A 53,980-nucleotide genomic window follows, 5' to 3' on the forward strand; every position below is an offset into this window, starting at 1 on the left:
CGGCGTTGAACACGAGGGCCCGTCCGCCCGCCGGGTCACCGGCGAGCGCGCGCTGCGCGGCGTCGATGACGCCGGTCAGCTCCTCGGCGACGGCCGCGTACGTCCTCTCGGCCTCGCGGTGCACCCAGGCGATCGAGGAGCCGGGCAGGATGTCGTGGAACTGGTGCAGCAGCACCGTCTTCCAGATCCGGTCCAGCTGCTCGTACGGGTACGCGAAGCCGGTGCGCACAGCGGCGGTGGCGGCCCACAGTTCGGCCTCGCGGAGCAGGTGCTCGCTGCGGCGGTTGCCCTGCTTCGTCTTCGCCTGACTGGTGAGCGTCGCGCGGTGCAGCTCCAGGTAGAGCTCGCCGACCCAGACCGGAGGGTTGGCGTACTCGGCCTCGGCCTTGGTGAAGAAGTCCGCGGGGGTTTCCCACGTCACCGTCGCCGAGCCCTCCAGGCTCCGCAGCCGGGCCGCCTTGGCGATCATCTCGCGGGTGGTGCCACCGCCCCCGTCACCCCAGCCGGTCGGCGCCAGCGAGTGCTGCGCGACGCCCTTGTCCTTGAAGTTCGTCGCCGCGTGGGCGATCTCGCTGCCCTTCATCGAGCAGTTGTACGTGTCGACGGGCGGGAAATGCGTGAAGATCCGGGTGCCGTCGATGCCCTCCCAATTGAAGGTGTGGTGCGGGAACTTGTTGGTCTGGCTCCACGAGATCTTCTGTGTGAGCAGCCACTTGGAGCCGGCGGCCTTGATGATCTGGGGCAGCCCGGCCGCGAATCCGAACGTGTCGGGCAGCCACGCCTCGTCGTTCTCGATGCCGAACTCGTCGAGGAAGAACCGCTTGCCGTGCACGAACTGCCGGGCCATCGCCTCGGAGCCCGGCATGTTGGTGTCCGACTCGACCCACATGCCGCCGGACGGCACGAACCGGCCCTCCGCGACGGCGGCCTTGACCTTCGCGTAGACCTCGGGGCGGTGCTCCTTGATCCAGGCGAACTGCTGGGCCTGCGACATCGCGAAGACGAAGTCCGGCTCGTCCTCCAGGAGGGCGGTCATGTTCGACGTCGTGCGGGCCACCTTGCGGACCGTCTCGCGCAGCGGCCACAGCCAGGCCGAGTCGATGTGGGCGTGGCCGACCGCGCTGATGCGGTGGGCGGAGGGCGCGGCGGGCGTCGCGAGGACGCCGGCCAGCTCCGTGCGGGCGGCGGCCGCCGTCCCGCCCACGTCCTGGAGGTCCACCGCGTCCAGCGCCCGGCCGACGGCGCGCAGGACGTCCCAGCGGCGGGCGCCCTCCACGGGCAGCTCCTGCATCAGCTCGCCCAGCACCTCCAGGTCCTGGACCAGGTTCCACACGTCCTCGTCGAAGACGGCGAGGTCCATCCGGGCCAGGGTGTACTGCGGCTCGCTGCCGGCGGTCTCCTTGTCACCCAACTGCGTCGGCAGGAAGGGGTGATAGTCGAGGATCACCGGATTGGACGCCGCCTCGATGTGCAGCATCACCTCCTCGCCGCCCGCCACCGGGGCGCCCACCCGCACCCACTGGTTGCGCGGGTTGAGGCCCTTCACCGGGGTGCCGTCGGGGCGGTAGACCAAACCCTCGCACTGGAAGCCCGGCATGTTCTCGTCGAAGCCGAGGTCGAGCAGCGCCTCAACGGTCCGGCCCGCCCACGCCTCCGGCACCGTGCCGGAGACCTTGAACCAGGACGTGCCCCACGGAGCACCCCACCGGTCGCCGACCGCGATCGGCTCGGTGGGTCCGGCCAGGCCCTCGGCCACGGGGACGGGCTCGCCGGGCGCGTTCCAGACGGCGACGTCCAGCGGGACGGACTCCGGATATACGGCGGGCCGGATGCGCTCGTCGAGGACGCGCTTGAGACGGGCTTCGACCAGGCTGCGGTCGTCGTGCATGAGGGGGACTCCGTTGTGAGTGGTGGGTCGGGTGGGGGGTTACCAGCGGTGCGCGGTGGAGGCGGTGCCGGAGGTCGTGTACAGCTCGCCAACAGCCCTGACCTGGAAACGAGCGGCTTTCTCGCCCGGTTCCCGGCGCAGACCGGGTACGAAGAACGCGGTGGAGGCGGTGGCGCCCAGGAAGCACCGGGTGCCGTCGGGCAGGACGCGGTGCAGCTCGTAGTGGCGCGGTTCGCCGGGCGAGCGGTGCCAGCGCAGGCGCAGGTCCGTGCCGCCGGTGCCCCGGGACGCTCCGGTGACGCGCAGTCCGGTCGGCGCGGCGGGCGTCTCCGCCCGGTCCCGTACGGCCACGGCGCCGAGCCGCCAGCGCACCGGACCGGCCGCCGTGAGGCGCACCCCGAGCGCGTGCACCGTGCCGGAGAGGGGTTTCAGCCGCAGCGTGGAGGTGGTCCATCCGCTGCCGCCCGCCCGGAGTTCGCCCGCCGGGATGTAGGTGTACGCCACGGGGTCGCCCGGCCGGTCCGGCTCGTGCAGGGCGACGGCGAGCTCGACGGTGACCGGGCCCGACTCCGCGTCGGCGCGGTGCGTCAGCTCCACGACGGTGCGCCGGGACAGCGGCAGCCGGGTGCGATGGAGGTCGACCGTGACCGGGGCGCCGGGCTCCCCGGCGACCAGGAGGCTGCTGCCCCCGCGCCAGGCGTCCTCGAAGTCGAAGCCCACGGACGGGCGCCGGCCCTCGGTGCGGACGACCCAGCGGCGGCCCGGCAGCCGGTCCTGGACCCCGAGGTGGTTCCACTCGGCGTCCGAGGCAACCCGGCCGTTCTCGTACCAGCGCAGGCCATGACCGGTGTTGAAGGTGGTGGCGAACGGCAGCCGGTCCACCGTCGAGCGGTCGGCCACCGCCGTCGCGGGGGCGCGCCAGCCGTCCGTACGGTCCGGCCGGGCCGGGTCCAGGGACCGCCCGGTCCAGAACCGCTGGTCGGCGGCGTGGAACTGACCGGGCGTACGGTCCTCCGGAAGATGGCTGCGGGTCCACTCCGGCCGGTAGAAGCCGTAGCCGACGGTGTGCGGCCGGTCGGCCGGGATGATCGCGTCCCAGTCGACGGGCGCGTCCCAGCCCTTGGACTCCACATCCACGCCCGCCCACAGGGCGTACCGGCTGCGGCCGGCGGCCTCGGCGTTCGCCGCGGAGGAGGCGAGCGACGCGGGCGTCCAGCGGAAGTCGACGAACATCGAGTCCGCCTCCCGGAACAGCGCGGTGTTCTCGGCGTTGAGCGCGCCCTGCCAGCCGACCTCGCCCCGCACCGTCATCGCGTCGTACCAGGTGATACGCAGCCCCGCCGCGTCGCTGCGGGCCCGCAGGTCGGTGACGAAGGCGAGCATCTCGGCACCGAGCGCGGCGTCCCCGCCCTCGGTCTCGGCGTTGAGGAACCAGCCGTCGAAGCCGTGCGCCACGGCCGCCTCCACCAGCTTCACGGCGAGCGGGAAGCGCCCGGCCGCGTCGCGCTGCACGAGGTCGCGGGTCCACCGGAGGTCGCCGCCGTGGTGCACGGGCGGCAGGAAGACGGTCCCGAGGACGGGAACCCCGTGGCGGTGGGCGGCGTCGACGACCGGGGCGTTCGGCGCGAGGATCAGCCCCTCGCCGGCCGAGCCGCCCCAGAAGACCAGCTCGTCGATGTACGCCCAGTGGTTCAGGGCGTAGTAGTCGGCGGTGGCCGCGCCCTGGGACGGGTTGCCCGCGGTGTTCCCGAAGGCCACCAAGGAGGTGATCCGCGCCTGGTCGGTCCGGGCCGTGGTGTTGGCCGGGACCGGGGTGAAGCGGTCGGCGAGCGGCACGGACGCGGTGTTGAACGGCAGGTCCGGGTCGGCCTCGGGGCGCCACGCCTTCAGGCTGCGCCAGCTGATGCCGTCGCCGGGGGTGCCGGCGGGCAGCGAGTCGGGAAACCAGTAGGAGGCGCAGGGCCGGCTCGTGGCAGGTGCGGCGGCGTGGGCGGTCGTGGTGAGGCCGGGCGCCAGGAGGCCGGCGGCGGCTCCGGCTCCGGCGAGGACCACGGTGCGGCGGCTGGGTGCGGACGGGCGCGGCGGGGACTGGGTCATGGTGTGCTCCGTATCGTGCGTTTTCGATTCCGGTGCGGTGCGGGGTGACGCGGGGTCAGCGGACCTCTTCGGGCGTGACGACTTCCGTGATGCCCCGGGCGGTCAGGTGGTCCTGGTCGGACGCCTTGCTCGCGAGGACGGTGGTGGGGCGGACGCCGTCGGCGGTGAGCCGGGCGAAGGCTTCGAAGACCGCGCCGCCTGGGGCGCAGACGGAGCGGTGGGGCGCGGTCTCGTCGTCCCCGCTGTCGACGACGAGTGCCGTGGTCCGGGGCGCGGGCCGGTGGGCGCGGTCGCGCTGCTCCTGGACGATGCGGGCGATGGTCCGGCCGGCCGGCTTGACCCGGCGGTCGTTGGTCAGCAGCCCGAGGCTGTACTCCAGCTCCGGGAAGTCGGCCAGCGACCGGGACACGTCGTGGGAGCACCACCAGGTGACACCCCATACGTCTTCGCAGTCCAAAGCGTTGGCCACGGTCGCCTCGGTGAACGCGGCGGCGTGCTCGGCGGGGATCAGCGGGGCGGGCGCGCCGACCTCCTGGAGCCAGACCGGCCGGTGCGGGTCGAGCGCCCACGCCTTGGAGAGCTCGATGAGGTAGGCGGCGTGATGCTCGGTGGCGGTGCCGGTACGGCCGTGGCGCTGGGCGGTGCCGTTGAAGACCCAGGAGTGCACGGCGGTGACGGCGCCCTTGCGTGCGGCGTGCGCCGGGGTGAAGGCGTGGTCGTCCTGGTACCAGGCGGCGTCGTACTCGGCGTGCAGGTGCAGCTTGCCGGGTGCCCCCTCCTCACAGGCCGCCAGCATCCGGGTCAGCCAGGCGTCCGCCTGCCCGGGCGTGATGCGGTCCGGGTCGGGGTGCGGGTCGCCGGAGAACTGGTTGATCTCGTTGCCGAGGGTCATCCCGATGAAGTGCGGCCGGTCGGCGAGGGCGGCGGCCAGGGTGCGCAGGTACTCGGCTTGTCCGGCGAGGACGTCCGGGTCGGTGAAGAGGTTGCGCCGGTGCCACGTACCGGTCCAGGCGGGCAGGAAGTCGAAGCTCGACAGATGGCCCTGCAGCCCGTCCACGTTGACGTCGAGGCCGCGTTCGGCGGCGGCGTCGGCGAGCTGGACGAGCTGCTCGACGGCGCGCGGGCGGATCAGGGTGCGGTTGGGCTGGAACAGCGGCCAGAGCGGGAAGACCCGGATGTGGTCGAGCCCGAGGCCGGCGATCGAGTCGAGGTCGGCGCGTACGGCGTCGAGGTCGAAGTCCAGCCAGTGGTGGAACCAGCCCTGACTGGGCGTGTAGTTGGCGCCGAAACGCAAGGGGGAGGTGCTCATACGGAACAGGAGTCCTGGTTCTTGTGGTGCGAGCGGGCGGGCGGGGTCAGCCCTTGACGGCGCCTTCGCCGACGCCCCGGAAGAAGAAGCGCTGCAACCCCGCGAAGAGGATGATGAGCGGCAGCACGGCGATGATCGTGCCCGCCGCGACGAGCCGTTCGTCGTTGGCGAAGGTGCCGTGCAGGTAGTTCAGGCCGATGGTCAGGGTGAAGTTCTCCGGGTCGCTGAGGACGATCAGCGGCCACAGGAAGTCGTCCCACGAGCCCATGAAGGCGAAGATCGCGACGACGGCGAGGGTGCCCTTGACGGAGGGCAGCGCGATCCGCAGGAAGCGCTGCCAGACGTTGGCACCGTCCACGAACGCCGCTTCCTCGATCTCCACGGGAAGGTTCAGGAACGCGTTGCGCATCAGCAGGACGTTCATCGCGCCGACCGACCCCGGCAGCAGCACGCCGAGCAGGGTGTTGTTCAGCCCCAGGTCACGCATGGTGGTGAACTGGGCGATGATGATGCCCTCCACGGGAACGAGCATGGCGAGGATGAACGCCAGCGTCGCGGCCCTGCGCCCCCGGTAGCGGAGCCTCGCCAGGGCGTACCCCGCGAGCGCCGAGCCGACGCAGTTGGTGACCACGTTGGCGGAGGCGACCTTGAGGGAGTTCAGCGCGTAGTCCCAGACGGGGATCGTGTCGGCGACGCGGCTGTAGTTGTCCAGCGTCGGATCGCTGGGGAAGAACGTCGGCGGGGAGCTGAAGATGTCCTCGTCGGGGCCCTTCAGCGAGGTCGACAGCTGCCAGAGGAACGGCCCGACGGTCAGGGCCAGGACCGCCAGCAGCAGCACGTACCGCAGCACGAGCTGCCAGCCGGGGACCCGCCGGCCTTCGGCGTCGGTGGTCTTCAGGAAGCTCACGCGTCCTCCTTGCGGTCGGCGCGCAGTACCAGCAGCATCAGGCCGACGGTGACGACGAAGATGACGACCGAGATCGCGGAGGCGTAACCGACCCGCCCGCTCAGCCCGGTGCCGACCCGCTGGACGAGCATCACGAGGGTGGTGTCCTCGCCCGCGGGCCCACCGGACGGGCCGGCCATCAGGTAGACCTCGGAGAACACCTTGAAGGCGGAGACCGAGGAGAGGGCCGCGACCAGCACCATCGTGGACCGGATGGCGGGCACGGTGACTGTGAAGAAGCGGCGTACGGCACCGGCACCGTCCACGGACGCGGCCTCGTGCAGCTCCCTCGGTACGTTCGCGAGGGCGGCCAGATAGATGATCATGTAGTAGCCGAGGCCCTTCCAGACCGTGACCGTCATCGCGCTGCCCAGCAGCAGCCACTGGTCGCTGAGGAAGCCGACCTTGCCGATGCCGACGGCCTCCAGGACCGCGTTGACCAGCCCGCGGTCGTCCAGCATCCACACCCAGATCAGGCCGACGACCACGATGGACGCGACGACCGGGGTGTAGAAGGCCGACCGGAAGAAGGAGATGCCGGGGATGTGCCGCTGGACGAGCATCGCCAGCAGCAGCGGCAGGATGACGAGTGCGGGGACCACGCCGACGACGTACAGCACGCTGTTGCGCAGCCCGGTCCAGAACATCTCGTCGTGCAGCAGCTCCCGGAAGTTCGCCAGGCCGACGAACGAGCCGGGCACCAGTGTCCGCCGGTCGGTGAAGGAGTTCACCAGCGTGCTGAAGAAGGGGTAGAGGCTGAAGGTGCCGACCACGACCAGGCCGGGCGCGGCGAACAGCCAGGGACTGAGGGGCAGATGGCGGCGGATCCGGCCGGCGGGCCGGCCTGCCGCAGCGGTGGGGGAGGGGGAGTTCACGAGAGGGCTCAGCTCTGCTGCAACAGCCGGTCACACGCCTTGACAGCGTTGTCAAGAGCTTCCTTGGGGCTCTGCTTCCCTTGCAGGGCCTTGGCGATCTGGTTGCGGAGCTCGCTCTTCATCTGCTCGCTGAACAACACCGGGGTGTAGTTGACGGCCGTCTTCAGAGACTTCGCGGCGGCGACGCGGACGCGGGTCTCGTCCGTCCCGTCCTCCTTGGTGAAGTACGGGTCGTCGAGCGAGCCGGCGGTGCTCGGGAAGATGGCGACCTGCTTGGCGAACTCCATCTGCCGGGTCGCGTCGGTCACGTAGTGGGCGAAGGCCACGGCGGCGGGCTTGCGCTTGGACTGCGCGTTCACCATGACGCCCATGACGTACATGTTGGCCTTGCCGGTACTGCTGACCTGGTCGGTGATCCCGATGTTCTTGTAGAGACTCGGGGCCTGCTTCTTGAAGTTGGCCAGGTCCAGCGCGCTGCCCGGGTTCATCGCCACGGACTCGGTGAGGAACTTGTGGCCCGAGGACTCGGGAGTCGCGGTCAGCGCCTGCGGGTCGAGCGCCTTGGCGTCGTACAGCTCCTTGTAGTGCGTGAGGAGTTCGACGCCCTTCGCGTCGTTGAAGGCGAAGCCCGTGCCCTCCTTGTTCATCAGCTGCCCGCCGTACCGGCCGAAGTCCTCGATGGTGGGGACGTTGGCGAGGGTGGCGACCTTGCCGTGACTCTTCTCCGCCAGCTTCAGGCCGGCCGCGAAGACCTCGTCGTACGTGGCCGGCGGCTTCTGCGGGTCCAGTCCGGCGTCCTCGAAAAGCCGCTTGTTGTAGAACATCGGCCCGGTGTTGAGGTACCAGGGGAAGGCGTACGTACCCTCCGTGCCGGGTATCTGGTGGCTCTTCCACGCGCCGTCCAGGTACTCCTTGCGGTACTTCGGCGCGGCCTTGTCGAGGTCGAGGGCGAGGCCGGCCTTGGCCAGCGGGGCCACCAGGTCGGGGGAGACGTTGACGACGTCGGGCAGGGTGCCGCCGGCCGCGTCCGCGCTGATCTTGTCGGCGTAGCCCTCGCCGGGGCGGTCGACCCACTTGACCTCGGTGCCCGGGTACTTCTTCTCGAAGTCCGCGATCACCCCGTTGAAGTAGTCCTTGAAGTTCGCCTGGAGGTTCCAGGTCTGGAAGGTGATCTTCCCTTCGACCTTGCCCGAGGCATCGGACGAGTCCGAGCCGGAGCCCCCGCCGCAAGCGCTCAGCGGCAGTACGGCGGCGAGGACGGCGGCAGCGGCGACTGCTCTGCGGGAGATGTGCACGGTGAACGGCTCCTTTGCTCGGACCAGGCGCGCGGTCGGCGGGCCCCGGGGTCCCTGACCCGGCGGACCGCGTTCGCCCGACAGACCCTGCAATGCGCCTGCGCTGAAAGTCAATACATTCACCGGAATGTAATCTCTCCTCGCCGCATCAGTGCAGGTCAAACGGGTGTGGTGTCCTATTGACGGCTACTCACTAATGCGCTTTAGCTCGATGCAACTCAAGCGCTTTAGTCAGTCTGGAGCCCTCTCTCGACCAAACGGCCGGGGAAGCTCTACGATGCCCCGGGGGCGAGCGGGCCCGACTGCCCGTCAGCAACCCCGGGTGCGGCAGGAAGTGAGGCACGGGTGGCTCCGAAGCGGCCGACCATGAAGGACATCGCCCAGCGGGCCGGTGTCTCGGAGAGCGCCGTCTCCTTCGCGCTCAACGACCGTCCGGGTGTCTCCGAGGTCACCCGCGCCCGGGTCCGGCGCGTCGCCGAACAGCTGGGCTGGCGCCCGAGCGCCGCCGCCCGCGCCCTGTCCGGCGAGGGTCCGGCCACTGTGGGCCTCGTCGTGGCACGCCCGGCGGCCAACCTCGGTGTGGACTCCTTCTTTCTCCAGCTCATCTCCGGCATCCAGGAGGTGCTGTCCGAGCGTCATCTGGGCCTGCTCTTCCAGGTGGTGGACGACGTGGCGGACGAGTGCGGGGTCTACCGCCGCTGGTGGGCCGAACACCGGGTCGACGGGGTGCTCGTCGTGGACCCGCGCACGGACGACCCCCGCGTCCCCCTCCTCGACGAACTGGGTCTCCCCGGTGTCATCATCGGTGCCCTCCCCGGCACCGACACCGGCCCCCACCCCGGCCTCTCCCAGGTCCGCGCCGACGACGTGGGCGCGATGGCGGCGATCGTGGGCCGTCTGTACGAGCTGGGGCACCGGCGCATCGTCCACATCGCCGGCCTGCCCTCACTCGCGCACACCGACCGCCGCATCCGCTCGCTGCGTCTGGAGGCCGACCGGCGCGGCCTGACCGGGGCGCACTCGGTGACCACGGACTACTCCGACGCCGAGGGCGCCGCCGCCACCCGCCGGGTCCTGCAGCGCCCCGATCCACCGACCGCGCTGATCTACGACAACGACGTGATGGCGGCGGCGGGGGTGGCCGTGGCGACCGGGCTGGGGGTCCGGGTCCCGGCCGATGTGTCGGTGGTGTCCTGGGAGGACTCCGCCCTGTGCCGGCTGACCGCCCCATGGCTGACCGCGCTCTCCCGCGACCCGGTCGCCTTCGGCAGGCTCGCGGCGCGGGAGCTCACCACCCTGCTCGACGGCGGTCCGCCGCGCACCGTGCGGGTGCCCCTGCCCGACCTCATCGAACGCGGCAGCACGGCTACGGCGCACGAGACCGCCGAGACGCACTGACTCCGGCGCCTCCCATAGCCGTAGGCCCAGTGAGGCGTCGGGGCCCACGCGTTGGATCAGGTCGGTGTGGGCAGGACCGGCCGGCAGGCGGCCGTCGGTGCCCTGCGCGGTCACGGGAGCCGAAACCGCGGCGCGATCCGGCGTGGATGGCATCGAGGCGAGCGATCACGGCTCCGCGTGCCACTCGGCGGACGGCCGAGTCGTTCGACCGCCACGGGATGGGGCCCACTGTGCGGCTGCACTCGCATGCCGCCGAGCGCTGTCCCGTGAGCGCCGATGGCGCGTTCGCCCGTCAAGCGGCGGTCGGTGCTCCCTGCGTGGCCCCGGCCCCGGCGGCGCGAAGGGGTGGCGGAAGGCTGCTGTGAGCGATAACACGCCTGACCTGCGGGCGAGGCGGGCCGCGTGGCGACCCGTAGGGGAAGTGGGTCCTACGCCTTGACTGGTTCACGTCAAGTGTCCATAGTGATGCCCGACTGCACGGTAGACCCCACATCCCGCTCATGCTTCCAGGCCGGCCCGCGCCCTTGATTGTTAGCGCTAACAACTGGCACGCGCCGGAATGGTCCGCCACCAGCAAGGAGTACGCCCGTGTCCGTTCAGACCTGGCTGCGCCACGCACGGCGCAGCCTGCTCGCCACCGGCACCACCGCCGTTCTGACCCTCGCCCTCCTGGTCGGCACCGAAGCCACGTCGCAGGCCGCCTCACAGAGGCCCTGTGACCTCTACGCCTCCGGCGGCACGCCCTGTGTGGCCGCCCACTCGACCACGCGCGCCCTCTACGGGGCGTACGAGGGCTCGCTCTACCAGGTCCGGCGGGCGTCCGACAGCGCCACGAAGAACATCGGGGTGCTGAGCGCCGGCGGCTATGCGGATGCCGCCGCGCAGGACGGCTTCTGCGCCGGAACCACCTGTGTGATCACCGTCATCTACGACCAGTCCGGGCGGGGCAACAGCCTCACCCAGGCCCCCGCCGGCGGCGCCGCCCCCGGCCCCGACAACCTCGCCCCCGCCACCGCCGCGCCGATCACCGTCGCAGGACACCGGGCCTATGGCGTATACGTCGCCGCCGGCACCGGCTACCGCAACAACAGGACCAACGGCATAGCCACCGGCGATCAGCCGGAGGGAATGTACGCCGTCCTCGACGGCACGCACTTCGGCGGAGGGTGCTGCTTCGACTACGGCAACGCCGAGACGAACAGCCTCGACACCGGCAACGGGCACATGGAGGCCATCTACTTCGGCGACAGCACCATCTGGGGGTCGGGCACCGGCAGCGGTCCCTGGGTGATGGCAGACCTGGAGAACGGCCTCTTCTCGGGCCCCAACGCCGGCTACAACGCCAATGATCCCAGTGTCAGCCACCGCTTCCTGACCGCGATCGTCAAGGGCGCCCCCAACCTGTGGGCCATCAAGGCCGCCAACGCCCAGTCCGGCGGCCTGTCCACGTACTACAGCGGAGCCCGGCCCAACGTCCAGGGGTACAACCCGATGCACAAGGAGGGCGCGATCATCCTCGGCATCGGCGGCGACAACAGCAAATCCTCCAGCGGTACGTTCTACGAGGGGGTCATGACCTCCGGTTACCCGACGGACGCCACGGAGAACGCGGTCCAGGCCAACATCACCGCAGCCGGCTACCAGGCGCCGCCACTCGCATCCAGCGCCCTCACCCCGGGGGCCCGGGTCTCCTTGAAGGCCACCACGACCTGCTGCAACGCCGACTACTTGCGCCACCAGGCCGACGGCACCGTGGCCATCTCGCCGATCACCGCCGCAAGTGCGAACGCGGACAAGAGCGACGCGACCTGGATCGTTCGCCCCGGGCTGGCCGACTCCGCCTGCCTGTCCTTCGAATCCGCCGGCGCCCCCGGACAGTATCTGCGCCACGCCGGATTCCAGCTCCGCACCGCGTCCTCGGACGCCACCGCCCTGTTCAACCGGGACGCCACCTTCTGTCTCCGGGCAGGCCACAGTGGGCAGGGCTACTCCTTCCAGTCGGTCAACTATCCCAACCGCTTCATACGCCACTACGCCTACACCGGATACCTCGCGGGGGACGGCGTCGGCGGCAACACGTGGGACAGTGACGCCCTGTGGAGTGAGGACACCTCCTGGCTGACCGCCCAGCCCTGGTCCTGACGGCGTTCCGGTGGCACACCGCGCGCAGGCGGGTGTGCCACCGGCGACGAGGAGCCGCCCGCGGCCCGGGTGACGGCTCCTCCGCGTCCTGAGAACCCCATCGTCCGCTGCCGGACTCAGGAGCGGGCCCAGCACGTCGGCGAGGAAGTGCGGCTCGGCGCACCCGAGTCCGGCCGCGATCACGACCTCGCCGCCCGTGATCCGGCCGACGACGCAGACCTGGGCGAGCAGCCGGACGAGGGTCGATCGCCGCAAAGAGCCAGGTCTGATCCGGCTGACACAGGCGCTCCCCCTGAGCGGGGTTGGACAGGCCGGGCCCCGGCAGGGTCGGCGGCTCGAGGGCAGCCGATGTGGTCAGAGCCGGTGGAGCGGTGCGGAGTGCGTCCAGTGCCAGTTCACCGGGCCCCACCGCTTCTTCAGGGCCGTGCGCTGTCGGGCGTAGGCCCGCAGTGCCTCCTCGACGGTGGCCGGGAGGTCGGTCAGGTCGTCGGGGGCCGGGACGCGCAGGATCAGATGCTGTTTGGTGTGGGCCAACAGCAGGTCGCCGTCGGGCGTGCAGGATCCGAGGGTGAAGTGGGTCAGTGCCTTGAACGTCTTGGTGTCGGTGTCCAGCTTGGCGCGGAGTGCTCCTGACGCGTTCCAGGCGTAGAGGCCGTAGCGGTTGAGGTGGAAGGCGTGGCCCCGGTACGGGTCGGCGGCGAGGTTGAAGCAGAAGCCCGTGAAGGGCGAGTCACGCCACTCGTGCAGGCCATGGAGCCGTCCGGTCATCTCGCCCTGGTCGTTGACGAGGGCGAAGACGAAGGGCTGGCCCCGGCTGCCGCCTCGGAACGTCTTGGCGTAGACGGGGACGACGAAGAGGCTGTCGGAGAGCGGGACCGGGCGGCCGAGGTGGGACCGGTCCCAGCCCGAGAGGCGGTCCTCGGCGGCGACGAGTTCGGTGAGTGCTGGGCGGGGGCGGTTCGCCATGCCGACGGGGGCGCCCTGGTACGTGGCGTGGGGGCGGAGGTCGACGGCGCTGTGGTGTGCAGGTTCGGGGTCGAGCGAGGCGAGGGCGCGGATGGCCGGCTTGGAGTCGGCGGTCAGGGCTCCCTCGGCGATGCCGACGAGGTTGGTGAGGACGTTGCCGTACCTCCACACGCCGTACTCGGCGAGGGTGCACAGCAGCCGGCCCGACGGGGTGACGCTGATGGACCCGGCGAAGGGGTCGCCCTGGCCCGGAGCGAACTGGCGGTAGGGGCGCCCGTCCTTCGAGTCGTACACGGCCAGAACCCGGCTCAGGTCCGGAGCGACGAGCGTGGTGTTGTCCGGCGTCGCGGTGATGGCGAGGACCCCGTCGGGCAGGACACACAAGCCGATGCCGTCGCCGTCTGCGACGCCCGAGTCTTCTTCGTCCGGGCCGTCGGTCCGGAACTGGGCGCCGGCCAGGAGCTCGCCCTCCTGGGAGTAGCGGGCGATGATTCTGTATCCGAAGTTCGCTGTCCCCGGGTCCTGTTCCTCGTCGGCGACGCCGTAGGTGTATCTGGAAACGCCGTACAGCGCGTACACCTCGCCGTTCGGGGCCCCGGCGAGGTCGAAGAGGCTCAGTCCCCAGCCCGTGGAGTACAGCGCGGTCAGGTCGAGGCGGTGGTGGTCCACCAGTGTGCCCGGCAGGGCCAGGGGAAGAGTCTGGATCATGCGGTGCATCCTGCATCACGGCGCTGACAGTCGGCCCGGGCGGGCGCCCGGAACGATCGAGCCCGCGAGGGCGGGCACGGCGAAGCCGGCCGGGTTCGGTTGAGCCGGAGCCCGTACCCGTGGACGAAGCCGGCCAGGCGCGTGACGGCGGCGAATCTGTCAGCGGCTGACGAGAAGGCCGTCCACCAGGGCCTGGAGTCCGTCCCGGTAGGTGTCCTCGGCGGTCAGTGGCCCGGCAGACGGCTGCCGGGCCATCACGCACTTCACCGGAGGCTGGGCCCCCCACCGCGGGCAGTGATCACCGTGTCGGCGGCCCCCGGCGCGGTCAAGGGTCCGGACGGGCTGCTCGAGCCGGCCTCTTGCACGGTCAAGGCCGACGGCAAGCAGGTTTCCGACGATCAGGACGGCAGGCCGGCCGGCAGCCTCTGCGCATACAAGCTCAGGGACTGCCGGCCGACACGCGGTCCGGGCGTGGCCGGTTCCGCCCGGGCCGCGAAGCGCGCCCCCGGGGCTACCCGCAGGGGGCACCCGGAGGCGGGCCCTCGGCGCGTCCCGGAGCAGGGGCCAGCGGGTCCTGGAACTCGGCCAGCGCCGTGTCCAGGGCCAGTCGCACCGCGCCGAGTACGACGACGCGGTCCCCGAGCGGCGAGAACTCCAGGCGCGGCGGCGCCTCGGTGAGTCGGCCGACCATGCTCCGCAAGGGGCCGAGGAGGACGTCTCCCGCATCGGCGACCGCTCCGCCGATCACGATGAGCTCCGGGTCGAGGAGCAGGGACACGGTCGCGATCGCGCGGGCTGCCGGGCCGAGGACGTGCTCCACGAGGCTCGGCAGGGCGGTGTCGCCCCGGCGCATCGCCTCGAAGACCAGTGGCGCGTCCACCCGCGCGGAGTCGCCGTCGGCCAGAGCGTGCAGTACGGAACCGGGAGCGTCGGGGGACGCCGCCTCCGCACCGCGCGCGGTGACGGCGTCGACCAGACGCCTGCCTTCGGCGCGGGCGCGTGAGGCCAGCCCCTCGGCCGCGGTGAAGCCGCCCATGAACCGCAGGAACCCGAGTTCGCCCGCGCCTCCTTGATGACCGCGCATCAGGGCGCCGTGCAGCACGATGCCGGCCCCGAGCCGTTCGCCCGCGAGCACGCAGACCACGTTTTCGGAGCCCGAGGCGACCCCGCGCCAGCGCTCGGCGACGACGGCCAGATTGCAGTCGTTCTCCGCGACGACGGCGCACTCGAAGGCGCGGCCCAGCGCGTCGGGCAGGTCGACGCCCACGAAACCGGGGATCCCGGAGCGGACGCGGACGGTGCCGTCCGCCGCGACCGTGCCACTGGACCCGGCGCACACGGCGAGGAGGCGTTCGCCGGAGACACCTGCGGCGTCCAAGGCGTCGGTGGCGGTCCTGATGACCGCCTCCAGCCGTTCACCGGAGGCCATGCCGGGATCGCTGAAGGTGTGCTCGTCCTCGGCCACGACATGACCGGTCAGGTCCGCCACCGCGACCCGGACCGTCCGCGCGCCGATGTCCGCGCCCAGCACGTACCCGGCGTCGCGGCGGAAGACGAACGACCGGGAAGGACGGCCGCGCCCGGCTGCGGCCCGGCTCACGGACCCGGTGACCCAGCCGAGGTCCACCAAATGGTCGGCGGCGGCCAGGACGGTGGGCCGGGACATGCCCGTCTCCTCGACCAAGTCGTTGGAGGACCAAGGGGCTTCGGGGAAAGAGCGGAGCACCGCCAGCACGCGCGAGGCATTGAGCTGCCTCACCATCGCGGAGTCCACCCCGCCTCTTGACACGTCCCTCATGGCCTGCAAGCCTACCGCAGCGTGTTTTATTAAAATGGTCTAATCAAAAGTGTGGGTGGTCGCGCATGCCCGTTCACCTGACCGCGGCCGGGGTCGGCCTGGTCCTTGACGAGACGGACGGACGAGTCCTGCACTGGGGGAGGGCCCTGTCCGAGGCAACCGCCCAGACCTTGGGCGACGCGGTGGCGGGCACGTCGCTCCTCCCGCTCAACGCCCAGGTCCACCAGGGCCGGCCGGGTCTCATGGGCCACCGGGCCGGCACGGCCTGGTCGCCGTCCTTCACGCACCACCGGACCGTTCACACCGACGGCCGCCGCGTCACCGTCCACGCCGAGGATCCGCACAGCCGGCTCGAGTGGCGGGCCGAGCTGGAACTGACCGCGTCCGGGCTGCTGCGCCTGCGGCACGGCCTGCGCAACACCGGCACCGACCCGTACCAGGTGGACGAACTGACCCCGGTCCTCCCGATCTCCTCGCGAGCGGTGGAGGCCATGGACTTCACCGGCCGGTGGGCCAAGGAACGCCAACCCCAACGCCACCCGCTGCGTCATGGCACCTACCTGCGGGAGAGCCGCCGGGGCCGCCCCGGCCACGACAGCCCTTACCTGATGTCCGCCGGCACGCCCGGCTTCGGCTGGGACGACGGTGAGGTCTGGTCGGTCCACCTCGCCTGGAGCGGGAACCAGCGCTACTACGCGGAACGCATGCCGTCCAACGGCTGCGTCATCGGCACCGGCGAGCTGCTCCTGCCCGGCGAGTGCGCCCTCGCGCCCGGGGAGGAATACGTGACGCCCTGGCTCTGTGCCGCGTACTCCGCGACCGGACTCAACGGCATCACGCCCCGCTTCCACGACTGGCTGCGCTCCCGCGCCCACCATCCCGACCCCGGGGCCCGGCCCCGCCCCGTCGTCCTCAACAACTGGGAGGCCACGTACTTCGACCACGATCCGCAGCGTCTCATGCCGCTGGTCGAGCGTGCCGCGGAAGTGGGTGTCGAACGCTTCGTCCTGGACGACGGCTGGTTCCTCGGCCGGCGCGACGACACCGCCGGCCTGGGCGACTGGTACGTCGACCCGGACGTGTGGCCGGACGGGCTCGACCCGCTGATCCGGCATGTCCGGGCGCACGGCATGGAGTTCGGCCTGTGGTGCGAACCGGAAATGGTGAACCCCGACTCCCGCCTCCTGCGCGAGCACCCCGACTGGGCCCTGCACGCCGCCGACCGGCTGCCGCCGGACTGGCGCAACCAGCAGGTTCTCGACCTGTGCCGCCCGGAGGCGTACGCGTACCTACTGGAGCGCTTCGACACCCTGCTCTCCACGTACGACATCGCCTACCTCAAATGGGACCACAACCGCGACCTGGTCGAACCCGGCCACGCGGGCCGCGCCGCCGTCCGGGCCCAGACCGCCGCCGCGTACGGGCTCCTGGACGAGCTGCGCAGGCGCCACCCCGGTGTGGAGATCGAGAGCTGCGCGTCGGGCGGCGGCCGCATCGATCTGGGCATCCTGGAACGCACCGACCGCGTGTGGACCTCCGACTGCAACGACGCCCTGGAACGCCAGGAGATCCAGCGCGGCACGAACCTGCTCCTGCCCCTGGAACTGACCGGCGCCCACGTCGGGCCCACCACCTGCCACAGCACCGGTCGCACCCACCCCCTCGCCTTCCGCGCCGCGACCGCGCTGTTCGGACACTTCGGCATCGAGTGGGACATCACCGCCGCCACCGCCGCCGAGCGCGTCGAACTCGCCGCCTGGGTCGCGGAGTACAAGCGCCACCGCACGCTGCTGCACACCGGCCGCCTGCTCCGTCACGAGACCCCGGAGGACGACGCCGCCTCGCTCACCGCCGTGGTCGCCCCCGATGGCAGCGAGGCCCTGCTCTCGTACGTCCAGCTCACCGCGACCCGCGCGGAGACCCCGGCCCGCGCCCGCTTCACCGGCCTCGACCCCGAAGGCCTCTACCGGCTCACCCCGGTCGGCCCTCAGGCCTCCGCCTCCTCCGGCGGGCTCCACCGGGCGCCCCTCCGGTACCCGGACCGGGCCGAGGTCACCGGTGAGTTCCTCGCTCACATCGGCCTCGAACTGCCGCGCCCGCACCCGGAGTCGGCGCTCGTCCTGCACGCGGTCCGCATCCACTGACCGCGCCCCGCCGCAGGTGGCCTCCCCGGCCGTGGCCGGGCCCCGGGCCGCTCGGGCGGCTGTCCGGTGAGCCCGGCCAGTGGGCCCGTCTCACCTCAGTTCGGGGCCCGGCCGTTCGGTGGCGCCCGGACGGCGGTGCGGCGGCTGATCGGGCGTGGGCCTCCGCTTCGGCGGGGAGATAGCGAGTGTGACGGGCCCCTCACCGTTCACGTGTGCCTTCGTGCCGTGGTGGTGGATCGTCAGGGGATCGCCGAGCAGCAGCGAGTACGTCGCCTTGTCCGGCTCGATCTCCACCTGGAGGCACCGGCCGCGGAACTGGAGCCGGAACGCCAGGCGGCTGAACTTCTCGGGCAGCCGGGGCGTGAAGCGCAGGCTGTCGCCGTCCCGCCGGGTGCCGCCGAAGCCGGCGACCAGCGCCATCCACGTACCGGCCAGCGAGGCGATGTGCAGTCCGTCGCGGGTGTTGTGCTCCAGGTCGGCCAGGTCCATCAGCGCGGCCTCGGCGGTGTAGTCGTAGGCCAGCCGCAGATGCCCGGTCCGGGCGGCGACGACGGCCTGGCAGCACGCCGACAGGGAGGAGTCCCGTACGGTCAGCGGCTCGTAGTAGGCGAAGTTCGCGGCCAGCTGGTCGTCGTCGCAGTTGGTTTCGAACCAGCTGCCGCACGTGTACATGGCCAGCACGAGGTCGGACTGCTTGATCACCTGCTTGCGGTAGATGTCGAAGTAGGGGAAGTGCAGCATCAGCGGGTACTGGTCGGCGCGAGTGTTCGCGAAGTCCCAGCGCTGGTGGTGGGTGAAGCCGGCGTGCTGCTCGTGCACGCCGATCTCCTTGTTGTAGGGGATGTGCACGGCCTCGGCGGCGTCCCTCCAGGCGGCGCTCTCCTCCTCGTCCACGCCCAGCCGGGCCGCCTCCTCCGGGTGGCGTTCGCACACGTCGGCCGCGGCGAGGAGATTGGAGCGGGCCATGAGGTTGGTGTACGTGTTGTCGTCCACGACGGCGCTGTACTCGTCCGGCCCCGTGATGCCGTCGATGTGGAACACACCGTGGGGGTCGTGATGGCCCAGGGAGCGCCACAACCGTGCCGTCTCCACCAGGAGTTCCAGGGCGGTCTCGCGTTCGAAGGCGGTGTCGCCGGTCACCGCCGTGTGGCGCACCGCGGCGTGCGCGATGTCGGCGGCCACGTGGAAGGCGGCGGTGCCGGCCGGCCAGTACGCGGAGCCCTCCGAGCCGTCGATGGTCCGCCACGGGAACGCGGCACCCCGCAGTCCGAGCTGGGTGGCCCGGTCCCGGGCGGCGGGCAGGGTGGCGTGCCGCCAGCGCAGCGCCTCGGCGACCGCCTTGGGCTCGGTGTAGGAGAGGAGGGGCAGCACGAACATCTCGGTGTCCCAGAAGGCGTGGCCGTCGTATCCGGAACCGGTCAGCCCCTTGGCCGGGATCGCCCGCTGTTCGGCGCGGGCACCGGCCTGGAGCACATGGAAGAGGGCGAAGCGGACGGCCTGCTGGATCTCCTCGTCACCGTGCACCTCGACGTCGGCACGAGCCCAGAAGTCATCGAGGTAGGCCCGCTGCTGAGCCACCAGTTCGTCCCAGCCGCCATGCGCGGCGGCAGCCAGTGCTGCCTCGACCTGGTCGCTCATCGCGGGCCGGGAACGGGCCCCCGACCAGCCGTGGGCGACGGTCTTCTGCACCCGCAGCCGCTGTCCCGGATCCAGGACGGAGGTGATGGTCAGGCGGGCGACGTCCGTGTTGCTCTCGCTGCTGGTGGTGATCTCCCCGGGCGCGTCCACCACGTGGTCGGCGGCCACGGCGACCCGGAGGCCGCTGCGCCGGGTGCGGTGGACCAGACGCAGCCGCGACCCGACGGCCTGGTCCTCCTCCGGCTCCAGCGGAGACTGCAACGCCTTGGCCGTCCGCGGGTCGCCGTCGGACGAGGGCAGACTCTCGTTGGTGACCAGCTCCGACTGGATGACCACCCGGGTCCGGCTGTCGACGGGCTCCACCTCGTACTGCACGGCGGCGATGGCGCGCTGCGTGAGGGAGACGAGGCGGGTGGAACGTACCCGGACGGTCGTACCCGCCGGGGAGGTCCACTCGCAGCTCCGCTCCAGCACACCGCGCCTGAAGTCCAGGGTGCGTTCGTGCTTGCCGAGCCGCCCGTAGCGCAGGTCGAAGGGCTCGTCGTCCACCAGCAGCCGCAGCAGCTTTCCGTTGGTGACGTTGATGACGGTCTGGCCCGACTCGGGGTAGCCGTAGCCCGCCTCCGCGTAGGGCAGCGGGTGCAGTTCGTACACCCCGTTGAGGTAGCTGCCGGGCAGGCCGTGCGGTTCGCCCTCGTCGAGATTGCCGCGCCAGCCGACATGCCCGTTGGACAGGGCGAAGACGGATTCGCTCTGTGCCAGGAGATCGAGGTCGAGAGCCGTCTCGCGGACGCGCCAGGGCTCCACGGTGTACGTCCGGTTGGTGATCACGCGTTGCCTCCGAGTTCGGCGAGGTCCTTCACGACACGGTCGGCGCCGTGGGCGTACAGCGCGTCGGTCTGCCCCACGCGGTCGACGCCGACGACGAAGCCGAAGTGCCCGGACCTGCCCGCGTCCATGCCGGCCAGCGCGTCCTCGAAGACGGCGGCCCGGGACGGCTCCACGCCGAGGTCCCGGGCGGCGGCCAGGAAGGTGTCGGGGTGCGGTTTGCCCGGCAGTTTCCGTTCGCGGGCCACCACGCCGTCGATCCGTACGTCGAACAGCCGCTCGGCGTCGATGGAGTGCAGCACGTCGCGGGTGTTGGCGCTGGAGGAGACGATCGCGGTGGCGAGCCCGGCGGCGCGGACCGCGTCGATGTAGCGCAGCGTGCCCTGGTACGGCTCCACACCGTCGGTACGGATCTTTTCCAGGAGGAGCTCGTTCTTGCGGTTGCCGACACCGTTGACGCTCCGCGTGTCCGGTGGATCGTCGGGCGTGCCCTCGGGGAGTTCGATGCCTCGGGAGGCGAGGAAGGAGCGGACGCCGTCGGCCCGGGGGCGGCCGTCGACGAACTGGTCGTAGTCGGAATCGGAGAAGGGGCGGAAGTCCGCTCCGTCACGCTCACGCAGGAAGGCGTCGAAGGTCGCCTTCCAGGCGGCGGCGTGCACCACCGCCGTCCTGGTGACCACCCCGTCGAGATCGAAGAGACATGCCTGGATGCCTTCGGGAAGTCCGAGCTGTGTCGTCATGAACCCACAGTTCCCCGCCGAGGCGGGTCCGATCGGATGACACGCTGTGAGGTGCGTCGCCGACCTGCCCCGACTCGGAGCCCTCGGCGGGCTCAGCGCCTCCTCCCCTTCCGCTCGCCCCGACCGTTGCGGCTCCGGGGCCGCAAGGCGGACGCCATGTGGCCGTGACGTGCCTTGGACGGTACTCATCAGGAGCCACTGCGGCTGTGGCGCAGGGCCCGGCCGGCTGCGGTTCCCCGGGCGGGCCGGAGCCGGGATGGCGAGCCCCGGATCTCACACGTACGGCCTCAGAGGCGCCCGTTGCCGTACACGCGCGCTCGCGTGGGAGCGGAGACCGGGACGGGGCGGCCCTCGGCCCGTGAGCGGGTGGCGGCCTCGGCCACGGCCAGAGCCGCCCGGGCGTCCGCACCGGTGCACGGGCTGGGGCCGAGGCCCGCCACGACTTCGGTGAACGCCGTGAGTTCGGCGCGGTAGGCGTCCTGGAAGCGCTCCATGAATCCCGGGTAGGGGGAGCCGGCCGGATAGGCCGTTCCCTCGGCCGAGGCCAGCGGGGCCTGTTCGGTCAGACCGGCGACCAGGGTGCCTTCGGAGCCGCAGACTTCCAGACGTACGTCGTAACCGGCGCCGTTGTAGCGGGTGGCGGTGCAGGTGGCCAGGGTGCCGTCGTCCAGGGTGAGTACGGAGACGGCGGTGTCGACGTCCTGGGACGCGGCGAAGAACGCGTCCCCGCGGTTGGCCCCGGTGGCGTAGACCTCGGTGATCTCCCGGCCGGTCACCCAGCGGACGATGTCGTAGTCGTGCACCGAGCAGTCGCGGAAGATGCCGCCCGAGCCGGGGATGTACTCCGGGTGCGGGGGAGCCGGGTCGGCGGTGCAGGCCCGCAGGGTGTGCGTCCAGCCGAGCCGTCCGGACGCGACGGCCTCGCGCGCCGCCCGGTACCCCGCGTCGAACCGGCGTTGGAAGCCGATCTGCAGGGGCACGTCCGAGTCCTGCAACGCCGACAGCACCCGGTCGGTCTCCTCCAGCGAGGAGGCGACGGGCTTTTCGCAGAAGGTGGGCAGCCCCGCGCGGTGGGCGGCCAGGATCAGCTCCGCGTGGCTGCCGGTGGGTGCCGCGACGACTACTCCGTCCAGTCCGGCGCCGAGGAGTGCGCCGAGGCTGTCGGCGCACTCGCCGCCCACGCTGTCCGCCACGGTACGGGCGGAACGTGCGTCGGAATCGTGGAGGACGAGGGCGTTGACGGCCGGGAGGGCGGCGAGCGTGGAGGCGTGGAACGCGCCGATGCGGCCCGTACCGATGAGTCCAATACGCATGTGCGAACCTTTCGAGCGGGCAGGGGCGGGCCTGGGACGGCCCAGCTGATTTCTATCCCTCGTCCGGGAGAAGAGCAAGAGTTTGTTCAGACATAAAGACGTACGAATCTACAGTGGAGTGAGGCATACTGGCGGGTGTCGGCAGCAGAGCGCAGGAGGGTGATGTGGAATCGCTCACGAAGAAGATCACGATCGACCGGAGCAGTCCGGTCCCCCTCTATTTCCAGTTCGCCCAGCAGTTGCAGAGCCTCATCGAATCGGGCGACGTGCCGCCCGGCACCAGGCTGAGCAACGAGATCCAGATGGCCGATGAGTTCGGCCTCTCCCGCCCGACCATGCGCCAGGCGATGCAGCACCTCGTCAACAAGGGGTTGCTGGCCCGCAAGCGCGGCGTGGGCACTCAGGTCGTCACCAATCGCATACGCCGGCAGGTCGAGTTCACCAGCCTCTTCGAGGACCTGGAGCGGGACGGCCGCCGCCCGTCCACGCAGGTGCTCTCCGTCGAGACCGTGCCGGCCGGAGCCGCCACCGCGACGGCACTCGGCCTGGAAGAGGGCAGCCCGGTGTTGTCCGTCGACCGCCTGCGTCTCGCCGAGGACCAGCCGATCGCGCTGCTGCACAACTTCCTCCCGGAGGGCGTGATCGAACTGAGCGCCGGCTCCCTGGCCGAGGGCGGGCTGTACCAACTCCTGCGCCGGTCCGGCGTCGTCCTCAGCAGTGCGGAGCAGACCATCGGAGCCCGTAGGGCGACGGCCGCGGAGGCCGCACTGCTCGACGAGGCCCGCGGCGCGACCCTGCTCACCATGACCCGCACCGCGTTCGACGGCTCGGGGAGGCCGGTCGAGTACGGGTCGCACGTCTACCGCGCCTCCCGCTACGCGTTCGAGATGACCGTCTCCGCGCACTGACCCGCGGACGCGTCGGCACACACGCACGCACCCGTGGCGAGAGGCGGCGCGGCGTCACGGGGGTCAGTGTCCCCGTTTGAGCAGGGCGTCGGACAGGTCGGCGGCGGCGTCCTTGAGGCGCCGCCCGATGCCGTCGAGGCGACGCAACAGCTCCCGGCGGCGGAGCGTGTCGACGCGCACCCCCTCGCGGAGCAGCGCGGCCATGGCTTCCTGGTACGCGCGCCGCACCCGCCCGGCGGCCTTGCGGGCGGCCATGGCGCCCTGATGCACCCGACCAGGGGTGCCCGTCAGTTCGCCGACCGCCTCGCGCAGGGCGATCAGGCCCTCGCGCACCGCCCGCAGGGCAGGCAGGTCCGCAGGGTTTCCGGGCAGGCCGAAGAGATCGGTCTCCCGCACCAGATCCCGCAGGCCGTCGAGGACATCGTCGACGGACCGGGAGAAGCGGTAGAGGTCCTCACGGTCGATGGGCGTGGTCAGTGTCGCGGACAGCTCCGCGACGAGCGCGGCCCGGCGTTCGTCGCCCTCGTGTTCCACACCGGCCATGCGCTCGCGCGCCTCGGCCGGAGAGACGCGCCCCGCGGCGAGGTCCGCCGCGAGGTCGACACCCCGGATGGTCGCGTCCAGTTGTGCGGTCAGCAGGCCGATGGCTGTGCGGTGCGTGCGTCCGGTGAGATCGCCGATGACGCGGCGCACGGTCGCGCTCATCATGAGACGGCTCCCTTGAGGATCAGGCCGGCCAGCGCGCCGGCGACGAAACCGGCCGGCAGCGTGACCAGCCAGACGGTCAGCAGTGGAAGGGTGTACTGCCAGCGCACACGTCGGCCGCCCTCGCTGACACCGGTGCCGACGAGTCCGCCGGCGACCGACTGCGTCATGCTGACCGGCATGCCGAAGCCGGCGGTGGACAACACCGCGGCGGACGAAGCGAATTCGGCGGACATCACCTGCCACGGCCGGGTGGTGAGCAGGCGGCTGGTCGCCCCGCGTGCCACCCTGCGCGCACCCGCCATGGCGCCCGCGGCGAACACCGCGGCCACCAGGACGTCTCCGGCCTGCCACGGCTGCGGCATGAGCACGTCTCCGGCGAAGGCCACGGCCACCACCGCGAACATCTTCTGCGCGTCATTGGCCGCGTAGGCCAGGCACTGGCAGCCGAACGCCGTCAGTTGCAGACCGCTCACGATCCGCGGCATGCCGTGCAGGGAGGGCAGCAGACGCATCGCGCGGCCGATGACCCAGCCGGCTCCCGCTCCCACCAGGGGCGCGGCAGCGCCGACGGCCAGCACCATGCCCAGGCTGCCCCACGCCGGACGGATGCCGATGGCGACATCCGCTCCGGCCAGTGCTCCCAGGACCGCCAGGGTCAGGGAGGTGGGCACGCCGCGCCAGGCCAGCAGCAGGACCAGCACGACCGCAGCTCCGGCGCCCGCGAGGAAGACCAGCCGCGCGGCGTCGGGCGGCCCCTGTCCGAGGTGGCCGGTGAACGTGCGGGCCACGGTGAGTCCGAAGAGGTCCGGTCCCAGTCCGACGGCCAGGACGAGCAGCGTGAGGAGCAGTCCCGCCGAGCGGCCCCGGTGCCGTACGGCGAGCTCCAGCAGAGCACCTCCGTCGTTGGCGCCGCAGACGAAGACGAAGGCGACAGCGGTGACGCCCAGGGCGATGGTGACGGTCACGTGGGAGCCTCTCTCACGGCTGGTCCAGGTGCGGCCGGTGTGCGGCCGCTGCGGAAAGGGGAGGGCGGCGCACGCCGCCCTCCCGGTGCCGTTCGGTCAGCGCACGCCGGCGGCGCGCAGTACGTCGGACAGGTCGACGAGCTTGTAGTTGGTGTCGGTGCGGTCCCCGTCGTCACCGGACGCCGGGGCGTTATAGCCGTCCTGCGCGACGAACAGGCCGTTCGGGAAGGCCGTGCCGAGCGCCCGGCCCGTGGCGGCGATGCCGTCGGTCTCCTCGGAGCCGTCGGCCACCGTGCCGGGCGCCACCCGGAAGGCGCCGGTCCACTCGTCGTCGTCCGAGGTGTCGTAGACGGAGTAGGTGTAGTCGCCCTGGCTGGAGACGATCAGGTACTGGTGGCCGGAGGGTCCGCGGAACAGGGTGAGTCCCTCGGTGTCCGCGGTGATGTGCTTGCCGCCGTAGCCCGGGTCGGCGCCCGCCACGCACTCGTCGCTCTCCGGGTCGTAGACCGCCGGTATCCCGAACTGGCGCGTCCGGTCGACCAGTTCCGGATCGTCGTCGAGGTCGGCGTCCACCTTCCAGACGCCGACGTCCTCCTGGCCGATGTAGACCTCCTCCTCGTCGGCGTCCACCGCGAGACCCTCGATCTGCGGACCGTCGCCCGGGTCCTGGCACGGGCTCCAGACGCCGCCGGGCGTGCGGAAGGTGCTCGGCAGGGTGAGCGTGCGGACCTTGTCGTAGGTGACGGTGCCGGACCGGGTGACACGCAGTTCGAACAGCGCCAGGTCAGGGGTGTGGCGGCGACTGGCGAGCACGTACGAGCGGCCGGTGTCCGGGTCCCGCCACGCCGCGGTGCCGTACGCCGTGTACTGGTCGTCGACCTCCGCCTCGGTGGCGGCGAACGCCCGCGGGACAGCGGTGTCCGTGACGTCGGTCAGCGGTGCGCCCGGCCGGGAGCTGTCGATCCGGTAGAAGCGGATGCGGTCGCGCCCGCGGTCGGTGACGACGGCGACGTCCGAGCGCCGGCCGTCGGGGAACCGCACTCCGGTGAGCACATCCACGTTGTTGAAGCGTCCGGGTGCGGACTCGGCCCCGGGCGCGGCCGGGGCGGGGAGGGACTGCACCAGCGAGCCGTCCAGGCGGTAGACGTCCAGGCCGCCCTCCTTGGCGGTGCCCAGCACCAGACTGGAGCCGGGGTGTGCGGAGTTGTACCAGATCGCGGGGTCGTCGGCGTTGGAGTTGCCGCCGGCCTCGTCGTCGAAGAGGGCCCGGGTCTCGGCCTTCGCGTACACCGGCGCGACGGAGTGGTTGCCCGGGAGCGGCGGCGTCGAGGCGGTGGCGGTCGCGGCGGTCAGGCCGGTCGCGAGCACGGCGAGACCGGCGGCCAGGCGGGTGCGTCTGTGCATGGTTACTCCTTGACGGAAGTGAGTCACCTCATCGGTGAGGACGGACCTTACATAAGAATGTGCTGACAAATAAAGAGGCGTGTCACGGCCTCTGTCGGTGGAGGGCGAATGACTTGCTGGTTGCGTGGAGGTGAACATGGCGTGAACTGGTTTCATCCTGATGTCTTGACATAGCGCTTCGGGCAGGTCGAAGCTGTCCGGCATCAGGTCGCCGAGCGGTGCTCGTTGGCCTCGGACCACGCCAATCGAGCCCGGTTCTCTCCGGGACACCGCGGGAGGTCAACTCATGCCCAGCTTTGTTCTCAGAGCCGTCACCGGCCCCGGCGGCCGGTGTCGGCGCATCGCCGTATCCCTCGTCCTCGCGGGTGCGCTCGGCGCCGCGGCGGCCTGCGCGCCGTCCACGGGCCCGACGGACACCGGAGCCGAAACCGACTCCGCATCGGTCCCCAAGCCGCAGATCGACTCCGATTTCGACCTGGACGCACTCGTCGCCGAGGCGAAGAAGGAGGGCAGCGTCACGGTCTACGACAGCACCGGTGACATCACCAAGACCGCTGCCGCGTTCACCGCCGAGTACGGTATCAAGGCCACGGGGGTCAAGAGCAAGGTCGGCGACACCCTCGAGAAGATGACCAGGGAGAACCAGGCCGGCAACGTGACCATCGACGCCACGTTCTACGAGGACGGGCCCTCGCTCGTCGGCCAGTTGCTGGCACAGAAGGTCGTCTACACCTGGATACCCGGCAGTCTCGCCCAGGACATACCCGCCTCCCGGCAGAGCCCTCTGCAGGTGCTGTCCAAGGGGAACATGTGGATCTACAACCCCGAGCTCTTCCCCGAGGGCTGCCCCGTGAAGAACATCTGGGACCTGGCTGACCCCGCCTGGAAGGGCAAGGTCGCCATGCAGGACCCCCTGGGCAAGCCCAACATCGTCGAGTTCTTCAACCAGCTGAAGGCCGGCGGGGAAGCCGGGCTTCGGCAGGCGTACCGGACGAAGTACGGAAAGGAACTGGCCTCCGGAGACTCGGCGGCGGAGACGTGGATCAAGGGGCTGGCCAAGAACAGCCCGATCCTGACCTCCTCGGACGACGACGCCGCCGCCGCGGTCGCCTCACCGAACCAGACCAAGGACCGGGTCGCCCTGGTGTCCAACGCGAAGTTCCGTGACGTGAAGGAGAAGAACTACAGCATGAGGGTCTGCGACGGGATGCAGCCCTGGTCCGGTTACCAGTACCCGAAGTACGCCGCCGTGGCCACGAAGACCGCGCACCCGGCCGCCGCCAAGCTGTTCGTGTACTTCATGCTCACGCAGGACGGCGTGGACACCCAGCTGGGCAACGGCGGTCTCCCGGGCAACCCGGTGCTGAAGCAGGGCGCGTTCCTGCCCGACGGGCTGACCGACTGGAACAAGCAGCTCTTCGTCTTCGACCCGGCCGAGCTCAAGAACGACTTCGACAACCTGCAGCCGACGCAGGACCTCTGGCGCCTCAACCACGGCTGACCGACCGCCGGCGCGTCCTCCCGGGACCCCGCCGGCCCGCATACGGACACGGACACGTTACGGAGAACCGCGTATGGCCGCCGCAACCCGTTCACCCGATACCGCCCCACCCGAAGCCGACGGACCGGCGGGAACCCGACGCAGCCGACTGCGCTACCGGCTGAGTGTCCTACGGCACGAGCCGACGCATCTCCTGGGCGTCCTGCTCGTCATCGCCCTCCTCTACCTCGTCCTGGCACCGCTGATCGCGGTGCTCTCCGACTCCACCCAGGTGCAGTACGGCGACGAGGGCCAGGCCCGTCAGGCGCCTGGCAGCCTCACCAGCTACTACTTCTGGCGGGTCTTCCGTTCACCGGTCGCCAGGATCCTGTTCTGGGAGCCGCTGCTGCACACCGTCGTGGTCGCGCTCGGGGTCACGGTCGTGGCCGTGGTCCTCGGAGGATCCATGGCCTGGCTGCTGACCCGTACCAACGTCATGGGCCGCAAGTGGCTGTCCACCGCGCTGGTCGTGCCGTACATGCTGCCGTCCTGGACCTTCGCCCTGGCCTGGCTGGCACTGTTCAAGAACGACTCCTCCGGCGGGCAGATCGGCATCCTGGAGTCCTGGGGCGTGCACACGCCGAACTGGCTGGCGTACGGCCAGGTGCCTATCATCCTCTGCCTGGGGCTGCACTACTACCCGTTCGTCCTCCTGCTGTTCGGCAACGCCCTGCGCCGCATCGACAGCCAACTGGAGGACTCCGCCCGCATCCTAGGCGCCGGCCGCCGTACGGTCGCGGCCCGGATCACCCTCCCGCTGATGCTTCCGTCGCTGTCGTCCTCGGTCCTGCTGGTCTTCGGCCGCATCCTCGGTACCTTCGGCACCCCCTACATTCTGGGCCTGCCCGTCGACTACAGCCTGCTGTCCACCTCGCTGTTCCGGGCGGTCAACAGCCACCAGCGCGGCGTCACCGCCGTGCTGACCGCGGTCATCGTGGTGGTCGGGGTCCTGGTGATCCTCGTCGACACCCGGCTTGCCAGGGAACAGAAGCGCTTCATCACGGTGGGCGGCAAGGGTGCCATGGACCGCGTCTCCGACCTCGGACGCTGGCGCCGGCCCGCACTCGGTGCCGCGCTGGCCGTGTTCACCGCGGGCGTCGTCCTTCCGGTGGCCACCCTCGCCCTGTCCACCGTCACCAAGACCCCCGGCGTCTTCCGCGCCGACAACTTCACCCTCAAGTACTGGATCGGCGGCCATCTCTCCGGCGCCCCCGGGTTCCCGCACGGTGTGCTGCGGGGCAGCCAGCTCTACGAAGCCGCGTGGAACAGTCTGCGCATCGTCGGCCTCGCCGCCCTCATCTGCGGCGTGGTGGGACTGCTCGTCGGCTACGTCGTGGTCCGCGCCGGCAGCAGCAGGACCGGCTCGCTCCTGCGGCAGATCAGCTTCCTGCCGTACATGGTGCCGGGCATCGCCTTCGCAGCCGCCTTCCTCTCGCTGTTCGCGGTACGCCGAGGGCCGGTTCCCGCCCTGTACGGCTCGGTCAGCCTGCTCGTGCTCGTCCTGGCCGTCACCCACCTCCCCTACGCCTCACGGTCGGGCATCAGCGCCATGACACAGCTCGGCCGGGAACCGGAGGAAGCCGCGCAGATATCCGGGGCCGGCTGGTTCACCCGGCTCCGCAAGATCATCATCCCGATCCAGCGCGGCGCTCTGACCACCGGCGTCATCCTGCCGTTCATCTCCGGGCTGAAGGAACTGAGCATCGTCATCATGCTCACCACCACCGGCACCCAGTTGCTGACCACGCTGTCGATCAACCTGGTCGACTACGCCTACGACCAGATGGCCAACGCGGTGGTGCTCGTCATCGCCCTGGTCTCCTTCCTCGCCACCTACCTCACCCAACGCCTGACCAAGACCAACCTGTCGTCCGGACTCGGAGGCTGAAGACGTCATGCCGACCATCACGCTCTCGTCGGTGCGCAAGAGCTACGGCTCCGGACCGCCCGCGGTCGACAACCTCGACCTGGAGATACCCGACGGCTCGTTCACCTGCCTGCTGGGCCCTTCCGGGTGCGGGAAGACCACCACCCTGCGCATGATCTCCGGGCTGGAACCGCTCAACGCCGGCACCATCACCGTCGGCGACCGGATCATGGACTCCACCGTCGACGGCGTCTTCGTCCCGCCGGAGAAGCGAGGCATGGGCCTCGTGTTCCAGAACTACGCGCTCTGGCCCCACCTGACGGTCGCCAAGAACGTCGAGTTCGGCCTGAGGGTCCGCAAGGTCAAACCGGCGGAACGTGTCGAACGCGCCGCCGCCGCGCTGAGGATGATGCAGATCGAATGGGCTGCCGACCGCTACCCCGCCCAGCTCTCCGGCGGCCAGCAGCAGCGCGTCTCCCTGGCCCGCATGCTCGCCGTCAATCCCCACGTACTGCTGCTGGACGAGCCCTTGTCCAACCTCGACGCGCAGTTGCGCCTGGACATGCGGGCCGAACTCAAGCGCATCCACGACGAGACCGGCCACACCATCGTCTTCGTCACGCACGACCAGCTGGAAGCCATGACCATGGCCACCCACGTCGTGGTGATGAACAAGGGACACGTCCAGCAGATGGCACCGCCCATGGAGGTCTACACCCGGCCGGCCAACACCTTCGTGGCCCGCTTCGTCGGCAGCCCTCCGATGAACCTCTTCGAAACCGGCGACGACGCGTTCACCGAGGCGGCCCGCGACCGGGTCCTGGCGGCACGCCCGGGCCTCACCGGCCGGCTGAGCACCATCGGCGCCCGCCCCGAGAACCTGCGGCTCCTCGACGACGGCGACCAGCCGCCCGAGGGCACCCACGTCTTCGAAGCGACCATCAAGACCGCCCTGCCCACCGGCTCCAGCTGGACCGTACTGGTCAGGGCGGAAGCCACCGAGCTGTATCTCGTCTCGTACACCGACGTGCACGCCGCCCCCGGGACGACCGTGCGCTGCGCCGTCCGCACGAGCGACCTGCACCTGTTCGACGCGTCGGGAGACAGGCTGCCCGACGAAGCCGCCGACGCCGCACTCACCGGGGAGAACACCGCCACATGGGCCAGCTGACCCGTCCCACCGCCCTGCTGCTCGACTTCGGCGGGGTGGTCGTGGCGACGACCAACCGGCCCACCTGGGCCGGCGAACTCGCCACCGAGGTGCACACCGCACTGAGCGCGGCAGGCTGCCGCGAACTGAGCGTCGAGCACATCGAGGCCGACCTCAAGGCGGGTTCCGCGGCCGACTCGCACTGGAAGAACGCCATGAGCCGGCCCGCGGCACCCGAGGAGATGACCCACCAGCGCTTCTGGCGCGACTTCGTCGCCGCGGACTGGCCGGCCGCGGCGCACGCCTGGGTGACCGCGCACGCCGAACCGCTGTGCCACCGCCTCGGCGAACTCAAGCAGGACCGCACCACCCGCCAGGGTATGTCCGAGCTCCTCGACACCTGCGACGACCTCGGCATCGCCGTCGGCATCGTCTCCAACGCGCTCGCCGGATCCGTGCACCGCGCCTACATGGCCGAGCACGGCCTCGACAAGCGGGTGGCTGTGCAGGTCTACAGCGACGAGGTCGCCGTCCGCAAACCCAACCCGGAGATGATCCGCATCGCCGCACGGGCCCTCGACACCGATCCGGCCGGCTGCTGGTACGTCGGCGACAACTACGACCGCGACGTCCTGTGCGGCAGGCGAGCCGGGGCCGGCGCCACCGTCCTGATGGAAGCCCGCGGCACCTACGACCGCCCCTACATCGTCCAGGCGGAACCCGACGCCGTCGTCGGCGACCCGGACGAGCTGCGCGGACTGCTCCTCGGGGCACCGGCCCCGCGGACCCCCTGAGAACCGCCGGCCCGGCAGCCCGGCACCACCCGCGGACTGCCGGGCCGGCGGTGCTCCGCGCGTACTTCCCGCCCACCCGAACCACCCGATGGGAGACCCCCGTGACGACGCTCCGCCCTCCGCGGGCGCTGCTGCTGGACCACGGCGGCGTGCTGATGAGGTCCGTCAAGCACCCCGAGCGCATGGATGACTTCGCCGCCCGCGTGCACGCCCTGACCGGCCCTTCATCAGGTCTCGACCGCGCCGCCGTGCTGGCCGACATCACCGCGGGCAAGGCCGCGTACCGGGCCTGGAAGAACGGGTCCGTCCGCACCCCCGCGCCCCGCGAGATCAGGCACCGCGAACTCTGGGAGGACTTCATCGCCGCCGACTGGCCGCCCGCCGCCCGCGCTCTCGTCGGTGCGGAGGCGTCCTGGCTGTGCCGAGAACTGGTCCTCGCCGAAAGCGACAGGACGGTGGCCCCGGGCATGCTCGAGACGCTGCGGCTCGCCCGCCGCCACGGTGTCCGCACCGGCATCGTCTCCAACACCCTCGTCGGCGCCCTCAACCGGGATCTGGCCCGGCGCTTCGGCACCGACCCCCTGCTCGACGTGCAGGTCTACTCCGACGAGACCGGGCGGCGGAAACCCGACCCCGAGATGATCCGCCTGGCCGCCCGCGCCCTGTCGGTCGACCCCTCCGAGTGCTGGTACGTCGGCGACAACCACGACCGCGACGTGGTGTGCGGGAAGCGCGCCGGAACCGGGGCGACGATCCTCATGCGCCCCGCCGACCGCCGCGACCCGCACGCCCGCCCCCGGGCCGACGCCGAGGTCGCCGACGGCACGGAACTGCTGGACCTGCTGCGTACCGCACTCACCCGCCACGACACCGGGCTCACCCCCGGGCAGGAGGCCGCGGCATGAACGAACTGGACGAGCTTTCCGTACGGCTGCGCGAGGTGGCCACCGAGGCGGCGTTGACCGTCGCTCCCGACCTGGTGGCGGCCTTCCGGAGCACCATGGACGTGGCCTTCAAACGCGACGAGCACGACCCCGTCACCGTGCACGACCAGCGCGCCGAGGAGCGCATCCGCGACCTGCTGGCCAAGCGGGTGCCGGACAGCACGGTCGTGGGCGAGGAAGGCGGCCGCCAGGACGGCAGCGGCCGCATCGCCTGGTACGTCGACCCCATCGACGGGACCGCCAACTTCGCGCGCGGTCTCGCCTTCTTCTGCACCTCCGTCGGCGTGACGGTCGACGGAGAACCCGTGGCGGGCGCCATCGTCGACCCGGTCGCCGGACACGTCTTCACCGCCGACGCCACCGGCGCCCGCCTCGGCGGCGAGCCGCTGCGCCCCGGCGGAGTGCGCGAGGAGGGCCGCGGGCTGCTCATCACCGGCTTTCCCACCACCCGGGAACTGGCGTGGAACGACCCGCAGACGCTGCCGAGGTTCGGTGAACTCGTCGCCCGCTACGGCACCGTACGCCGCACCGGAAGCGCCGCGCTGACCCTCGCCCACGTCGCGGCCGGCTGGTGCGACGCGGCCCTGGGCACATCCGTCAACGCCTGGGACATCTGCGCCGCCCGCGTGCTGGTCCGTCGCTCCGGCGGTGTGTACCACTCCTTCGCCGGCGACGACGGCTGGGACCAGCCCGGGTATCTCGCACACGGGGCGAACCTCGAACCGCTCGCCGCGCGCGAGTTCGTGGAGTGGTACCTGAGCCGACTGCCCGCGAGGAGTACCTCATGACGACGCCCTCGATACCCCCGCACCACATGTGGATCGTCACCGACCTGGACGGCACGCTGGTCGACCGCGACCTGCGGATCGTGCCCCGCAGCGCCGAAGCACTGCGGCGCTACCAGGACATGGGCGGCACCGTGGTCATCGCCACCGGCCGCAACGAGGTGTCCGCGGGCCGCTACCACCGTGAACTGGGCCTGAGCACACCTCTGATCGTCTACAACGGCGCACGCGTCGTCGATCCGCTGTCCGGAACACGGCTGCTCGATCTGGACCTGGGGGTCTCCTGGGACGCCCTGCGCGATGATCTGCTCCCCGAACTCCCCGAAGGCGTAGGAGCGGTGGCCTTCGCCGGCGAGGACGCCCACATTCTGCGGGCAGCGCCCTCGCTGGCGGCATACGCCGGCCGCGACCGGATCGAACTGCGCGAGGACGCCGTGCGGCAGGCACCGACGAAGGTGATGCTGATCGCCGACCGCCCGGGCCTCGGCCCGCTGGCGCGGCTGGCGGCCAGGCACTGCCCGGCCGCCCGGCTTCTCCAGTCCGAGGACACCTATCTGGAGATTCTGCCGGCCGGCGCGGGCAAGGAGGTGGCGGTGCGCCGGCTCGCCGAGCGGGCGGGCGTGCCGATGGAACGCGTCGCGGCCATCGGTGACAACCCCAACGACACCGCCATGGTGCGCGCGGCCGGCCTGGGTGCGGCGGTCGGCGACGGGCACAAGGAGGTCCGCGCCGCCGCGGACGTCGTGGTGGGCCCGTGCGGGCTCGGCGCGGTCGCCGACCTCGTGGAGCGCGTCATGGAAGGCAGCGGACAGTGATCGTCACGGTCCTCGGCTCCTCGGGGTCGGTGCCGGGGCCGGACAACCCCTGCTCCGGCTACCTGGTCGAGCACGGCGGCCACCGCCTGCTGCTCGACCTCGGCACGGGGGCATTCGGCGCGCTGCTGAAGTACGCCCGTCCGGACCAGGTCGACACCGTCGTCGTCAGCCATCGGCACGGCGACCACTCCGCGGACCTGGCGGCACTGGCGTACGCCCGGGAGAAACTGGCCCCGCGCGCCGAGCCGGCCCGGGTGATCGCACCGGCCGGCACAGGGGCGGGGACGGGCCACACGTCGGCGCTCGCCTTCGAGGACGCCCGTCCGGGGGAGATGGAGTGCGGGCCGTTCAGGCTCCGTCTGGTGCCCGTACGCCACTCGGTGGAGACGTACGCCGCGCGCGTCGAGGCCGGCGGGAGGTCACTGACCTACACCGCTGACTCCGGGCCGTGCCGCACGCTCCTGGACCTGGCCCGCGGCAGCGGAGTGCTGCTGGCGGAGGCGGCACTCGGTCCCGGAGACGGGCCCGGTGCGACACCCGGCTGCTGGGACGGTGACAGCACCGGACCGCCTCCGCACCATCTCACCGCCCGGCAGACCGGGGAACTCGCGGCCGCCGCCGGCGTCGGCCTGCTCGCGGTCACCCATCTGCGTCCGTGGGCGGACGCCGGCCACTCGCTGGCCGCGGCGGCGGCTCGCTTCGGCGGGCCCGTGCTGCTGGCCCGGCCGGGACTGCGGCTGGCCCCCGGCCGCCCCGTGCGCGCGCCGAACCCGCAGGAGGAGAATTGAGACGCGACGAGAGGCCGCCGGCCGCGGTAGGCATCGTCCGCGAGGCGGCCACGATGATCAGAACGTCCGCCCACCCGCTACGCGTCCGCCAGGAGGCGCCGGCGGGGGCCGGTGCGCTTCTCCCACGTGAGGCCGGGGGAGTGGCCACGACGTGGGACGGCCGCGGCCGGCGGTCCGGTGACGCCACGGTGGTGGCCGGCGACGGCCTGGCGCACGAGGCCGTGCTGTCCCGTCCGGCGGCGGTGCGGTCGGCCGGCGGGGCGATGGCACGGTGAATCACGACGGGACATCACTCGCCCACTTGGCGGTGGCCTTCGCTCTGTGTGCCGTCATCGGTCTGGAGCGCGAGTACCGCCAGAAGTCGGCCGGCCTGCGCACCCATGTGCTGGTCGGCCTCGGGTCGGCGCTCTTCATGCTGGTTTCGAAGTACGGCTTCGCCGACATGCTGGGACTGCCCGGCGTGGGACTGGACCCTTCGCGTGTCGCCGCGCAGATCGTATCCGGCATCGGGTTCATCGGCGGCGGACTGATCTTCGTGCGCAGGGACGCGGTGCGCGGTCTGACGACGGCGGCCAGCGTGTGGCTGGCGGCGTCGATCGGCGCGGCAGCGGGCTCGGGGCTTCTGGTGCTGGCAGCCGCCGTGACCGCGGCCTACCTCCTGGTGGCGTTCGCGTTCCCCGTGCTCGCACGACGGTTGCCCCGTTCGCCCTCGGAGTCGGTCCTTCTGCACGTCAGCTATCTGGACGGGCGGGGACTTCTGCGTGACATCGTCCGTGAGTGCACGGGAGCGGGATTCCATGTGGCCGGCCTGCGAACGGCGGGCTGCCCGCCGACGGACGCGAGCCCCGCCCAGGTGGGCGTTCTGCTCGAACTGTCCGGCAACGGGGTGCACGACGAGTTGGTTCCCCGGCTGTCCGATCGCGAGGGAATCACCGAGGTGGCTCTGTTGCAGGACGAGGCCGACTGAAGGACTCCGCGCACGCACAGGCGTGGTCCCCCTCCCGGCGGGGCCGGGCGCCCGGCATGAGCGATTCTTCAGTCAGTATGTAAGGACAATAGGTTGACAGGTTACCCTGTGACGGAGCAAGCTCGGTCACGAGAGCCGGGCACGGGCCCGGCACACCCACCACGGAGAGAGAAGAGGCACGGCATGCCGATCAGGCCGGCCCACGCCGTACACATCACCGAAGGAGGCAGGCCGTGACCGCACCCCTCACCCAGCGCATCGCGGGCGCACCCATCTCCTGGGGCGTCTGTGAAGTCCCGGGCTGGGGACACCAGCTCGGCACCGACTTGGTCCTGCGGCAGATGCGCGAGGCCGGACTCGCCGCCACCGAGTTCGGACCGGAAGGCTTCCTGCCCGACGCCCCCGCTGCCAAGGCGGCGACACTCGCCGCGCACGGTCTGCGCGCCGTGGGCCAGTTCGTGCCGGTCGTCCTCCATGACCCGGACCACGACCCGCTCCCCGAGGTCGAGACCGCGCTGACCGGTCTCCTGGCGGCCGACGCCCGCACCGTCGTCATCGCCGCGGCGACCGGGGCCGACGGCTACGACGACCGGCCCGCGCTCGACGCCGCGGGGTGGTCCGTCCTCCTCGCCAACCTCGACCGGATCTCCCTCGCCGCGGCCGACGCGGGCGTCCTCGCGGCCCTCCACCCCCACGTCGGCACGATGATCGAATCGGGCGACGAGACGCGGCGGGTCCTCGACGGCTCGGGCATCGGGCTGTGCCTGGACACCGGACACCTGCTCATCGGCGGCGGCGACCCCCTGGCCCTGGCCGCCCGCCTGCCCGGCCGCATCGTTCACGTGCACCTCAAGGACGTACGCCGTGACCTCGCCGACGACGTACGCGCCGGGCGCACGACGTACACCCGGGCGGTCGCCGAGGGCATGTACGTCCCCCTGGGTGCCGGCGACATCGACATCGCCGGGATCGTCCGGCTGCTGGAGGCGGACGGATACGCCGGATGGTACGTGCTCGAACAGGACACCATCCTGCGCGCCGCACCCGGCGAGGACGGCGGAGCCGACCCCCTCGACGACGTCCGCGCCTCGGTCGCCCACCTTCGCTCCCTCGCCGCCGGCGACGGGTCCGCCGCCGGCACCGTGGTGGGCTGACCATGGCGCACGAGTTCCTCGCCATCGGACGGGCCGGCGTCGACATCTACCCGCTCGACCACGGCGTCGGCCTCGAACAGGTGAGTACGTTCGAGAAGTTCCTCGGCGGAAGCGCCATGAACGTCGCCGTCGCCGCGGCCCGCCACGGCCGTGACGCCGCCCTGATCACCCGGGTGGGCCGTGACCCATTCGGCCGCTACGTCCAGCAGGAGGCCGCCCGCCTCGGCGTGGACACCACCTTCATCACACCCCTCGCCGCGTCGGACGGACCACCCACCCCGGTCACCTTCTGCGAGGTCTTCCCGCCCGACGACTTCCCGCTCTACTTCTACCGGTACGGTGCGGCGCCCGACCTCATGATCGATCCCGGCACACTGCCCTTGGAGGACATCCGCGAAGCGGCGGTGTTCTGGGCCACCGTCACCGGCCTGTCGGCGGAGCCCAGCCGTACAGCCCACTTCGCAGCCTGGCGGTGCCGCGGACGGCGTACTCGCACGGTCCTGGACCTGGACTACCGCCCCATGTTCTGGACCGGAACCGAGGAGGCCCGCCACCAGGTCGACCGCGCCCTCGAGCACGTCACCGTCGCCGTCGGCAACCGGGAGGAATGCGAAGTCGCCGTCGGGGAGACGGACCCGCGGCGGGCGGCGGACGCCCTGCTGGAGCGCGGCCTGGAGCTCGCCGTCGTCAAAATGGGGCCGGCCGGTGTCCTGGCCGCCACCGCGGACGAACAGGTGCGCGTCGCGCCGTTCCCCGTCGAGGTCGTCAACGGGCTCGGCGCGGGTGACGCGTTCGGAGGCGGCCTCGTCCACGGTCTGCTCAGCGGCTGGGACCTGCGCCGCGTCATCGAGTTCGCCAATGCCGCAGGCGCCATCGTCGCCTCCCGCCTGGCCTGTTCCACCGCCATGCCGACCACGGCCGAGGTACAGGCGGTTCTCGCGTCCCGGTCATCGGCCCATGCCGAAGGGATCGCCTGATGGACGCCGCACGACTCACCGAGATCCGGGCCCGCGAGCCCGGCCGTATCGCACGGTCCTGGCAGAAGCGCTCCCGTCGGCCGCTGACCGGCGAAGACGGCCGCCTGCTCATCGTCGCGGCCGACCATCCCGCCCGCGGAGCTCTGGGCGCGGGTGGGGACGAGGCGGCCATGGCGAGCCGCAGCACCCTGCTCGACCGCCTGGCGACCGCGCTGTCCCGCCCCGGCGTGGACGGCGTGCTGGGCACCCCGGACCTCCTCGACGACCTGCTGCTGATGGGCGCCCTGGAGAACCGGGTCGCCATCGGCTCGATGAACCGCGGCGGACTCCAGGGCGCGTCCTTCGAATTCGACGACCGGTTCACCGCCTATACCGCCCAGGCGATCGCCGGGCACGGGCTCGAAGGCGGCAAGACACTCACCCGGATCTGTCTCGACGACCCCGGCACCGCGGCCACGCTCGAAGCGACCGCCGCCGCCGTCACCAGCCTGGCCGACCACAGCCTCATGGCCATGATCGAACCCTTCCTCACCGTCCGCGAGGAGGGCCGTGCGCGCAACCTCCTCGACCCCGACAGCGTCATGAAGTCGATCCACATCGCAAGCGGCCTCGGCGCGTCCAGCGCCTACACCTGGCTCAAACTGCCGGTCGTCGACGAACTCGAACGCGTCCTGGACGCGACCACCCTGCCCACCCTGCTGCTCGGCGGGGACCCGCAAGGCGATCCGCACGACACCTACGCGTCCTGGGCGAAGGCGATGTCACTGCCCGCGACGCGAGGACTGGTCGTCGGACGCACCCTGCTCTACCCGCCCGACGGCGACGTCGCAGCCGCCGTCGACATCGCGGCCGGGATCGTGCACGGGAGCGGCGCATGAGCGACAACAGCCGATGGGTGCGCCCCCTGGGCACGTCCGCCGACGGGGGATGGCAGACCGCCGTCACCGCCGACGGCCGGGACTGGCGGCACACCAGCCTCCGTGTGACGACCCTGGCCCCCGGCGAGAGCCGAGTGGTGGACGCCACGGCCTGGGAACACCTCGTCGTGCCGCTGTCGGGCGGCGCCCAGGTCACCGCGGTGACCACCGACGCACGCACCCACGTAGCGGAACTCACCGGCAGACCCGATGTGTTCGCCGGTCCCACCGACACCGCGTACGTGCCCGCGCAGTCGCGGATCACCCTCCGGGCCTCGGCCGGACCGGTCCGGCTCGCTCTCGCGGGGGCACGCGTGGCGGGCGACACCCGGCGGGGCTCGCCCGGCGGCCACGCCTTCCGGCACCTGGGCGCGGCCGAGGTACCGGTCGAACAGCGCGGGGCCGGCAACGCCTCCCGGCAGGTACGCAACTTCGGCACCCCCGAGGTGCTCGGCGCGGACGCCCTCATCGCGTGCGAGGTCGTCACACCGGCAGGCAACTGGAGTTCGTGGCCGCCGCACAAACACGACACCGCGCTGCCGGGGGAGGAGAGCGAACTGGAGGAGATCTACTACTTCGAGACGGCACCCACGGACAGCCGCTGCACCGACCCCGTCGGCTATCAGCGCGTCTACACCTCCGACACCCACCGGCCCATCGACGTACTCGCCGAAGTCCGCACCGGCGACGTCGTCCTGGTGCCCCACGGATGGCACGGGCCCGCGATGGCCGCGCCCGACGCCCACCTGTACTACCTCAACGTCATGGCCGGTCCCGGCCCCGGGCGAGCCTGGCTCATCAGCGACGACCCGGCCCACGCCTGGGTCCGCGAGACATGGCCGGACCTGCCCTTCGACGCTCGGCCGGCGCCCCACCGGGCCGCCGGAGCCACCCGGCCCGAACCCCGCACACCAGGAGGCGCCGCATGAACACCGCACCGTCCGCAACCGTGCGGCTCACCGTGTCGCAGGCGACCGTCAGGTTCCTCGCCGCCCAGTGGTCCGAGCGCGACGAACAGCGCAGACCACTGTTCGCGGGCGTCCTCGGCATCTTCGGCCACGGCAACGTCGCGGGCATCGGCCAAGCACTGCTCGAACACGAACACGAACACGCAGCGGACGGGCGCCCCGGTCTTCCCTACATCCTGGCCCGCAACGAGCAGGCCATGGTGCACACCGCGGTCGCCTACGCCCGGCAGAGGGACCGCCTGCAGACCTGGGCCTGCACCGCGTCGATCGGCCCGGGATCCACGAACATGCTCACCGGAGCGGCACTGGCCACCATCAACCGCCTGCCCGTCCTGCTGCTGCCCTCCGACACGTTCGCCACCCGCCCCAGCGCCCCCGTGCTCCAGGAACTGGAACACCCCTGCGCTGCGGACATCTCCGTCAACGACGCCTTCAGGCCCCTGTCACGGTTCTTCGACCGGGTCAACCGCCCCGAGCAACTGCCCTCGGCGCTCATGGGAGCCATGCGGGTGCTCACCGACCCCGCGGAGACCGGCGCGGTGACGATCGCCCTGCCACAGGACGTCCAGGCCGAGGCGTACGACTGGCCCGCCGAACTGTTCCACGACCGCACCTGGCACGTGGCCCGCCCACCGGCCGAAGCCGCCCGCCTCGCGGCTGCCGCCGACCTCGTACGACGGGCCCGCCGGCCGCTCATCGTGGCGGGCGGCGGCGTGCACCACTCCGCGGCGGAGGAGGCGCTCGCCGCGCTGGCCGGGACGACCGGCATCCCGGTCGGTGAAACCCAGGCGGGCAAAGGATCGCTTCCCCATGGCCATCCGCAGCAGATGGGCGGCATCGGCTCCACGGGCACGACCGCGGCGAACGCCCTCGCCCGGGACGCGGACCTCGTCATCGGCGTGGGTACACGCTGGACCGACTTCACCACCGCCTCGCGCACCGCGTTCCAGCACGACGACGTCCGCTTCATCAGCATCAACGTCACCGGTTTCGACGCCGGCAAGCACGCCGGTCTCCCGGTCGTGGCCGACGCCCGTGAGGCGCTGACCGCCCTCACCGACGTACTGGGCGGACACCGTGTCGACTCCGCCTACGAGAAGCGGCAGGGCGAGTTGTGGCACAGCTGGAACGAGCGGGCCGAGGCCGCGTACAACCCGCCGCCCGAGGTGACCGGGCGGCTCGCCGACGGCGTCCTCACCCAGGGCACCGTGCTCGGCTGTGTCAACGAACTGACCGACCCGCGCGACGTCATCCTGTGCGCGGCCGGTTCCATCCCCGGTGACCTGCACAAGCTGTGGCGCGTCCGCGACCGCAAGGCGTACCACGTCGAGTACGGCTACTCCTGCATGGGCTACGAGATCCCCGCCGCGCTCGGAGTCCGGCTCGCCGACGACACCCGGGACGTATTCGCCATGGTCGGCGACGGCGGCTACCTCATGATGCCGACCGAACTGGCCACGGCCGTCCAGGAGCGCCTCAAGGTCATCGTCGTCCTCGTCCAGAACAACGGCTTCCACTCGATCGGCTCACTGTCGGAATCGCTCGGCTCCCAGCGCTTCGGCACCCGATACCGCTACCGCTCCGCCGGCGGACGCCTGGACGGCCCGAACCTGCCCACCGACCTCGCCGGCAACGCCCGCAGCCTCGGTGCCCACGTCGTCGAGGCCCGTTCCCGCGCCGAATTGGCGGCAGCCATCGCACAGGCCAAGGCGTGGCCGGCGGACGGCGGTCCCTTCGTCATCCACGTCGAGACCGACCCGCACGTCCCCGCGCCCGACAGCGACAGCTGGTGGGACGTCCCCGTCGCCGCGGTCTCCCGGCTCGGCACGACGCGGGAAGCCCACGCGGTCTACACGGGCCACAAGAAGGCCCAGCGGCCCTTGCTCGCCCCCGCGGCCGACCGGGAGCGGAACAGCGCGTCCGCCGTGCGCCCCGGCAACCAGTCCTGACCACATCGCAGAAGGAGCCCGCCTTGAGCGCGCAGCGCATCACCCACTTCATCGACGGCCGTCCCTGGACCGGGCCGGCCGGACGCACCAGCCCGGTCCACAACCCCGCCACCGGGGAGCTGACCGCGACCGTGGACCTGGCCTCGGCCGAGCTCGTCGACGCCGCCGTCGCCTCCGCCGGGACGGCCTGGCGGGACTGGCGCGCACAGTCCCTCGCCAAGCGGGTGCGGGTGCTCTTCGCCTTCCGGGAACTGCTCAACGCGCACAAGCGGGAGATCGCCGCCCTGATCACCGCCGAGCACGGCAAGGTCCTGTCGGACGCGCTCGGAGAGGTCACCCGGGGGCTTGAGGTGGCCGAGTTCGCCTGCGGGATTCCGCAGCTGCTCAAGGGGGACTACTCCGAGAACGCGTCGACCCGGGTGGACGTCCACTCCGTCCGGCAGAGTCTCGGCGTCGTCGCGGTGATCTCCCCCTTCAACTTCCCCGCCATGGTGCCCATGTGGTTCGTGCCCATCGCGCTGGCCTGCGGCAACGCGGTGGTGCTCAAGCCCAGCGAGAAGGACCCCAGCGCCGCCCTGGCCCTGGCCGCCCTGTGGAAGGAAGCCGGCCTGCCCGACGGCCTGCTCCAGGTCGTCAACGGTGACAAGGAGACCGTCGACGCGCTCCTCCACCACGACGACGTCAAGGCGGTGTCCTTCGTCGGCTCGACACCCATCGCGAGGTACGTGTACGAACAGGCGACCGCCCGTGGCAAGCGGGTCCAGGCCCTGGGCGGCGCGAAGAACCACATGCTGGTGCTGCCCGACGCCGATCTCGACCTCGCCGCGGACGCCGCCGTCAACGCGGGCTTCGGCTCGGCCGGCGAACGGTGCATGGCGATCTCCGTGCTCGTCGCCGTCGAGCCGGTCGCCGACGCGCTCGTGCCCCGGATAGTCGAACGGATGCGCCGCCTGCGTACCGGCGACGGAACCCGCGACTGCGACATGGGCCCCCTGGTCACCCGGGAACACCGGGACAAGGTCTCCTCATACGTCGACGCCGGCGTCAAGGCCGGTGCCACCCTGCTCGTCGACGGCCGCGAAGGCGCGGTCGACGCGGACGGAGACGGCTTCTTCCTCGCTCCCACGCTCTTCGACCGCGTCGGCACCGACATGCCGGTCTACACCGACGAGATCTTCGGCCCCGTCCTCTCCGTGGTGCGTGTGCCCTCGTACGACGACGGCCTGGCCCTCATCAACGCCAATCCGTACGGCAACGGGGCAGCGATCCACACCAATGACGGCGGAGCTGCCCGGCGCTTCCAGAACGAAGTCGAGGTCGGCATGGTCGGCATCAACGTGCCGATACCCGTGCCCGTCTCCTACTTCTCCTTCGGCGGCTGGAAGAACAGCCTGTTCGGAGACACCCACGCGCACGGTACCGAGGGGGTCCACTTCTTCACCCGGGGGAAGGTCGTCACCTCCCGGTGGGCCGACCCCAGCCACGGCGGCATCGACCTCGGCTTCCCGCAGAACGGGTGAACGGCTCCGGCCCGAACGCCGGCCCCGGCCTCGCTCAGTGGCAGCTCTCTCGCCGCCCGGTCGACCTTGCCGGGGCGCCGCGGGAGCCAGTGCCTGGCCTTCGGCGCCCAGCCGGCCACGGCCGCCCTGTGGTCTCGGCCAGTCCGCGGGCGACGGGCCTGGCCCGCAAGGCGTCGCCTGCGCAGACGAGTGCGACCGGGGCCATCGCGGCGGCTTTGAGCGCCACCGTGGAGGTCAGGCCCGTCGCCGGACCCCCACGGTGACACGGAGCACGGTTCACCAGGGCCGGTAGGAAGGCCGGACGCTGCGTAGTTCGGTCCTCAGAACGGGCGTGCCGTCGACGGACGCCGGGTCCTCCGCGGTTGGCTCGATTCCGCCGGCAGCGACCTTGTCGAGCGTCTTCAGGCCGGCGGCGCCGACCGTGCCGAACACCGTGTAGTCCGGCCGCAGCACGGAGTCACCGTAGACGACGAAGAACTGCGAACCGTTCGTGTCGGGCCCGGCATTGGCCATCGCCAGCAAGCCGCGCCCGTAGACGCGACGGGCTCCGGTCGGATCGCTCGGGGCCGGCGGCAGGTCCACTGGCAGCTCGTCCTTGTAGGCGTACCCCGGTCCGCCCTCGCCGGTGCCGGTCGGGTCGCCGCACTGCAGGACCTTGAGCGTCGGATACGCCGTCAGCCGATGACACACCGTACGGTCGTAGAACCGGTGCCGCGCCAGGTGCACGAAGCTCTGGACCGTGCATGGCGCCTTCGCCCGGTCCAGACGGAGGGGAAGCGGCCCCTGGCTGGTCGGGACAGCCATGTCGATCGTGCCGTGACTGGGGGTGTGCCGCGGGTCGGGCGGCAGGGGAACCGGCCGCGCCGCCGGCTCGTCCGGGGTCTGGGAGTACTGGCAAGGACCGTGCGTGGTTCGCGGCGGGGCGTCGGAAGCGGAGGCGGTGACGCCGCCCCCGGACACGACCAGCGTCAATGCGGCCAACGCGGTCATGAGGGATCGGTTCATCCTGCAGACCCTCCAGAAGATCGTCGGGTTTCGGAGCGGTCGAAGTCTAAGGCGCGGCCCGTCGGGCGAGTACCCGTCCGCAAGCCATATTCGCCTCCTTCGCGATCAGCGGAGAGCGGGGAACAGCAGCACCTGATGACCGGCCTCGTCACGGATGTTGCCACGGGGCAGGCGAAGCAGGACGGCCGTGCGGCTCAGCGGAGTGAGCCCGCCCGCACATGTCGCGCACCTGGTTCCCGTAGGGCAGGGGTTCGCCCGCGCGGTGGCGACGGGTCTCGGCCTCCTCAGCCCGCTGCCGTGGCCCTGCCGGCCCGGGCTGCCAGTCGCGTAGACCAGTCGCGTAGCGCAAGGTGTCGAGCGCGGCGATGACGGGTACAGCGTGGCATGCGCTGCTGCCCGGCGCCGTGCCGTGACCGCGTCGTTCAGGGACGCGGACACGGCTCGTCCGCTCAGACTCCCGTTCCCTTGAGGAGAACATCGTCATGAAGGTCCTCGTCGTCCTCACCTCGCACGACCGGCTCGGCGACACCGGCCGTGCCACCGGGTTCTGGCTGGAGGAACTCGCCGCCCCCTACTACCGCTTCAAGGAGGCGGGGTGGGAGATCACCCTCGCTTCCCCCAAGGGCGGCCAACCGCCGCTGGACCCCAAGAGCAACGAGCCCGACGCCCGGACCGACCAGACCCGCCGTTTCGAAGCGGACACCGAAGCCATGACGGCACTGGCGAACACCGTCCCCCTCAGCTCCGTCAACGCCGACGCATACGACACCCTCTTCTACCCCGGCGGCCACGGCCCCCTGTGGGACCTCGCCGAGGACGCCGACTCCGCCCGCCTGATCGAGACCACCCTGCGCGCCGGCAGGCCCCTCGCCCTGGTCTGCCACGCCCCCGGCGTACTGCGCCACACCCGCAACGAAGACGGCACGCCCCTCGTACGCGGCAGGAAGGTCACCGGCTTCACCAACACCGAGGAGGAAGGCGTCCAGCTCACCGAAGTCGTTCCCTTCCTCGTCGAGGACGAGCTCAGGAAGCTCGGCGGCCACTACACCAAGCAGGCGGACTGGGAGCCCTACGTCGTCCAGGACGGTCTCCTCATCACCGGCCAGAACCCCGCCTCCTCCGGTCCCGCAGCCGACGCCCTCGTGGAGTTCGTCTCGTCCCGCACCTGAGCAACCGACCGCCGCGGGCATGCCCGACCGGTGGTCGCGGTTTGCCGGCCAGCACCTCCGGATGCGCACGCTCCCCGGTCCCCGAAGGGCCGGAGCACCTGGACGGCTCCGGCCGCTCCCCGGCCGACATCCGCGCCGTGCTCCTGGACCCACGCGGGGTGCGGCCCGTGTACGTCTCGCCATGAGCACCGAGCCGCAGCCTGTTGCGATGCGCGGGCCGATCACCGTATGGTCGCGCGGGCGACGATGATCGCGAGGGGGGCTTCGGCGGGCACCGCGGAATCCACGGGCCGGCGACCGGCGACGGATCCGCGACGCGCACGGCGGGCCCACGTACGTGCCCGTCCGGCCCGGGCCGGGAGAGCGAACGACGGGCCGTTGTCGTCCCGGTCTCCTCCGCACCGCCGCCCCGGACCGACCACCGCCGTCTTCATCGAAACAGCCGCCCGTGACCACCTCGCCCAGCGGAACGTGACCGTCGTGCCCGCGGGCCCCACCCGTAGCAGCTGCTCGGCGTCGGCACAGCAGGGCAGGTCGCGCCGACAACTTGTCCTGGCAACCTGCTGGTCACCTCGTACCGAATGAGGAGAGAAACGTGTCCACCCATCCGCTCGCGACGGATACCGACGAACTCGGCCCGCTGCCCCACGATTTCCCCTTCGATCCCACTCACGGCTACGACCTGCCGCGTCTCCTCGCGGTGAAGGCGCCGCCGGGACCGGACGACTTCGCCGACTTCTGGCGGGAGCGTTACGCGCGTGCGCTGCGCGTCGACACGACGCCCCGGATCGAGGGGCCCTGGGCCACGGTGGACGGCTTTCGGGTCGCCGACGTCTCGTACACGTCCACCGATGGCGTCCGTATCGGCGGGTGGCTGACCGTTCCCGCCGACGGCCGGGTCACCCAGGGCTGCGTTGCGGCCCACGGATACGGAGGCCGGACGGCCCCGGACTCCTGGCAGTCCCCGCCCGGGACCGCGACCCTCTGGCCCTGCCTGCGCGGGCTCGGAACGCGGAGCCTGCTGCCCGGCGTTCCCTCGCATTCGGCGGGGCACGTACTGCATGGCATCGGCGCCCGGGAGTCGTACCTCATCGGCGGATGCGTGGCGGACGTCTGGTGCGCGGCCACCGCACTGCGGCTGCTGGTGCCGGAGGCCGCCGGACGGATGACGTACCTGGGCACGAGTTTCGGCGGCGGCATCGGAGCGCTGGCGCTCCCCTGGGACGACCGTTTCCGGGCCGCCGGCCTGACGGTACCTACCTTCGGCAACCATCCGCTCCGGGTGACACTTCCGTGCACGGGCAGCGGTGAGTCGGTCCGTACGCGGTTCGCCGAGGATCCCGCGGTGCTGGATGTCCTCGCGTACTTCGACGCCGCGACGGCGGCCCGGCACCTCGAGATCCCCGTCCACGTGAGCGCAGCCCTGTTCGATCCCCATGTGCCCCCGCCCGGGCAGTTCGCGGTGCACAACGCACTGGCCGGGCCGCGCGAACTCCTGGTTCTGCGGGCGGGGCACTTCGACCATCCGGGCGAGCCGGCCGAGACGGCGGCCCTGGAAGAGGCCCAGCGACAGTTCCTGTCAGGGGCGGACCCGGTGGTGCCCGGCCCCACCGCTTGACCCGCCTGCCGTGCGGCCGGCTCCGCCAGGCCGGGCGCTCACGGGTCCCCACTCTGTGGCCTGGTGATTCCGCGATGCCGGCGGTGTCCGCCCCGCTCGCGTCGCGGGACCGCCACGGTCGCTGATTTCAGGTACAGGTGCCGGTCGCGCGCGATATGCTGATGCAGAATGTGCAAGGCATTTGCAGAACAAGGAGGGTCATGGCTACCCGGGCGACTGATGCAGGGACGAACCAGAGCGTCGAACGAGCGGTCTCCGTGCTGCGCGCACTCGACTCCGGCCGGCCCGAACTCCGTGTCTCCGACATCGCCGAGCTCACCGGACTGGGCTCCTCGACCACCTCCCGCCTGCTGTCCACCCTGGAACGCCTCGACATGGTCGAACGCGATCCGGTCAGCAACCTCTACCGCCTCAGCCTGGGCCTTCTCCCGCTGGCCGCGACCGCCACCAACCGCCACCCCGTGCACCGGGCCGCGCGCATGGTGCTCCAGGGCCTCGCCACCCGCACCGGGCTGGGGGCCAACGTGGCCGTACGCCGCGGTGGCGAGCTGATGTTCCTGTGCAATTTCGAGGGCACGCGCGCCCCCAAGTCCTATACGCAGGCCGGACACACCGCCCCGCTGCACGCCACGAGCATCGGCAAGTGCCTCCTCAGCGGTCTCGCCCCCAAGGAGCGCCGCAAGCTGCTGGGGGACCCGCTCGACGCGCACACCGAGTACACGACCACCAGTCACGACCTTCTCGACGCCGAGATCGAGACCGTCCGGCGCACCGGTTACGCCGTCGAGGCCGAGGAGCGCGCCCTGGGACGCGCGTCCCTTGCCGCGCCGGTCCGCGACGCCTCGGGGGAGATCGTCGCCGCCATCTCGCTCTGGGGCCCGACCTCGGTGCTCGGGGGCGGCTCCGACACCGAGGGGCAGCGCTCCGCCCTCGTACGCGAGGTCATCGAGGCCGCCGACGCCATCAGTCAGGCCCTCGGCGCGCTCTGACGTACACGCGAAAGGGGGCCGGGGGAAGGCCGACCAGCCTTCCCCCGGCCCCCTTTCGCCGTGCGGCTATGCGCCGTACGCCTTGAAGGCGAACACGTGGGCCTGCCGCGCCCCGTGCGTCGCGTCGACCACGAGCCGCAGTGCGCCGGTGCGCACGGGACCGCCGTCAGGGGCCTCCAGCGCGTGTACGCGGTGCCGACGCCGGTTGTCCGTCACCGTCAGGAGCGTGTGCCAGTCGCCTGCGGCGTCGCGCGTCTGGACGCGATAGTCGCGTACGAGCTCCGGCATGACCTCGAACGGGGTGCGGTGGCGGTGCAGATTGTTGAGGTACTCGTCGACGTCGTCGTCGAACACCAGGCGGATCTCGGTGAGCTCCTGCTCGTCGTGCCAGTCGAGACGGAGCCACCGGGCGTCGTCCTCGCGCGCGGACGACCACATGTTCGGGCCGCCGTAGGGGCGCTGGAATCCGCCCACGGCTCGTCCGGGCCGGAACGCCCTGGTGTCGGGGGCCGCCCGGAAGGCGAAGGTCTGCCGGCGCAGGCCGCGGGCCTGCCATTCCAGGACCAGCTGGCCGTCCTCCTCCGGGATGTCGTGGTCGACGCCCGCGTCCCCCTCGGCCTTCCTGCGCAGGGCGAGGACACCGTCGGTGCGCTCGGGGAGGAGGACCAGGGCCGTGTCGGGGCAGGCGCGCACGATCAGGATCGCGTTTCCGGGTGTCCCGGGGCGGTGGTCGAGGGGCGCCGTGACCCAGTGCGGGCCGCCGGGCGGGACGGTGACGGTGGTCGTCAGAAGCCGGTCGGCGGGGACCCCGTTCTCCGGCCGGCCCGTGCTCCACAGTTCCACGGTGAGCTCGCGGGGTCCGTCGTCCGGGGCGCCGTGGACGAGGAGGTCGACCGTGTCGAGTGCCGGGTCGACCGGCAGCAGGAGCGCGAGGTCGCGGGTGAGGGGGTACGGGGCGCCGGGCGCGTCCTGCGTGGGTTCCGCGGCCAGACGGGTCAGGCAGGAGGAGGCGGTGACGCGGGCCGCCCGGGCCAGGTTGCCGGGGTCCTCGTCGGCGAGGCCGATCACGGAGGCGTCCTGGCGGAGCAGGGTGCGGTGCACCAGCTCCGGCCGTTCGGTCGCGAGTTCCCGTGGAGTGAGGTTCTCGGCGACGCACAGGGCCGCGGCGGTACCCGCGGCCTCGCCGAGGGTCGCGCAGGTGGCCATGACGCGGGTCGCCCCGAAAGCGATGTGCGTGGCGGAGATGTTGCGCCCGGCGAAGTGCAGGTTCGTGACGTTCGCCGAGTAGAGGGAGCGCAGGGGGACGTGGAAGATGCCGTCCGCGTACCGCTGGCGCGCGCCGGGCTCCTCGGCGTACATGCCCTGTACGGGGTGGAGGTCGACGGACCAGCCGCCGAAGGCGATCCGGTCCTCGAACTGGCGCTGCTGGAGGATGTCCTGCTGGGTGAGGACGTGGTCGCCGAGGAAGCGGCGGTACTCGCGCTTGCCGGGAAGACTGCCGACCCACTCCAGGGTGAGGTTCGCCGCGTCCGGGAACTGCCCGGAGTTCTTGATGTGGTCCCAGACCCCCATGATCACGGCCTGGAGCTCGTCGCGGATGCGCTCGTTGTCGTGGACGGTGTCGAGTTCCCCGCCCCACTCGATCCACCAGTAGTCGCAGCCGTTGTCGCCGGTGCGCAGGATGCGGTTGCGCAGGATGGGGGTGGTCGTCAGGTCCTTGGCGTAGGCGGGCGGCACGAACTTCACCGGCCGGCCCGTGTCCCTGGTGTGGAAGAGGATCGTCGAGCCGAGCAGCGCCTGGTCCGCCTCGGACGGCGCCCACGGCTCGTCGAACTCGGACCGCGCCTCACGGCCGATGCGGTAGTGGGCGCCGGCGAGGTGGCCGACCAGGCCGTCTCCGGTGCAGTCGAGGAACTGGCTCGCGTGGAAGGTGATGCGGCGCTCCGAGCCCATCATCCAGCCGGTGCAGGAGTGCACCTCGCGGCTGTCGGCGGGGCCGCTCGCGTCGACCTCGCGTACGTCGGTGTTGAGGTAGAGGTCGATGTTCTCCTCGGCGCGGACCGCGTCGAGGACGACCTGGTCCCAGTAGTAGGGATTGCCCTCGGGGTTGCGGTACTGGTTCTCGGTGTACAGCTCGCCCATGATCCCGGTCTCGCGGGCCCAGCGGTGCACGCCGTGTGCGGTGGCGCCGCAGACCCAGACGCGGATCTCGCTGCTGGCGTTGCCGCCCAGGACCGGCCGGTTGTTGACCAGGGCGACGCGTCGGCCGAGCCGGGCCGCAGCGATGGCAGCGCAGGTCCCCGCCAATCCGCCGCCGATCACGGCGATGTCGTAATGGACCTCTTCTTCCCGCACGGTGCGGCCTCCTTGGTGTGAAGCTCGGGTACACCCCGCCGTAGCGGAGCGGTCTCGAACGTACATCACATCCATATTGTGCAACCACTGTTCAACCAATGGGATTCGCTGTAAGTTCCGGTGGTGGCCACTGACCTGGCCGTTGGAAGCCAAAGTGCACGTTCGGGGCAGGTGGGGCGCGTTCGCCGGACCTGCACAGAATCGGCGATTCACCAACGAAAAGGGTTGACGCCATCGCGCGATATGGAGAACGATCCCGCATGTTGCAACGTGTATTCATTGCGGCAGGGGCGACGTCCATGCAGGGCCTCGGCGCTCCCACCACCACCTGAGAGGACAGACCCATGAGTACGGCCGCACCTCCCCAGAAGGCGCCCCCGCCCCGCCGGCGGACCGGGGGACGGCTCTCCAACGGTGCGTTCGCCCTGCTGCTGACGGCCCCCGGCCTCGCCCTGTTCGCGGCGATCATCTTCTACCCGCTGCTGTCGGCGCTGTTCACCGGCTTCTTCAAGCAGGATCTGCGGCTTCCGGGCCGGGAGTTCGTCGGCCTGGAGAACTTCACCTACTGGCTGGACGGCGACTTCCTCACCATCCTTGAGCAGACGCTGGTCTTCACCGTCGGGGCGACGCTCGTCCCCTTCGCGATCGGCCTCGCGCTCGCGCTCGCGTTGAACACCGGCCTCAAGGGAAGCGGCTTCCTGCGCGGCCTGTTCCTGTTCCCCTGGGTGATTCCGGGCGTGGTGGTCTCCTTCCTCTGGATGTGGATCTTCAACGCGAACTACGGGGTACTCAACGGCGTCCTCATGGAGGCCGGGATCATCGACGAGTCCGTGGCCTGGCTCGGCCGGCCCGGCACCGCGATGCTCGCCGTGATCGTCACCAAGACCTGGGCCAGCTTCCCCTGGATGATGGTGATGCTCCTGGCCGGACTGCAGACCGTCCCCAAGGAGCTGCACGAGGCGGCCTCGATGGACGGGGCGGGTTCGATCCGGCGCTTCTTCGCCGTCACCTGGCCGCAGCTCCGCGGTGTCGCCTCGATCGTGCTCCTGCTGGAGTTCATCTGGAACTTCCAGCACTTCGACACCATCTACGTCCTCACCGGCGGCGGCCCCGCCGGAACCACCGAGACGTTCGCGACCGCCGTCTACCAGACCGCCTTCAAGGGCTTCGACATCGGCCGGGCCACCGCGCTGGGCGGGCTGTGGATGCTGCTCCTGCTGCTCCTCGTCGTCGTCTACCTCAGGATCACCGAGCGGAAGGGCGACGCCTGATGACCTCCACCACCTCCACCCCGCTGTCCGCCGTCGACCGGCCGCAGCAGTCCGCCACGCGGACCGGGCACAGCACCCGGCGCCGTATGCGCAAGGACCTGCTGCGCTCGCGGATCGCCGCCTGGAGCGCGGTCGTCGTCATCGGCGCCTTCGGTCTGCTGCCGGTCTACTGGCTGCTCGCCACCGCGCTGAGCACCCCCGAGTCGACCTTCCAGTTCCCGCCGAAGCTGATACCCACCGATCTCACCCTCAGCAACTTCACGGCCCTGGCCGACAACGACCAGCTGATCAAGTACATGGTCAACTCGCTCGTCGTGGCCTCGATCACCGCCGTGCTGAGCGTGATCGTCGCCACGTACATGGGCTACTCGTTCTCCAAGTTCCGCTACCGGGGGCGCCGGTCGCTGATGCACCTGGTGCTGGCCTCCCAGATGTTCCCCCAGGCGCTTCTGCTGGTGACGCTGTACACCGTCTTCTCCAGCTTCGGCATGCTCAACACGTACACCGCCCTGGTGCTCTCCTTCACCACGTTCACCATGCCGCTGTGCGTCTGGATGCTGAAGGGCATCTTCGACACCATCCCGGACGCCCTGCTGGAAGCGGCGTCCATCGACGGCGCGTCCCGGTGGCGGACGCTGCACTCCATCGTGGCGCCGCTGGCCGCGCCGGGGATGATCGCCGCCGGCCTCTTCGCCTTCGTACGCGGCTGGAACGACTTCATCTTCGCGCTGACTCTGGCCGACAAGGAGAAGCAGACCCTGCCCCCCGGGCTCGTCTCCACCTACATCGGCGAGTTCCAGACCGCCTGGCCGCAGCTGATGGCCGCCTCGCTCGTGGTGTCGGTCCCCGTGATCGTCGCCTTCATGTTCCTGCAGCGCTACCTCGTCGGCGGCATGACCGCCGGCTCGGTCAAGAGCTGAACCAGCAAGTTCGGCCCGCGCCCCGACGTACCTCCCTCCCGCACACTCCCATGGAGAGATCATGACCACCTCTGGCATCAGCCGCCGCGGCGCGCTGCGCATGTTCGGCATCGGCGCGCTCGGTGCAGCGGGCGCCGGTGTGCTCGGCGCCTGCGCGCCGTCCGGCGCCGGCTCCTCGTCCAACGGCGGCGACCCGAAGTCCAAGAACTTCGACTTCACCTCCTGGTCGCTCAACGAGGAGGCCGCCAAGCCGTCGATCGAGAAGATCATCGCGGCATGGGAGAAGGCCGAGAAGTCGAAGATCCGCGCGGTCTCGTACCCGTACAACGAATACCTGAGCCAGCTCACCCTCAAGCTGGGCGGCGGGGAGACGACGGGCGCGGTGCACCTCGACATCGCCTGGCTCGCCGCGATGGCGCAGATGGGCAAACTGGTCGACCTCGGATCGGTGGCCGGCAAGGCCGGCTACACGGACGTGGCGCTGAAGAGCGGCGTGTACGACGGCAAGCAGTACGGGCTGCCGTGGAACACCGGATCGATCGGTGTGATCGCCAACTCACAGCTCCTGGAGAAGGCCGGGATCAAGAAGCACCCCACCACCATCGAGGAGTTCGAGGCCGCGCTGCGCGAGCTGAAGGGGCTCGGCGGGGGAGTGGTGCCGTACGCCGCCGCCACCAAGGTGGCGCAGCTCAAGGACATCTTCCCGTGGATGCAGACCTTCGGCTGCAAGCTGCTCGACGGCGGGAAGGTCACGATAGGCGACGACGCCTCGGTCGACGCGGTCACCTGGTACAAGAAGCTGCATGACGAGAAGCTGATCGCCGCGGACGTGGACCGCTTCGACGCCCGCGCCCTCTTCGGGCAGGGCAAGGCCGCGTTCTACGACGACGCGATCATCGGGAAGGGTGTGACCTCCGCCCAGTCGAAGGACACGTCGCTGGCCGGCGCCATGCAGCCGATGGAGCGTCCGGTGCTCGAGGCCGGGGACACGCCGCAGGCGCTGCTGTGGGGCGGTGTGATCGCGATCGTGCAGGGCAAGGGGCAGGACGCGGCGACGGAGTTCGCGCTGCACACCACCACCGACCGGGCCACCACATCCGAGTACTTCGCCGCGCGCGCACTGCCGCCGTCCACCACCGCGGGTCTGGCCGCTCCCGAGGTCGCCAAGGACACCTTCACCACGGAGTGGACCGAGAAGATCACGAAGACCGCGACCGGCAGCCCGTTCTGGCAGTTCGCGCAGAATTCCCAGATCGAGGAGGCCGTCGCGAAGCAGGTACAGGGCGTCCTCGTCGGCACGTCCAAGCCGAAGGACGCGATGAAGCGGGCCGGCGAGGAGGCCGCCGCGCTCATCAAGCGCTGAGTCCGAGCGCCGTGGCCCCGGCCCGGCGAGCGCGGCACGCTTCGCCCGGCCCGTGGCCGGGCCGGCGCCGCACGCCTCGCCGGGC

At 71.3% G+C, this 53,980-nt stretch carries 41 protein-coding genes and 1 pseudogene; 26 read left to right on the plus strand and 16 right to left on the minus strand.

Annotated elements, in window-relative coordinates; translation table 11 throughout:
- From G3I41_RS31545 to G3I41_RS31570, 6 genes and pseudogenes are all read right to left on the minus strand, one after another.
- A pseudogene (locus G3I41_RS31545) lies at positions 1 to 1,888 on the minus strand (alpha-mannosidase); the annotation flags it as partial.
- A 39-nt stretch (positions 1,889 to 1,927) separates the two neighbouring features.
- Complete coding sequence (locus G3I41_RS31550) at positions 1,928 to 3,985, minus strand: endo-beta-N-acetylglucosaminidase (RefSeq protein WP_164403952.1); 2,058 nt, start codon at positions 3,983 to 3,985, stop codon at positions 1,928 to 1,930.
- Positions 3,986 to 4,040: 55 nt separating this feature from the next.
- Complete coding sequence (locus tag G3I41_RS31555; RefSeq protein ID WP_164403953.1) at positions 4,041 to 5,294, minus strand: glycosyl hydrolase; 1,254 nt, start codon at positions 5,292 to 5,294, stop codon at positions 4,041 to 4,043.
- Positions 5,295 to 5,340: 46 nt separating this feature from the next.
- Positions 5,341 to 6,201, minus strand: a complete 861-nt coding sequence (locus G3I41_RS31560; protein WP_164403954.1) for a carbohydrate ABC transporter permease — start codon at positions 6,199 to 6,201, stop codon at positions 5,341 to 5,343.
- Entirely contained in the window at positions 6,198 to 7,115 is a 918-nt protein-coding gene (locus G3I41_RS31565; protein ID WP_164403955.1) for a sugar ABC transporter permease, read from the minus strand. Before G3I41_RS31565 ends, G3I41_RS31560 begins: the two co-directional genes overlap by 4 nt.
- A gap of 8 nt (positions 7,116 to 7,123) precedes the next feature.
- Positions 7,124 to 8,410 (minus strand): sugar ABC transporter substrate-binding protein, encoded by a 1,287-nt coding sequence (locus G3I41_RS31570; protein WP_164403956.1) that lies wholly within the window; start codon positions 8,408 to 8,410, stop codon positions 7,124 to 7,126.
- Positions 8,411 to 8,776: 366 nt separating this feature from the next.
- Here G3I41_RS31570 and G3I41_RS31575 point away from each other — a divergent pair, with 366 nt between their 5' ends.
- A complete protein-coding gene (locus G3I41_RS31575; RefSeq protein ID WP_164403991.1) occupies positions 8,777 to 9,808 on the plus strand; it encodes a LacI family DNA-binding transcriptional regulator in 1,032 nt (343 codons plus the stop codon).
- 588 nt (positions 9,809 to 10,396) lie between these two features.
- Entirely contained in the window at positions 10,397 to 11,950 is a 1,554-nt protein-coding gene (locus G3I41_RS31580) for an alpha-L-arabinofuranosidase B (protein WP_164403957.1), read from the plus strand.
- 354 nt (positions 11,951 to 12,304) lie between these two features.
- Here G3I41_RS31580 and G3I41_RS31585 read toward each other — a convergent pair whose 3' ends face one another.
- Positions 12,305 to 13,624 carry a hypothetical protein gene (locus G3I41_RS31585; RefSeq protein WP_164403958.1) on the minus strand — a complete coding sequence of 440 codons (1,320 nt, stop codon included), beginning with the start codon at positions 13,622 to 13,624 and terminating at the stop codon, positions 12,305 to 12,307.
- 511 nt (positions 13,625 to 14,135) lie between these two features.
- Positions 14,136 to 15,290: an ROK family protein gene (locus G3I41_RS31595; RefSeq protein WP_164403959.1), complete on the minus strand. Its 1,155-nt coding sequence runs from the start codon at positions 15,288 to 15,290 to the stop codon at positions 14,136 to 14,138.
- A gap of 197 nt (positions 15,291 to 15,487) precedes the next feature.
- Here G3I41_RS31595 and G3I41_RS31600 point away from each other — a divergent pair, with 197 nt between their 5' ends.
- A complete protein-coding gene (locus tag G3I41_RS31600) occupies positions 15,488 to 17,566 on the plus strand; it encodes an alpha-galactosidase (protein ID WP_164403960.1) in 2,079 nt (692 codons plus the stop codon).
- Positions 17,567 to 17,656: 90 nt separating this feature from the next.
- Here G3I41_RS31600 and G3I41_RS31605 read toward each other — a convergent pair whose 3' ends face one another.
- The 3 genes from G3I41_RS31605 to G3I41_RS31615 all read right to left on the minus strand — a co-directional run bounded on the left by G3I41_RS31605 (position 17,657) and on the right by G3I41_RS31615 (position 22,085).
- Positions 17,657 to 20,035: a glycosyl hydrolase family 65 protein gene (locus G3I41_RS31605; RefSeq protein WP_164403961.1), complete on the minus strand. Its 2,379-nt coding sequence runs from the start codon at positions 20,033 to 20,035 to the stop codon at positions 17,657 to 17,659.
- Entirely contained in the window at positions 20,032 to 20,772 is a 741-nt protein-coding gene (locus G3I41_RS31610) for a beta-phosphoglucomutase family hydrolase (protein ID WP_164403962.1), read from the minus strand. The genes G3I41_RS31605 and G3I41_RS31610 overlap by 4 nt, the downstream gene beginning before the upstream one ends.
- Positions 20,773 to 21,059: 287 nt before the next feature.
- A complete protein-coding gene (locus G3I41_RS31615) occupies positions 21,060 to 22,085 on the minus strand; it encodes a Gfo/Idh/MocA family oxidoreductase (RefSeq protein WP_164403963.1) in 1,026 nt (341 codons plus the stop codon).
- Positions 22,086 to 22,249: 164 nt separating this feature from the next.
- On the opposite strand from G3I41_RS31615, the gene G3I41_RS31620 reads away from it, so the two are divergent.
- Positions 22,250 to 22,993, plus strand: a complete 744-nt coding sequence (locus tag G3I41_RS31620; protein ID WP_164403964.1) for a GntR family transcriptional regulator — start codon at positions 22,250 to 22,252, stop codon at positions 22,991 to 22,993.
- A gap of 63 nt (positions 22,994 to 23,056) precedes the next feature.
- On the opposite strand, the gene G3I41_RS31625 is transcribed toward G3I41_RS31620, so the two are convergent.
- The 3 genes from G3I41_RS31625 to G3I41_RS31635 form a co-directional block, all read right to left on the minus strand.
- Positions 23,057 to 23,701 (minus strand): DUF47 family protein, encoded by a 645-nt coding sequence (locus tag G3I41_RS31625; protein ID WP_164403965.1) that lies wholly within the window; start codon positions 23,699 to 23,701, stop codon positions 23,057 to 23,059.
- The gene (locus tag G3I41_RS31630) at positions 23,698 to 24,666 is read right to left on the minus strand and encodes an inorganic phosphate transporter (RefSeq protein WP_164403966.1); all 969 of its coding nucleotides are present in this window, start codon (positions 24,664 to 24,666) and stop codon (positions 23,698 to 23,700) included. Before G3I41_RS31630 ends, G3I41_RS31625 begins: the two co-directional genes overlap by 4 nt.
- A 96-nt stretch (positions 24,667 to 24,762) precedes the next feature.
- Entirely contained in the window at positions 24,763 to 26,070 is a 1,308-nt protein-coding gene (locus G3I41_RS31635) for a phytase (protein ID WP_164403967.1), read from the minus strand.
- 286 nt (positions 26,071 to 26,356) lie between these two features.
- Between G3I41_RS31635 and G3I41_RS31640 the strand changes: the two genes are divergently transcribed.
- From G3I41_RS31640 to G3I41_RS31715, 16 genes are all read left to right on the plus strand, one after another.
- Positions 26,357 to 27,571: an ABC transporter substrate-binding protein gene (locus G3I41_RS31640; protein WP_164403968.1), complete on the plus strand. Its 1,215-nt coding sequence runs from the start codon at positions 26,357 to 26,359 to the stop codon at positions 27,569 to 27,571.
- Between the two features lie 73 nt (positions 27,572 to 27,644).
- Positions 27,645 to 29,498, plus strand: a complete 1,854-nt coding sequence (locus G3I41_RS31645; protein WP_164403969.1) for an iron ABC transporter permease — start codon at positions 27,645 to 27,647, stop codon at positions 29,496 to 29,498.
- A gap of 7 nt (positions 29,499 to 29,505) precedes the next feature.
- Entirely contained in the window at positions 29,506 to 30,648 is a 1,143-nt protein-coding gene (locus G3I41_RS31650) for an ABC transporter ATP-binding protein (protein ID WP_164403970.1), read from the plus strand.
- Positions 30,636 to 31,421 carry an HAD-IA family hydrolase gene (locus G3I41_RS31655; protein WP_164403971.1) on the plus strand — a complete coding sequence of 262 codons (786 nt, stop codon included), beginning with the start codon at positions 30,636 to 30,638 and terminating at the stop codon, positions 31,419 to 31,421. Before G3I41_RS31650 ends, G3I41_RS31655 begins: the two co-directional genes overlap by 13 nt.
- Before the next feature lie 101 nt (positions 31,422 to 31,522).
- Entirely contained in the window at positions 31,523 to 32,326 is an 804-nt protein-coding gene (locus tag G3I41_RS37565; protein WP_164403972.1) for an HAD family hydrolase, read from the plus strand.
- On the plus strand, positions 32,323 to 33,153 hold the full coding sequence (locus G3I41_RS31665) for an inositol monophosphatase family protein (protein WP_164403973.1): 831 nt from the start codon (positions 32,323 to 32,325) through the stop codon (positions 33,151 to 33,153). The genes G3I41_RS37565 and G3I41_RS31665 overlap by 4 nt, the downstream gene beginning before the upstream one ends.
- Complete coding sequence (locus tag G3I41_RS31670; RefSeq protein WP_164403974.1) at positions 33,150 to 33,965, plus strand: HAD hydrolase family protein; 816 nt, start codon at positions 33,150 to 33,152, stop codon at positions 33,963 to 33,965. Before G3I41_RS31665 ends, G3I41_RS31670 begins: the two co-directional genes overlap by 4 nt.
- Positions 33,962 to 34,753 carry an MBL fold metallo-hydrolase gene (locus G3I41_RS31675; protein ID WP_164403975.1) on the plus strand — a complete coding sequence of 264 codons (792 nt, stop codon included), beginning with the start codon at positions 33,962 to 33,964 and terminating at the stop codon, positions 34,751 to 34,753. Before G3I41_RS31670 ends, G3I41_RS31675 begins: the two co-directional genes overlap by 4 nt.
- A complete protein-coding gene (locus G3I41_RS36550; RefSeq protein WP_203601926.1) occupies positions 34,750 to 35,028 on the plus strand; it encodes a hypothetical protein in 279 nt (92 codons plus the stop codon). The genes G3I41_RS31675 and G3I41_RS36550 overlap by 4 nt, the downstream gene beginning before the upstream one ends.
- Before the next feature lie 32 nt (positions 35,029 to 35,060).
- Entirely contained in the window at positions 35,061 to 35,720 is a 660-nt protein-coding gene (locus G3I41_RS31685) for an MgtC/SapB family protein (RefSeq protein WP_343242262.1), read from the plus strand.
- Positions 35,721 to 35,953: 233 nt separating this feature from the next.
- Complete coding sequence (locus G3I41_RS31690; protein WP_164403977.1) at positions 35,954 to 36,874, plus strand: TIM barrel protein; 921 nt, start codon at positions 35,954 to 35,956, stop codon at positions 36,872 to 36,874.
- Positions 36,875 to 36,876: 2 nt separating this feature from the next.
- Positions 36,877 to 37,851, plus strand: a complete 975-nt coding sequence (gene iolC, locus G3I41_RS31695; protein WP_164403978.1) for a 5-dehydro-2-deoxygluconokinase — start codon at positions 36,877 to 36,879, stop codon at positions 37,849 to 37,851.
- Positions 37,851 to 38,729 (plus strand): deoxyribose-phosphate aldolase, encoded by an 879-nt coding sequence (locus G3I41_RS31700; RefSeq protein WP_164403979.1) that lies wholly within the window; start codon positions 37,851 to 37,853, stop codon positions 38,727 to 38,729. Before iolC ends, G3I41_RS31700 begins: the two co-directional genes overlap by 1 nt.
- Positions 38,726 to 39,697: a 5-deoxy-glucuronate isomerase gene (gene iolB / locus G3I41_RS31705; RefSeq protein ID WP_164403980.1), complete on the plus strand. Its 972-nt coding sequence runs from the start codon at positions 38,726 to 38,728 to the stop codon at positions 39,695 to 39,697. The genes G3I41_RS31700 and iolB overlap by 4 nt, the downstream gene beginning before the upstream one ends.
- On the plus strand, positions 39,694 to 41,685 hold the full coding sequence (gene iolD, locus G3I41_RS31710; RefSeq protein WP_164403981.1) for a 3D-(3,5/4)-trihydroxycyclohexane-1,2-dione acylhydrolase (decyclizing): 1,992 nt from the start codon (positions 39,694 to 39,696) through the stop codon (positions 41,683 to 41,685). Before iolB ends, iolD begins: the two co-directional genes overlap by 4 nt.
- Positions 41,686 to 41,708: 23 nt before the next feature.
- Positions 41,709 to 43,205: a CoA-acylating methylmalonate-semialdehyde dehydrogenase gene (locus G3I41_RS31715; RefSeq protein ID WP_164403982.1), complete on the plus strand. Its 1,497-nt coding sequence runs from the start codon at positions 41,709 to 41,711 to the stop codon at positions 43,203 to 43,205.
- 276 nt (positions 43,206 to 43,481) lie between these two features.
- On the opposite strand, the gene G3I41_RS31720 is transcribed toward G3I41_RS31715, so the two are convergent.
- Positions 43,482 to 44,210: a peptidylprolyl isomerase gene (locus G3I41_RS31720; RefSeq protein ID WP_164403983.1), complete on the minus strand. Its 729-nt coding sequence runs from the start codon at positions 44,208 to 44,210 to the stop codon at positions 43,482 to 43,484.
- Between the two features lie 482 nt (positions 44,211 to 44,692).
- Here G3I41_RS31720 and G3I41_RS31725 point away from each other — a divergent pair, with 482 nt between their 5' ends.
- The 3 genes from G3I41_RS31725 (at position 44,693) to G3I41_RS31735 (ending at position 47,986) form a co-directional block, all read left to right on the plus strand.
- Positions 44,693 to 45,379 carry a type 1 glutamine amidotransferase domain-containing protein gene (locus tag G3I41_RS31725; protein WP_164403984.1) on the plus strand — a complete coding sequence of 229 codons (687 nt, stop codon included), beginning with the start codon at positions 44,693 to 44,695 and terminating at the stop codon, positions 45,377 to 45,379.
- A 595-nt stretch (positions 45,380 to 45,974) separates the two neighbouring features.
- Positions 45,975 to 46,997 carry an acetylxylan esterase gene (locus tag G3I41_RS31730; protein WP_164403985.1) on the plus strand — a complete coding sequence of 341 codons (1,023 nt, stop codon included), beginning with the start codon at positions 45,975 to 45,977 and terminating at the stop codon, positions 46,995 to 46,997.
- A gap of 200 nt (positions 46,998 to 47,197) precedes the next feature.
- Positions 47,198 to 47,986, plus strand: coding sequence for an IclR family transcriptional regulator (locus G3I41_RS31735; protein ID WP_164403986.1), 789 nt, complete (start codon positions 47,198 to 47,200; stop codon positions 47,984 to 47,986).
- 66 nt (positions 47,987 to 48,052) lie between these two features.
- On the opposite strand, the gene G3I41_RS31740 is transcribed toward G3I41_RS31735, so the two are convergent.
- Positions 48,053 to 50,341, minus strand: coding sequence for an FAD-dependent oxidoreductase (locus G3I41_RS31740; RefSeq protein WP_164403987.1), 2,289 nt, complete (start codon positions 50,339 to 50,341; stop codon positions 48,053 to 48,055).
- Between the two features lie 344 nt (positions 50,342 to 50,685).
- On the opposite strand from G3I41_RS31740, the gene G3I41_RS31745 reads away from it, so the two are divergent.
- The 3 genes from G3I41_RS31745 to G3I41_RS31755 all read left to right on the plus strand — a co-directional run bounded on the left by G3I41_RS31745 (position 50,686) and on the right by G3I41_RS31755 (position 53,895).
- Entirely contained in the window at positions 50,686 to 51,612 is a 927-nt protein-coding gene (locus G3I41_RS31745) for a sugar ABC transporter permease (protein WP_164403988.1), read from the plus strand.
- A complete protein-coding gene (locus tag G3I41_RS31750; RefSeq protein ID WP_164403989.1) occupies positions 51,612 to 52,532 on the plus strand; it encodes a carbohydrate ABC transporter permease in 921 nt (306 codons plus the stop codon). The genes G3I41_RS31745 and G3I41_RS31750 overlap by 1 nt, the downstream gene beginning before the upstream one ends.
- Positions 52,533 to 52,593: 61 nt before the next feature.
- On the plus strand, positions 52,594 to 53,895 hold the full coding sequence (locus tag G3I41_RS31755) for an extracellular solute-binding protein (protein WP_164403990.1): 1,302 nt from the start codon (positions 52,594 to 52,596) through the stop codon (positions 53,893 to 53,895).
- Positions 53,896 to 53,980: the final 85 nt, after the last annotated feature.

It is taken from the genome of Streptomyces sp. SID9727 (assembly GCF_010550605.1).
Taxonomy (GTDB): Bacteria; Actinomycetota; Actinomycetes; order Streptomycetales; family Streptomycetaceae; genus Streptomyces.

Coding starts and splice junctions, on each gene's coding strand:
- G3I41_RS31550 (WP_164403952.1), bottom strand. CDS start 3,985: ATGACCCAGTCCCCGCCGCGCCCGTCCGCACCCAGCCGCCGCACCGTG.
- G3I41_RS31555 (WP_164403953.1), bottom strand. CDS start 5,294: ATGAGCACCTCCCCCTTGCGTTTCGGCGCCAACTACACGCCCAGTCAG.
- G3I41_RS31575 (WP_164403991.1), top strand. CDS start 8,777: ATGAAGGACATCGCCCAGCGGGCCGGTGTCTCGGAGAGCGCCGTCTCC.
- G3I41_RS31585 (WP_164403958.1), bottom strand. CDS start 13,624: ATGATCCAGACTCTTCCCCTGGCCCTGCCGGGCACACTGGTGGACCAC.
- G3I41_RS31595 (WP_164403959.1), bottom strand. CDS start 15,290: ATGTCCCGGCCCACCGTCCTGGCCGCCGCCGACCATTTGGTGGACCTC.
- G3I41_RS31600 (WP_164403960.1), top strand. CDS start 15,488: ATGCCCGTTCACCTGACCGCGGCCGGGGTCGGCCTGGTCCTTGACGAG.
- G3I41_RS31610 (WP_164403962.1), bottom strand. CDS start 20,772: ATGACGACACAGCTCGGACTTCCCGAAGGCATCCAGGCATGTCTCTTC.
- G3I41_RS31615 (WP_164403963.1), bottom strand. CDS start 22,085: ATGCGTATTGGACTCATCGGTACGGGCCGCATCGGCGCGTTCCACGCC.
- G3I41_RS31625 (WP_164403965.1), bottom strand. CDS start 23,701: ATGATGAGCGCGACCGTGCGCCGCGTCATCGGCGATCTCACCGGACGC.
- G3I41_RS31635 (WP_164403967.1), bottom strand. CDS start 26,070: ATGCACAGACGCACCCGCCTGGCCGCCGGTCTCGCCGTGCTCGCGACC.
- G3I41_RS31640 (WP_164403968.1), top strand. CDS start 26,357: ATGCCCAGCTTTGTTCTCAGAGCCGTCACCGGCCCCGGCGGCCGGTGT.
- G3I41_RS31645 (WP_164403969.1), top strand. CDS start 27,645: ATGGCCGCCGCAACCCGTTCACCCGATACCGCCCCACCCGAAGCCGAC.
- G3I41_RS31650 (WP_164403970.1), top strand. CDS start 29,506: ATGCCGACCATCACGCTCTCGTCGGTGCGCAAGAGCTACGGCTCCGGA.
- G3I41_RS31655 (WP_164403971.1), top strand. CDS start 30,636: ATGGGCCAGCTGACCCGTCCCACCGCCCTGCTGCTCGACTTCGGCGGG.
- G3I41_RS31665 (WP_164403973.1), top strand. CDS start 32,323: ATGAACGAACTGGACGAGCTTTCCGTACGGCTGCGCGAGGTGGCCACC.
- G3I41_RS31670 (WP_164403974.1), top strand. CDS start 33,150: ATGACGACGCCCTCGATACCCCCGCACCACATGTGGATCGTCACCGAC.
- iolC (WP_164403978.1), top strand. CDS start 36,877: ATGGCGCACGAGTTCCTCGCCATCGGACGGGCCGGCGTCGACATCTAC.
- G3I41_RS31700 (WP_164403979.1), top strand. CDS start 37,851: ATGGACGCCGCACGACTCACCGAGATCCGGGCCCGCGAGCCCGGCCGT.
- iolB (WP_164403980.1), top strand. CDS start 38,726: ATGAGCGACAACAGCCGATGGGTGCGCCCCCTGGGCACGTCCGCCGAC.
- iolD (WP_164403981.1), top strand. CDS start 39,694: ATGAACACCGCACCGTCCGCAACCGTGCGGCTCACCGTGTCGCAGGCG.
- G3I41_RS31720 (WP_164403983.1), bottom strand. CDS start 44,210: ATGAACCGATCCCTCATGACCGCGTTGGCCGCATTGACGCTGGTCGTG.
- G3I41_RS31725 (WP_164403984.1), top strand. CDS start 44,693: ATGAAGGTCCTCGTCGTCCTCACCTCGCACGACCGGCTCGGCGACACC.
- G3I41_RS31735 (WP_164403986.1), top strand. CDS start 47,198: ATGGCTACCCGGGCGACTGATGCAGGGACGAACCAGAGCGTCGAACGA.
- G3I41_RS31745 (WP_164403988.1), top strand. CDS start 50,686: ATGAGTACGGCCGCACCTCCCCAGAAGGCGCCCCCGCCCCGCCGGCGG.
- G3I41_RS31750 (WP_164403989.1), top strand. CDS start 51,612: ATGACCTCCACCACCTCCACCCCGCTGTCCGCCGTCGACCGGCCGCAG.
- G3I41_RS31755 (WP_164403990.1), top strand. CDS start 52,594: ATGACCACCTCTGGCATCAGCCGCCGCGGCGCGCTGCGCATGTTCGGC.